A 56,821-nucleotide genomic window follows, 5' to 3' on the forward strand; every position below is an offset into this window, starting at 1 on the left:
TTCAAAAAGGCCCTCACTGACCACCGAAATCCACTTCGCTCCCCGTGCAAAGCCCTCACAAGGGGAGAAGGGAGAGCCGCAACGCTGGCGCCATTCTTCTCCCCAGTTTCTTCACGGAAGAGAGGGGCTGAGAGAGATTGTTCCAGCGTGCACTCAGACAGCTTGGCTGTATCTGCAATTTGTGATCAGATGATCACATCCGCGCCGGCTGGCCCGATCGCCTGCCGTTTGCAAATAGCTTCTGTCGAAAAGGAAACCAAAAATCGTGGCTCTGGGATTTGAACCTGTATCGGGACGCGTGACCGTCCAGGACGGCGTCTACCAGCAGCTTCGGCATGCCTTGATGGTCGGCAGCTTCGATCCGGCCCAGGTGCTGACCATTGCCTCGCTGGCCGAAGCCTTCGGTACCTCGAACATGCCGGTGCGCGAGGCCTTGCGGCGGCTCGCCGCCGAGAACGCGCTGGAGATATCGCAGAACGGCTCGGCCTGCGTGCCGGTCGTCACCCGCGCGCGGCTCGACGACCTCTGCCGGGCGCGCGTCGCCGTCGAAGGGCTGGCGGCCGAGCTCGGGGCGCCGCGCCTGACCACTTCCGATATAGCCACATTGGAGAAGATCACCGCCGACCAGCAGGCGATCGGGCGCAATGGCAGCATCTACGAGCTGATCGCCAAGAACCAGCAGTTCCACTTCACCATCTACCGTGCCTCCGGCTCCGACGTGCTGTTTCAGTTGATCGAGACGCTATGGCTGCGCTTCGGCCCCTATATGCGGCTGCTGTCCAACCATGTCGCGCCTTTGATGCGAGCAGGCACGATGGAGCCGTCGGGGCGGCACACGGCGATCATCGCAGCACTGAAAGATCGCGATTTTGCCCGCGCCCGCGAAGAGGTGGTTGCCGACATCAGGACGACGCAAGAGACGCTGCGCGCGATCTGCCCCGACGTGCCGGAAACTAGGCCGGTCGAGTTCGCTGGATTCGGCAAGGCCTCCTGAATCTTCGCTGCGGGTTGAACGCAAGATCGACGCCGGAAAGTGCCGACCCACGACCGCTCGTGGCCGGAAAAATCGTCCCGATCTTCGCTATTGAATCGCATTTCTTCGCGGGCAACGATTGATCCGTATTCCCTTTTGTGATCACATGATCACAGGGAGTAAAAAAACGCAGTGTCTGGTTATTTTCTCTACCATTCGATCGGGACGTTTCCCGGCAAAGCGGAGCGCATGGCTGCTGCCCTGTCGGAATTCTCGGACATCTGGTCGGCGGAAGATGACGGCCAGTGGCCGTCGGGCCTGGCCGCGCGGCAGCGCTTCATCGATGCCTGGGGCGCGCTGATCGATGCGCCACAGGGAACACTGACCACCGCCGAGAACGTCACGTCTGCGCTCTACAGCCTGATCGGCGCTTTGCCGTCCGAGCGCCTGGCAGGAAAGCGCCTGCTGGTTGCGGCCGATTGTTTTCCGAGCCTGCATTTCCTGCTCGCCGGTCTGGCCGACCGCTTCGACTTCGTGCTCGATACGGTGCCGCTGCGGCCCGGCGAGAGCTGGGTGCGCGACGAGGATTTCATCGCCCGCTGGCAGGACGATGTCGGCCTGGCCTTGCTGACCTTCGTCACCTCGACCGCCTCGCATCGCTGCGACTTGGCGCGGCACGCCGCGCATGGTCGGGAGATGGGCAGCATCGTCGGCGTCGACATCACGCAAGGCGTCGGCGTGACGCCCTTCTCGATCGCAAAGACGCCGGTCGATTTCGTCGTCTCGACCTCGCTGAAATGGCTGTGCGGCACTTCGGGCGCCGGCGTCCTGCAGGTGACGCCCGATCTGCTGTCCGTCTGCCGGCCCGAGCTTCGCGGCTGGTTCAGCCAGCCAAACCCATTTTCGTGGGATCTCGACAGCTTCACTTATGCGGACGATGCACGCCGTTTCGACCATGGCACGCCGGCCATCCTGGCCAGCGTCGCATCGCTGCCCGGCCTCGAATGGGTGGCCGAAACGGGCGTCGACGCGATCCGCGCGCAGAACGCCGGCATGACCGAGCGCATCATAGGCTGCGCGCTGGACAATGGCTGGACGGTCCGTTCACCGCTCGATCCAGACCGGCGCGGCGGCAGCGTCATGCTGACCTTGCCGCAAGGCGTCGACCCGGTGAAGACAGTGTCGACGCTGCGCAGTGAGCGACTTTACTGCGACGCGCGCGGCGCGACGCTCAGGCTGTCGCCCGGCATGGTCACCACGGACGACGCGGTGAATGCCTTGCTGGAGCGTCTGCAACAGTTGATCGGCTCGCGGCAACGCCGCGCGTCCTGACTTCAGGCGCCGCCTCGCCTGCAGTGTCCGGAAAATACGGCGCTGAAAGGGGCGGAAGTGAAAAGCGCCACAGGGAGTGGCCGAACCAGAGGGAACGAAAATGAGCTTCACTCGCCGTAATCTGCTTCTTCTCGCTGCCGCCTTCGGCATCGCCGCCGGCCCAGCCACCGCCTATGCCCAAGAGACGCTGAATGTCGGCGCCTATCCGACCAATCCGCCCTTCGAATACAAGAACGAGAGCGGCACCTTCGAAGGTTTTGAAGTCGACATCGTCAACGAGGCGGCCAAGCGCATCGGCATGACCACGGAAATTGCCGATCTCGGATTTCAGGCCCTGTTCGCCGCCACCACGTCGAAGCGCATAGACGTCGCCATCTCGTCGATCACGATCACGCCTGAGCGGCTGAAGTCGCAGGCGTTCTCGCAGCCCTATTATGATTCCGACATGGGTATCGCCGCCAAGGCCGACAGCCCGATCAAGGCCGAGGCCGACCTCAAGGGCAAGATCATCGGCGTGCTGTCCGGCTCGACCGGGGAAGCCTGGACCAAGCAGCACCAGGAGGCCGGCGGGTTCAGCGAGGTAAAGGGTTACGACACGCAGCAGAACCTGCTGCTCGATCTCAGCGCCGGTCGCGTCGACGCCGCGGTCAGCGACATTCCGGGCCTCGAATACTCCTTCACTAGGATGAAGGATCTCGCCGTGAAAGAGCGTATCAAGACCGGCGAGCAGTACGGCCTGATGATGGCCAAGGATCACCCGCTGCTCGGCAAGCTGAACGACGCGCTGACCGCGATGAAGAAGGACGGCACGCTGGCCGCGATCCACAAGAAGTGGTTCGGCAGCGATGCACCCGCCGATTCTTCGACCGTCAAGGAAATGCCGATGCCGAAGGCCTGAGCGGCAGCCGCTGAAATTGTGCCGGCTTTCCACGCCGGCACAATTTCATGGGATAGCGTTGCGCCCCTGCTGGACGCGCAACGGGCGCCTTAGCCCTTCTTTCACGCATGATCCGCTCCGAAGCCGATTTCGGGGTTTCGGAGTCATGCTTTAGCGTCGCGGGACGCCAAATCTTTCGGGAATGCTCCCCATGTCGCTGATCGAAACCTTCTTCAACGCCGATGTCATGATCTCCAGCCTGCCGGCGTTGCTGCGCGGCTTTCTGAACACACTGCTGCTCGGGCTGTTGAGCATCGGCATCGGTATCCCCGTCGGCCTGGCGATCAGTCTGATGCGGCTCTACGCGCCAAAGCCGCTGCGGCTGTTGGCGGTCGGCTATATCGATATTTTCCGGGCGATGCCGGTGCTGGTCGTGCTGATCCTGATCTACTACGCGCTGCCGTTCCTCGGCATACGCCTGTCGTCCTGGACCTCCGCGGTGACGGCATTCGCCATCATCATGGCGGCCTATTCGGCCGAAGTGTTCCGTTCCGGCATAGAAAGCATTCCGCGCGGCCAGTTCGAGGCGGCGCAGGCACTCGGCCTGCCGTTTTTACTGACCTTGCGCAAGGTGGTGCTGCCGCAAGCGATCCGTGTGGTCATTCCGCCGATGACCAGCAACTGCGTTTCGATGTTCAAGGATACGTCGCTCGCCTCCACCGTGGCGCTGCCCGAACTACTGAAGGAAGCGACCAACGCGCAGTCGCTCTACGCCAACCCCTCGCCTCTGATCGGCGCGGCACTGGTCTATCTCCTCTTTCTCTGGCCGATGGTCCGTCTCGTCAGCCTGCTGGAACGTCGCTTCAAAACCGAAAAGACCCGCTGACGTCACCAGTTTCCCATCTGTCAATTCTCGCTCCCCCATCTGTCAGGCACTTCGCAGGAGACCATCTTGAACAAGCATCAGATCCACAATGCGAGCGACGTCTCCGCAGCCTTCCCGGTCGACACGATCCGCGCCATGTTTCCAGCCCTGCGGCAGGCCGGCGACTTCATCTTCATGGACAATGCCGCCGGTGCGCAGATCCCGCAAAGCGTGCTCGACGCGGTGACCAACCATCTGGTCGCGCATAATGTGCAGCGTGGCGGCCGCTACGGCCGCAGCGTCGCAGTCGATCAAGCGATCGCCGACGCGCGTGAAAGCGTGGCGCTGCTGATCAATGCCTATAGTCCTGCGGAAATCTGTTTCGGCATGAACGCCACCTCGTTCATCCGTCTTGTCAGCCTCGGCATCGGCCAGATGCTTCAGGAGCGTGACGAGATCGTCATCACCGACATGGACCATGACGCCAACATCGCCACCTGGCTGGCGCTGGAGTCGGCCGGCGCGAAATTCAAATGGTGGCGGATGCGCGACGACGGTAATCTCCATGTCGACGATCTTCGCCCGCTGGTCTCCGACCGGACCCGGCTCGTCGCCTGCACGGTGACGGCGCATTCGATCGGCTCGATCGTCGATGTCGCTTCAGTGGCTGATATTGCGCATGCGGCGGGTGCCGAAGTGTTCCTCGACTGCGTGCATTACGGGCCGCACGGGCTGATCGACGTGCAGGCCTGGGATTGCGACTATCTGGTCTGCTCCGGCTACAAGAATTTCTCGCCGCATATGGGCTTCTTGTGGGGCCGCTTCGAGACGCTGAAGCGGCTGCCGACCTTCCGCGAGGATTTCATTCCCGACGAGCCGCCCTACAAAGTCGAGGCCGGCACCTTCATTTACGAGAACGTCTCCGGCATGGATGCCGCCGTGCGCTATCTCGAGTCGATCGGCCGCAATTTCTTGGCCGAGAACAACCGGTCGCGGCGCGACAATCTCGTCGCCGGCATGAACGCCATCCGCGACTATGAGCTGGTGCTGGCGCGCGAAATGCTCGGCGTGCTCAAGGATTGCGGCGCGACGATCTATGGCGTCGCCGACGAAGCCCGCCTCAACGAGCGCGTGCCGACCTTCTGCTTCAACATCGGCACGCTGTCGCCGCAAATGATCGCCGAGGCCATGGCCGAGATGCAGATCGGCATCCGCGACGGTCACATGTATGCGCCGCGGCTGATGAAGCGCCTGAACCTCAGCATGGACAGCGGCGCCATCCGCGCCTCGCTGGTGCATTACAACACGATCGAGGAAGTCCGGCGCTTCGGCGAGGTGTTGCGCGTCGTCATCGCCCGGCTGTCCTGATCGGAGTCGAAATACGCTTGCCTGCGTGCCGCGGTCGCCGCGTCAGGCGGCCTTCTTCTTCGCCAGCCTCGCCTTGATGCTGGCGACGTCGGCTCGCGGCGTCGCCGCAAACAGCGTCTTGGTGTAGCTGTGCTTGGGGTCGGCAAAGACCTCGTCGCGCGAGCCGTATTCGACGGCCTCGCCGTAATACATGACCATCACGTCGTCGGCGATGTAGCGCACCACCGACAGGTCGTGGCTGATGAAGACATAGGTCAGCTTGAACTCGTCCTGCAGGTCGGCGAGCAGGTTGAGCACCTGCGCCTGCACCGACAGATCGAGCGCCGACACCGGCTCGTCGAGCACCAAAAGGCTCGGATTGAGCATCAGCGCGCGGGCAATGGCGATGCGCTGGCGCTGGCCGCCCGAGAACATGTGCGGGTAACGGTTGTAATGCTCCGGTCCGAGGCCGACCTTCTTCAGCATCCTCATGGCGAGATCGCGCCGTTCGTTGGCCGGCGTGTCGGTGTTGATGAGCAGCGGCTCGCCCAGCACATCGCCGATCTTCTGGCGCGGATTGAGCGAACCGTACGGGTTCTGGAAGACGATCTGCACCTTGCGGCGCATCTCCTTCGACAGCCCATCCTTGGCGATATCGACCTTTTTGCCGTCGATGAAGAGCTCACCCGCCGTGGCCGGATCGATCAGCGTGATGATGCGAGCGAGCGTTGACTTGCCGCAGCCGCTTTCGCCGACGATGGCGAGCGTCTTGCCCTTGTCGACGCTGAACGAGACGCCCTTGACCGCGTGAACCGTGCGCGAGGGACGAAACAGGCCGCCCCCGACATGATAGTCGCGCACGATGTTCTTGCCTTCGAGAACCGTCACGCTCATGACGCGGCTCCCGTTGCAGACCCGGTTCCCGCAGCCGAGGGGGCTGGTTCAAACAGCATGTCGGAGATGGTCGGCAGCCGGTCGCCGACGGCGTTCTCCGGCAGCGCCGACAGGAGCGCGCGGGTATAGTTGCTCTTCGGCTGCTCGAATAGCGACAGAACGTCGGCCTCTTCCATCTTGCGGCCCTTGTACTGGACGATCACGCGGTCGGCGGTCTCGGCCACCACGCCCATATTGTGGGTGATCATGATCAGGCCCATGCCGTATTTGGCCTGCAGACCGACCAAGAGGTCAAGGATCTGCTTCTGGATGGTGACGTCGAGCGCGGTGGTCGGCTCGTCGGCGATCAACAGCTTCGGATTGCAGGCGATGGCGATGGCGATCATGACCCGCTGGCACTGGCCGCCCGACATCTGGTGCGGGAACGAATTCAGCCGCTCTTCCGGATCGGCAATGCCGACCAGCTTCATCAGCTCGATGGCGCGGGCCCGGCGCTGGGCGCGGTCCATGCCCATATGGAAGCGCAGCACCTCCTCGATCTGGAAGCCGGCGGTGAAGCATGGATTGAGACTGGCGATCGGCTCCTGGAAGATCATCGAGATGTCCTTGCCGACGATCTTGCGGCGCTCGGACGGACTGAGCTCAAGCAGGTCGATACCGTCGAACGCCATGCGGTCGGCCTTCACCGTCGCCGTATTCGGCAAAAGCCCCATCACCGCCAACATCGCCACCGATTTGCCGGAGCCGGATTCACCGACGATCGCCAACACCTCGCGCGGCTCGATCGACAGGTCGATGCCTTGCACCGCCATGAACGGTCCGGCGGCAGTATCGAAAGAGACCGTAAGGTTCTTGATTTCGAGAAGAGGCATGATCACGACCTCTTCAGCTTGGGGTCGAAGGCATCGCGCAGGCCATCGCCGATCAGGTTGATGGCAAGCACGGTAATGAGGATGGCGAGGCCGGGGAAGGTCACCACCCATGGCGCGCGCAGGATGAACTCGCGTGCCGTGGCCAGCATCGTGCCCCATTCCGGCGTCGGCGGCTGCGCGCCGACGCCGAGGAAGCCGAGAGCCGCGGCCTCGAGAATGGCGTTGGAGAAGGACAGCGTCGCCTGCACGATCAGCGGTGCCATGCAGTTCGGCAAGATCGTCTTCACCATCAGCCTGAGATGACTGGCACCGGCCACCTTGGCGGAGATCACATATTCACGGTTCTTTTCGGCCATTACCGCCGCGCGCGTGAGCCGCGCGAAATGCGGCTGCAGCACCAGCGCGATCGCCAGCATGGCGTTGAACAGGCCAGGTCCGAGGATCGCCACCAGAACCAGCGCAAGAAGCAGCGACGGGAAGGCCAGAATGACGTCCATGACGCGCATGATCAGCGTATCGACCCAGCCGCGGAAATAGCCGGCGAGCACGCCGAGGATGATGCCGCTGGTCAGCGAGAAAACCACGACGACCAGACCGATGAACAGCGAGAACCGCGCCCCGAAAATCAGCCGCGAAAGCATGTCGCGGCCAACAGCGTCGGTGCCCAGAAGAAACATCGATTTGCCGCCCTCCTGCCAGACCGGCGGCGTCAGCAGCGCATCGCGAAACTGCTCGTCAGGCGAATGCGGCGCGACCAGCGGCGCGAAAATCGCGATCAGCACCAGAGCCGAGAACACGACCAGGCCGATGACGGCGCCGGTGTTCATCGAGTAGTAATGCCAGAACTCGGTGAAGGCACGTTGCCGACCGCCGGTCGGAATGGAGGCGGCGGTGGCTTCTGCCGTGGTTTGGTCGGTCATCTCACTGCACCCGGATACGTGGGTTGATGACGGCGTAGAGCACGTCGACGATCAGGTTCACCGCCATGACAATCAGCGCGATGATCAGCAAGCCGCTCTGGACGACGACATAGTCGCGCTTGGCGATCGCGTCGATCATCCACTTGCCGATGCCGGGCCAGGAAAAGATCGTTTCGGTCAGGATGGCGCCGGCCATCAGCGTGCCGACCTGCAGGCCGATGGTGGTGGCGACGGGGATCAGCGCATTGCGAAAAGCGTGGAGCCCGATAACGCGGCGCGGCGCCAAGCCCTTGGCGCGGGCGGTGCGGACATAGTCCTCGCCCAGCACCTCCAGCATCGCCGACCGCGTCTGGCGCGCTATGACGGCGAGCGGAATCGTCGCCAGCACGATTGCCGGCAGGACCAGATGACTGGCGGCGGACCTGAAAGCGCCGCTCTTGCCGGAGATCAGGCTGTCGATCAGCATGAACCCCGTCGTCGGCTTGAAGAAATATTGAAGGCCAATGCGGCCGGAAACCGGTGTCCAGCCGAGATAGCCGGAGAAGAATATGATGAGCAGCAGCCCCCACCAGAAGATCGGCATCGAATAGCCGGTCAGCGCCACGCCCATCGTCGCCTGGTCGAACCATGATCCGCGCTTGACCGCGGCGAAGATGCCGGCGGGGATGCCGATGAGCACAGCGATGATCAGCGCGATCGTCGCCAGTTCCAGCGTGGCCGGAAACAGCGCCTGGAATTCACCGAGCACCGGCCGCTTGGTGGCGATCGATATGCCGAAGTCGCCGGTCAGGACCCTGCCGATATACTCCAGATACTGGATGACATAAGGCCTGTTATAGCCAAACCGCTCGACAAGCTCCGCGTAGCGTTCGGGACTTACGCCGCGCTCGCCAGCCAGGGCCATGATCGGGTCGCCCGGCAGAAGCCGGACGAAAGCGAACGCCGCCAGCGATATGCCGAACACGGTCGGGATGATTAAGGCGAGCTTGTGGAGGAGATAGCGGAGCATCTTACTTCATAGAACGGCGGCGCCGGAAGTCCAGCGCCGCCGTCCAATTTCTCAGGAGTTACTCGGTGACGTCGACGCCGTCAAACCGATGAATGCCGAGCGGATCCATGACGAAGCCCGAAACCTTCTTGTTCATCGGCATGAAGACCTTGGAATGGGCAATGGTCAGCCACGGCGCCTCACGCTTGAACACGACCTGAGCCTCCTCGTAGATCTTGGTGCGCTCGGCGACATCAGTGGTCGCCTTGCCCTTCTGCAACAGGGCTTCGAACTCCTGGTTGCACCAGATCGCATAGTTGGACTGGCCGATGGCATCGCAGCCGAGCAGGAACAGGAAGTTGTCCGGATCGCCATTGTCGCCGGTCCAGCCGAGCTGGAAGGCGCCGTCACGATCCTTCTGCTTGCCGCGTTCGCGATACTCGGTCCATTCGTAGCTGACGATCTCGGCCTTGACGCCGATCTTGGCGTAGTCGGCCTGGATCAGTTCCGCGACTCTTTGAGCGTTCGGATTGTACGGGCGGCTGACCGGCATTGCCCAGATCTTCATCGAGAGATCCTTGACGCCGGCGTCGGCCAGCATCTTTTTGGCCGCGTCCGGATCGTACGGATCGTCCTTGATGTCCTTGTTATAGGACCACATCGTCGGCGGGATCGGGTTGATGGCCGCCTGGCCAGCGCCCTGATAGACCGCATCGAGAATGGCCTGCTTGTTGACGGCCATGTTGAGGGCCTTGCGGACCTCGACCTTGTCGAAGGGCGGCAGCGTGGTGTTGTAGGCCATGTAGCCGATGTTCAGGCCTTCCTGCTCGTCGACCTTGAGGTTTGGGTCAGCCTGCAGGCCGGCGATGTCGGCCGGCGCCGGGTACGACATGATATCGCATTCGCCTGCCTTCAGCTTCTGCGCGCGCACGGCCGGATCGGTCGTGATGGCGAAGATCAAATCGTCGATCTTCTGGCGGCCGCCATAATAGCCGTCCCATGCCGCATAGCGCACGACCGCATCGACCTGGTAGTCGACGAACTGGAACGGACCGGTGCCGATCGGCTTCTGGGTGAATTGCTGCCTGGTGCCGGCCTTGTCGAGCTGGTCGGCATATTCCTTGGAGACGATCGATGCGAAATCCATGCCGAGGTCCGGCAGGAAAGCGACTTCAGGCTTGTTCAGCACGAACTTCACCGTCAGGTCGTCAACCTTGACGATTTCCTTGAGAAGATCCGGGAAGCCCATGCCGGTGAAATATTCCCAGCCGGTGCCTTCCAGATAGCTGAACCACGGGCTTTCCTTCTTCCACTGGCGTTCGAAGGAGAAGATCACGTCGTCGGCATTGAGGTCGCGCGTCGGCGTGAAATAGTCGGTGGTCTGGAACTTCACGCCGGGCCGAAGCTTGAACGTGTATTCGAGACCGTCGTCGGAAACCGTCCAGCTCTCGGCGAGGCCGGGCGCGATGGTGGTCTTGCCGTGTTCGAACTCGACCAGGCGCGAATAGATAGTGCGCGACGACGCGTCGAAGTCGTTGCCACCGCTCCACGGCGATGGGTCGAAGCCGGCCGGCGACGCCTCCGAGCAGTAGACCAATTGCTTCGCATTGGCCATGCCGCCGAGGACGCTTGCGGCCAGCAACGCGGCCGCAAAAGTCAGTTTCTTTTTCATGGAGGACTCCCTGATGTTCTTCCAAGCCCCTCTTCAGGCTCGCGAAGCGCGCATATAAGCATCGTTTTTCCGGCTTTGGAACACCCCGTTTGCTTACCCCATGGGAAGCAGAATTTAATTCTTCACTTTCATAAAAAGCGAGAATTAAATGTCAATTTCAGCCGATCACGGTATTATTAACGATTGCATTTTTTTATTATCTTTAACGCGACCGATAGCAGGAACCGCGACCTTCGGCCTGTCGTTGGCGCGGAAGGTTTTCTTCCCGTCTTGCCGCAGGGGCAGACTTGCACGGCTGCCGATAGTCGCAATACATAGATGGCATGTTGGATTTCCTGGATGCCGGCAACAGCGGAGGGACGTCTCTGTCATTCGGAGACGACGCGGCGGGCAAGCAGAGACAATAAGAACAACCGAGGGAGGGACAGGTGGCAAAAACACCAAGGACGACGGCACCAGCGAAAGCGAAGGCCAAAGCTGCCGCAAAACCGGCCAGCCCCGACAAGCCAAAATCGCCGCCCACCAAAGCCGTTGCCGCGGTCAAGCCGAAGGCGGCAGCGACAACGGCTTCATCGGGGTCGAAGCCGGGTTCGGCCAGGAGATTGCCGAAAGCGCCTGCCGCTCGATTGCCGGAAAAGCCTTGGCTCAAAAGCTATCCGAAAGTCGTTCCGGCCGAGATCGGCGCCCTGCCCTTCGGCTCCATCGGCGATCTGCTCGCCGACGTCTGCAAGCAGTATGCCGGCAGGCCCGCTTTCACCTGCATGGGCAAGACCATCAGCTATGCGGAAGTCGAGCGGCAATCGGCCGCCTTCGGCGCCTATCTGCAATCGACAGGGTTGCAGAAAGGCGCGCGCGTCGCGCTGATGATGCCGAACGTGCTGCAATATCCGGTGGCGATGATGGCAGTGCTGCGCGCCGGCTATGTCGTGGTCAATATCAACCCGCTCTACACGCCGCGCGAGCTGGAACATCAGCTCAAGGATTCCGGTGCGCAAGCCATCGTCATTCTCGAAAATTTCGCCAACACCTTGCAGGCGGTGATCGCCAAGACGGCGGTCAAGCATGTCGTGGTCGCGGCGATGGGCGACATGCTTGGCGGCCTGAAAGGGACGATCGTCAATTTCGTCGTGCGCCGCGTGAAGAAGATGGTGCCGGGCTGGTCGCTGCCAGGCCATGTCAAGTTCAACGCAGCGTTGAAGGCAGGCGCCAGCGTGAACTTCAAGCCGGTGAAAGTCGCAGCCGACGATATCGCCTTCTTGCAATATACCGGCGGCACCACGGGCATCTCGAAAGGCGCGGTGCTGCTGCACAGCAACGTGCTGGCCAATGTCGCGCAGAACGCGCTTTGGGTCGAAGACGCCTACACGGTCAAGCCGAAACCGGCGCATCTCAATTTCATCTGCGCGCTGCCGCTCTATCATATCTTTGCGCTGACAGTGAACGCGTTTATGGGCATGCAGATGGGCGGCCGGAACATACTCATTCCCAATCCGCGCGACATTCCAGGCTTCGTCAAGGAACTCGGCAAATACCCGATCCACATCTTTCCGGGCCTCAACACGCTGTTCAACGCGCTGCTCAACAATGAGGATTTCCGCAAACTCGACTTCAAGCCGCTGATCCTGACACTAGGTGGCGGCATGGCGGTGCAGAAGGGTGTCGCCGAACGCTGGAAGACGCTCACCGGCTGCCCGGTCACCGAGGGCTACGGGCTTTCGGAAACCTCACCGGTGGCTACCGCCAACACATTCAGCGATGGCAACTTCACCGGCACGATCGGCCTGCCGCTGCCGTCCACCGAGATCGCCATCCGCGATGACGACGGCAATGATTTGCCGCTCGGCGAAGTCGGAGAGATCTGCATCCGCGGACCTCAGGTGATGGCCGGTTACTGGAACCGGCCGGACGAGACCGCCAAGGTGATGACCAAGGATGGTTTCTTCAAGTCGGGCGACATGGGCTTCATGGACGAGCGCGGCTACACCAAGGTCGTCGATCGCAAGAAGGACATGATCCTTGTGTCCGGCTTCAACGTCTATCCGAACGAACTCGAGGAAGTCGTGGCCCTGCATCCGGGCGTCCTAGAAGTTGCGGCGATCGGCGTGCCGGACGAGCATTCAGGCGAAGTGCCGAAGCTGTTCGTCGTCAAGAAGGACCCGTTGCTGACCGCTGAGGTGCTGACTGTCTATTGCCGCGAGAACCTGACCGGCTACAAGCGGCCAAAATACATCGAGTTTCGGACCGAACTGCCGAAGACGCCGGTAGGCAAGATCCTGCGGCGGGCGTTGCGGGAATAGGCACGATTTTGGACGATTGCCTTGCCGGTAGTGAAGCGGTCGACCCGCGTTCCGGCCCTGACCCGGTCGCGTTCATCAGGGCGAACATGCAGCTGCTGCCGGTGCCTTCGCTTCCCGAAATCCGGCTTTACACGGCTCATCCGGGAAGCGGCCTCAGACGGCTCGCCGATCCGGAAGGACAGGGGTTCGAGCCGGAGGGACCGGAAGAAGAAGCGAAAGCCGACGAGAACGAGCTGCAGCCACCCTATTGGGCCTATGCCTGGGCCGGCGGCGCGGTGCTCGCCCGCTATATAATCGACCAGCCGCAGACGGTGGTGGGTCGCCGCGTGCTCGACCTCGGCGCCGGTTCGGGCCTCGTCGGCATCGCCGCGGCAAAGGCTGGCGCCAGCGACGTGATCGCCGCCGAGATCGATCGCAACGGCGTTGCTGCGCTCGGCCTCAATGCCATGGCGAACGGCGTCACGATCACCATTATCGACAATGATATCACCACGGGGCCGCCACCTGCGGTCGACCTCGTTCTCGCGGGTGATGTGTTTTACGGCCGCGAGGTTGCTCGTCGGGTCACCCCGTTTTTCGATCGCTGCCTGGCAGCCGGTATCGAGGTGCTGGTCGGCGATCCCCGTCGCACAGACTTGCCGCTGTCCCGGCTGCGGTTGCTCGCCGAATATCGGGTACCGGATTTCGGCGACGCGAAGGGTGCCGCGAGCAAGCCGAGCGGCGTCTTTCGCTTCGAGCCTGAAGATCGCTAGCGCTAGATCGAAACCCCATCACGCTAAATGAGCGGGATCGCGCCATTGCGGTCGTTCAGTTTCGAAGGATCGCATGACCGATCTGACCCTGAGCAGTGACTGGCTCAATCCCTGATTGGAAGATCCTACTGGACCGCGGCCGGAATCGACCGCAGCGTGGAACGACAGGGGAGGAGGCTGTCGTGACCGACGAGGTGACAATTCGTGAACTCAATGGGCTCGATGAGATGCTGTCGATCTATCCAGTGTTCCGGCAGGGCAACTCGCATCTAGACGAAGCCGCGTTTCGTGAACGACTCTCGGCGATGCTCGCTCAGGGCAGTTACCGCTGCATCGCGGCTTATATCGGCGATCGGCTGGTGGGTCTCTCCGGCTTCTGGACGGGCATTCAGCTTTGGTGCGGGAAGTACATCGAAGCCGACCACGTGGTGGTCGACACGACGCTACGCAGCCTTGGCACAGGCACCAAGCTGATGGCGTGGATCGAGGCGGAGGGCGAGCGGACTGGATGCGCTGTCTTCCGTATTGCCATGGTGCTTGGCAAGGAACGCACGCGCCAGTTTTACGCTCGAAACGGCTTCTTTGATGATGGTCTTCTCATGGTGAAGGCCCTGAGCAGAGGCGCCGCGGAGTTCCCGGAGTATGTATCGCGACCTGCCGAGCCAGGCTTGCGGGTCTAGCGGTTCGCAACCATCCTTTCGGGTGTCCGCTTCTGGCGCAACGTGCCCGTTCTGGCAGATGAGCCAGCGGCAACTTTCCACCCATCTCGACATTGGCGGGAAAGCCCAGGTTGATTTGAGTTTTGCCCCGGCCTTGCCAGTCAGTTGGCCAGTCAGGTCGTCTCCTTGACCCGCGCCGAAAGAAAGTCGGGCAGATCGGCAACCGAATCCAGAATGACGTCGGCGATCTGCGACAGCGATTCCCGCGTGCCGGTGCCGGAGAGCACGCCGATTGCCAGACCGCAGCCGCCGGCCCGCGCCATCTCCAAATCGTGGCGATTGTCGCCGACCATGGCGATCGCGGCCGGCCTCAGGCCGGTCAGGTCGCAGAAGGCAAGGATCGTATCCGGCGCCGGTTTCGGATTGGCCACGGCGTCGTAACCATAGGCGGCGTCGAACAGCTGCGCGACGCCCAGCGTCAGCAATGTCTTTTCCGCGCCGGTGGTCGAATCGTTGGTGGCGACGCCGAGCCGATAGGCTTTCCTGTGAAGAACGCCGAGCGTCTCGACGATGCCCGGCAGCGCCACCGCCATCGCCGAGCCCTGCATGGAGGTGATCTCGTTGAAGCGGGCGACGGCAAGCATCTGGTCTTCGTCGGACAGGCGCGGAAACCAAAGCTCGACGACATCCATGTTGGTGCCGGAGGCAAAGATGGAGTCGGGCTTGAAGCGTTTGGTGGCGAAATCGTAGCCCGCCGCGGCAAGCAGCCTGTCGGCCTTCCAGCGGTCGCCCTCCGACGCATCCATCGCCATGAAATCGGCAACGCCGAGCCATGTCGCATTGAAGTCGACAAGCGTGCCGTCCTTGTCGAACAATATTCCCTTGATTTCGACCAAGCCGCTTACTCCGATCCGCGCAATCGGTGGATGTGTCCCACCAGCCCAGCGGTCGACGCGTCCCGCTTTGCGGCATTCTCCTTGCCTTCCACGACAGGCAGCAGCCCGGTCGCCAGTTCCTTGCCCAGTTCGACACCCCATTGGTCGAAGGAATTGATGTTGAAGAGCGTGCCCTCGACGAAGACGCGGTGCTCATAGAGCGCGATCAGCCGCCCGAACGTATGCGGATCGAGTTGTCTGTAGAGGATCGTCACCGAGGGCCGGTTGCCGGAGAAGACGCGGTGCGGGGCGATCCTGTCGACCTCGGCCGGCGTCATGCCTTTTGCCAGCATCTGCGCGCGTGCTTCCTCAAGCGTGCGGCCCTTCATGAAGGCTTCCGACTGCGCCAGGCAGTTGGCGAGCAAAAGATCGTGGTGATGCTTGAGGCCCGGCTCATGGCCGATTGCCGCGGCTAGGAATTCGACCGGGATGAAATCGGTGCCCTGGTGCAGCAGTTGGAAGAAGGCGTGCTGGCCATTGGTGCCGGGCTCACCCCAGACCAGCGGGCCGGTCGGCGTGGTCACAGCGCCGCCGTCGAGGGTGACGCTCTTGCCGTTCGATTCCATGTCGAGCTGCTGCAGATAGGCCGGCAGCCTGGACAGGCGCTGGTCGTAGGGAATGACGGCGCGAGCGGGGTATTTGCAGATCACCCGATGCCACCAGCCGATCAGCCCCATTAGCGCCGGCAGATTCTTGGCCAGCGGCGCCGTCTGGAAATGTTCGTCCATCGCATGCGCGCCATCGAGAAAAGCGCAAAAATTCTTCGGGCCGACCGCGATCATCACCGGCAGCCCGATCGCGCCCCACACCGAATAGCGGCCGCCGACCCAGTCCCAGAAGCCAAAGACGCGGTCGGACGCGATGCCGAATTTGGCCACCAGGTCCAGCGCCGTCGAGACGGCGGCGAAATGCTTGCCGACCGCTTCCTTGCCGAGCGCCTTCTGCACCCAGTCGCGCGCCGTCTCGGCATTGGTCATCGTCTCGACAGTGGTGAAGGTCTTCGAAGCGATGATGAACAGCGTGGTTTCGGCGGAAAGGCCCTTCAGCGTGTCGTGGATATGGGCGCCGTCGATGTTGGACACGTAATGCGTGCGCGGCCCATCGTGATAGGGCGCCAGCGCCAGCGTTGCCATGGCCGGGCCAAGGTCGGACCCGCCGATGCCGATGTTGACGATGTCGGTGATCTTCTTGCCGGTGGCGCCGGCCGCCTTGCCGGAGCGCACGGCATCGGCGAAGGCGCCCATCGCGTCGAGCACGGCGACGACTTCCGCCTTCACGTCCTGGCCGTCGAGCACGATGCCCTTGCCGTTCAGGTTGCGCAGCGCGGTGTGCAGCACGGCGCGGCCTTCGGTGACATTGATCTTCTTGCCGGAGAACATCGCGGCGCGCCGGCCTTCGAGATCGGCGGCTCCCGCCAGCTTCTCAAGCAGATCCATCGTCTGCGCATCGACCGCGCATTTCGACCAATCGAGCAGTAGGTCGCCGTCGGTGGCGGAGAATTTTTCGAAGCGCTGGGGATCAGCAGCGAAAGCCTCGCGCATGCTGCCTGATTTGGCCGCACGGTGAGCGCGCAGGGCGTCGAGCTGTTTTTGAAAGGACGATTGATCCACTGGCTTGCTCCGAAGTCTTTGATGCCAACATAACAGGCCGGATGTTTCCGGCGCGTGTCGTCGCGGCAAACTATCTAGCCGAAATCCACTGGTTTCAATGCGCAGCGATGACGCACTGCGTCACGCCGGGATGACGCGCAGCGTCACGCCGGGGATGACGCAGTGCGTGACCGGGGGATGCCGCAGCGCAGCGAAGGATCACTGGCGTAAATCCCAACGATCAGAAAAATTGATTGGCGCAACGCCTTGTGCCACCGGTACATTCGACTGGTCCAGCCAAATGAAATAGGCTGGCCATCGAGGAACATTTTCCATGCCACAGCGAAACGACACGGCCATATGGTCCGGCCTGTTCCGGATTTCGGCGGACTCCGGCCAGACCCTGCAGGCGCAGATCCGTCAAGCGATCGTCGCCGCCATCCTCGACCGGCAGATCGCCGCTTCGATGCCGCTTCCGTCCTGCCGGATCCTAGCCGAGAAACTCGGCGTGGCGCGCGGCACCGTGGTGCTGGCCTTCCAGCAGCTCGTCGACCAGGGTTTCCTGGTGGCGCGCGAACGGCGCGGCCATTTCGTCAATCCCGACGTGCTGGCGACCCCGGCGAGGCCGCATCAGAAGGCGCCCGACCAGGCCAACGAGATCGACTGGAAGGCGCGCCGCCAGATCGCGGCCAGCGACATGCCGCCGCCGGCCAAGCACGACAACTGGATCAAGTCGTCCTACCCCTTCGTCTATGGCCAGTTCGATCCGGCACTGTTCCCAACCGCCGAATGGCGCGAGTGCAACCGCATGGCGCTTGCCGTGCTCGAGATCCGCAACTGGGCGTCCGACATGGTCGACCGCGACGATCCGCTCTTGATCGAGCAGATCCAGGCGCGGCTGTTGCCGCGGCGCGGCATCTTCGCCAATCCCGACGAGATTATCGTGACGCTCGGCGCGCAGAACGCGCTTTACATGCTGGCGACGCTGCTGATGACCAAGGGCTCCAAAGTGGCCATGGAAGACCCCGGCTATCCCGACGCACGCTCGATCTTCCGGCTGGCGGGCGCCGACGTCACACCGGTCCCGGTCGACCACTCCGGCATCGTAACCGCTTCTATTCCCAATGATTCCGGCTTCGTCTTCGTGACGCCCAGCCACCATTGCCCGACCATGGTGCCACTGTCGGCGGAGCGCCGGCAGGACCTTTTGGCGCGCGCCAACCGCCACAACCAGATCATCATCGAGGACGGCTATGACAGCCAGCTCCTGGACGAGGCGCCGCAGCAGGCGCTGAAGAGCCTCGACCGTTCCGGCCGGGTCATCTATGTCGGCTCGATGTCGAAGACGCTGGCTCCCGGTCTGCGGCTCGGCTACATCGTCGCCTCGGCCGGGCTGATCTCCGAGCTTCGCGCGCTACGCCGCTTCATGCTGCGTCATCCGCCGGCCAACAACCAGCGCGCCGTCGCGCTGTTCCTATCGCTTGGTCACCATGAGGCGCTGGTGCGGCGGCTATCGAGCGCTTTCGACGAACGGCGCAAGCGTCTGATCCATGCGATTACCGCATTCCTGCCGGAGTGGCGCTCGACCGATTCGGCCGGCGGCGCGTCGCTCTGGCTCGAGGGACCGCGCGGCACCGACTCGCGCGGGCTGGCCGAGGCCGCTGCCTCGCGCAGCGTCATCATCGAGCCTGGCGACCGCTTCTTCGACCGCACCGAAAAGCCGTCGCGCTTCATGCGGCTGGGCATCTCCTCGATCGCGCTGCAGCACATCGAGCCCGGCATCCGCGAACTGGCAACGGCGGCCGGGCGCAGGCCGGCGGCGGCTTGATGCCTCGTCCGGGCTGGGACCGGCCACCGTTCTTTAGCGCTCTGGCATATGCGACGGGACCGTCTGGCTCATAGGCTGTGCCAATGCCGACGGCATAGTTCGAGGCATAAGGGGACGAAGCAGGCCGATGGTGGACCAACCGCCGCCGCCAGCTTCGCAGCTAAAGGTGGAGTGCCTCCATGTCAGTGGCTGTTGAGAAGCCGGATACGCCCTCGGACCAACGTTCGCGGCGTTCCGGCGGGCGTGAAGCGCGCCGCGCCATGCGTGCGGCGCCACTTGCCGACGACATCAAGCCGGTGCGCGCCGGCCTCGAAGGCGGAAGTTACGGGCCGCTCAGCGAAAACGACCGCGAGCGCATCAACGAAGCAGTGCTGACGCTGCTTGAAACGGTCGGCTTCGCCAATGCCATCCCATCCTGCATCGAGGCGTTGACCAAGGCCGGCGCCACTCTCGGCGAGGACGGGCGAATTCGCTTTCCCCGCGCGCTTGTCCTCGACACGATCAAGAAGGCCGCGCGCCACTTCACCTTGCATGGCCAGGATCCCAAGCACGACATGCTGATCCAGGGCAAGCGCGTGCATTACGGCACGGCGGGTGCCGCGGTGCATCTGGTCGATGTCGAGAAGCGCGAATACCGGGAGTCGCTGCTGCAGGACATCTACGACGCTGCCCGCATCGTCGAGGGGCTCGACAACATCCACTTCTTCCAGCGGCCGATGGTGCCGCGCGACATTCCCGATCCGCTCGACATGGATTTCAACACGCTCTACGCCTGTGTGATGGGGACGTCGAAGCATGTCGGCACGTCCTTCACGGTGCGCGAGAACGTCAAGCCGGCGCTCGACATGCTCTACGCGATTGCCGGCGGCGAAGAGAATTTTCGCGCGCGGCCTTTTGTCTCCAATTCGAACTGTTTTGTCGTGCCGCCGATGAAATTCGCCGAGGACGCTTGCGGCGTGCTCGAGGCCTGCGTCGAAGGCGGCATTCCGATCCTGCTGCTGTCCGCCGGCCAGGCGGGTGCCACGGCGCCGGCGGCGATTGCCGGTGCGGTGGTGCAAGCGGTGGCCGAGGTGCTCGCCGGCCTTGTCTATGTCAACGCCATCAAGCCCGGGCATCCGGCGATCTTCGGCACCTGGCCGTTCGTCTCGGACCTCAGGACCGGCGCCATGTCCGGCGGCTCGGCCGAGCAAGCGGTGCTGACCGCAGCCTGCGCCCAGATGGCGCAATTCTACGATCTGCCCGGTGGTTCGGCCGCCGGCATGACGGATTCGAAACTGCCCGATATTCAGTCCGGTTACGAGAAGGGCATCACCGATGTGATGGCCGGTCTTGCAGGCCTCAACCTCGTCTACGAATCGGCCGGCATGCACGCCTCGCTGCTCGGCTTCTGTCTGGAAAGCCTAATCATCGACAACGACATGCTCGGCCATTGCCTGCGCTGCGTGCGCGGCATCGAGGTGACCGATGAGTCGCTGTCGATAGACACCATCGCCGACGTCTGCCTGAAGGGGCCGGGTCACTATCTCGGCAACGAGCAGACGCTGCGGCTGATGCAGACGGAATATTTCTATCCGGCGGTTGGCGATCGCTTTTCGCCGAAGGAGTGGAACGAGAAGGGCAGGCCCGACATCTTGCAGCGGGCAATCATCGAGAAGAAACGCATCCTCGCCGAGCGCTTCCCGCGCCACGTGCCAAAGCTGCTCGACGACAAGCTGCGCGCTCGCTTCGGCAATCTGATCCATCTGCCGCGCAGCGGCATGGGCGGCTGAGGACGCTTCTCGTCAAAAAACTGTCAGAGCCTAATCCATCCCGACAAAAATCGGGATGGGGCTCTACCTTCTGTTTGACCATGACCTTTTCCGAAAACCGGGTTTCCACTTTTCGGGATCATGGTCTAGTCGGCGCTCAAACCGTAGCGCTCGACGACCTCGCTGCTGATCAGCTTGGCATGCAGCGTCATCAGTATAATTTGCGCATCGAGGCTGTCGCCGGCCTCAAGGGCTGCCTCGAGCCGGCGCTCCGCATCCAGCCTATCTTGAAGGCCGTTGGATTGCTCGAACGCTTCCGGCCCAGCAACACAATAGCCAAATAGCTGCGCCACCGGTGGGTAGGCTTGTGGTGGCGGCTCGTCGGGCCAGTGGTCCTTCATCAGATTGACGATGGTGAGCTTTGCTCCCTCCGGCACAAGGGCGGGATGAAGGTCGACGCCGCGCAACGCAGCGTCGAGTTGCCTGAGGTCGCCTGAACGGCCGAACATTCCGAGGAAGCCTAGGGAAGAGCGTCGTCTCGCCATGATGTTCCTTCACCCGAATGCCCGAACCGCAGCGAAGCGCTGGCCGCACGCAGCCGCTATCCGCTCGCTGCCAGCAACAAAACACCGGCGAGGGCCGATCCCGCAAGCGTCGGCAGCATGCCGATCTTCAGCTTCAGAATGGCGATCATGGCAGCGCACGACAGCAGCGCCGCACCCCAGTCGATCGATGAGAGCACCGGCACGTCCATTCCAAGCCCGATGTTGCGCACCTCGCCGAAAATGACGTGCAAGCCGAACCACAGAGCGAGATTCATGATGACGCCGACGACGGCGGCGGTGATCGCGGTCAGCGCCGCCGACAGTGCCTTGTTGCCGCGCAGGGCTTCGATGTAGGGCGCACCGAGGAATATCCAGAAGAAGCAAGGCGTGAACGTGGCCCACAGGGTGAGCATCGCCCCTAGCGATCCGGCAAGCAGTGGGTTCAAGGCTCCGGGCTGGCGGAACGCGGCAAGGAAACCGACGAACTGCAGGACCAGAATGAGCGGACCCGGCGTGGTTTCGGCAAGACCGAGGCCATCGACCATCTCACCGGGCGCGAGCCAGCCGAAGGACTCGACCGCTGCCTGCGCGACATAGGCAAGGACCGCGTAGGCGCCGCCGAAGGTGACGACCGCCATGACGCTGAAGAACCCACCGATCTCAGTCCACACGCTGGCGGATCCGGTGAACGCCCAGATCAGAAGCACAGGCCCCAGCCAGATCGGCAGCCAGATCGCAATGGTGCGCGGCGCATGCCATCGCGTCGGCCTGGTGTGGGCCAGCTCGCCGCGCTCGAACATCAGGTCGACCGCGCCCTTGACGTCGGGAGCATCGCCCTTGCCGTGCGACGCGCCGGAAAAGAGGCCCGGCGCAACACGGTTGCCAATCCAGCCTGCCAGGCCGGCAAGCAGGATGATGAGCGGAAACGGCACGTTCAGCGCATAGATGGCGATGAAGGCGGTGATCGCGATCGACACCATGACCCGGTTCTTGAGGGCACGCCGTCCGATCCGGATCATCGCCTCGATCACGATGGCGAGCACGGCCGCCTTCACCCCGAAAAACAGCGCCTCGACAAGGGGCGCGTCGCCATACAGCGCATAGAGGATGCTCAAGGTGAGCATCACAAGCGCGCCCGGCGCGACGAAGAGGATGCCGGCGACGAGGCCGCCGATCGTCCGGTGCAGCAACCAGCCGATATAGATGGCGAGTTGCTGGGCTTCAGGGCCGGGCAACAGCATGCAGTAGTTCAACGCATGCAGGAAACGCTGCTCGCCGATCCAACGCCGTTCCTCGACCAGTTCCTTGTGCATGAGCGAGATCTGCCCAGCCGGCCCGCCGAAGCTGAGCAGGCCGATTTTCGCCCAGAGCTTTACCCCTTCGCGGAAGGTTGGCGCTGCCGGCGCTTCGACGATCCCGCCAGTTTTGCCAGAAGCCCCCGTTTTGTCAGACGGCATGGCGCTCATGATGGCTTGCTCGCGCTTGGCCAGTTGTGCGTCTCCTCGGTGGCGTCGCGGCACCATCGGAAAAACGCATCGTAGAGCAGCATCCCTGCCTCCAGCTGTTCAAGATCGTCGCGAAACATCCGCGACAGTCCAAGCGAGGCGGCCAGAAATCCGGCCGCCTGGGGAACCAGATCGAGGCTTGCGGTATCGGCTGCGCGCACAATCATGGCCAAGCGGTCGAGCGCCTCGGATTCGAGCCCGAACTCTTCGATCATCGTGTCGAAGGTGCAGTGTTCGCCGCGGTGTGACCAGAACACATTGTCGATGTCGAAAGGCACGGCCTGAAAGCGATCCGCAGCAGCCGGCACTTCGGCCGCTTCAACAAAGAGAAAAACCGCGCTCGGATCGATGAAACGCCGGATCAGCCAGGGGCAGGCGATGCGATCGACCTTCGGGCGGGCCCGCGTCACCCACACGGTGCGGCCCCTTTCGTCGCGGGTAGGCATCTTGCCGGTGCGGACCAAAAGCCCCTTGGCATCGCGCCAGGCCTCGAACCCGCCTTCGAGGGATTCGGCGGCAATGCCCTCATGCCGCAGCCATGCGGCCACGCCTTGCGAGAGCTTCTGCCCTTTTTGGCAGACGACCGCCACTCGGCTGCCGGTGAATTCGGATGCCCAGGTTGGGACGGTTTTGAAATCACGCCGGCTTGAGGCCGGCAGCAGGCGCGGATCGGCGTTGTAATCATCATCGACGCGAACATCGATAATCGTTGGCGCGCCCGGCAGACCAATCAGACGGGACAGTTGCGATACGGTGATAACGGTTGTTGACGGCATGGCGTCCACCTCCTTGAAAGAGAAGCTTGGACGCGAACGTTGGGCTGACGCCTCACGGGGTCGTCGCGATGCACCCCTTGCCATGATCGTGGATTTGTCGCGCCCACTTGTCAAGCGTCATCCCTGGAGCAAAGGATGCTCCGGCTCCGGCGGCCGGCTTGGCGGAACCAGAACATTTCTGGGAGGAAACCCATGAAAAAGACCTATCTCGGCAGTTGCCATTGCGGCGCGGTGCGTTTCGAAGCCGATATCGACCTCGCCGAAGGCATCCGCAAATGCAATTGCAGCTTCTGCTGGAAGCTCGGCTACCGGAAATCCTTCGCAGCCTATGAGGCCGTGAGGGTGACGGATGGCCGCGACCGGATGCGTGAATACAAGGCGACGCCGTCGAACTGGCCGGAGGGCGACATCAACCACTATATGTGCCCGAACTGCGGCGCGAATTTTCTCTCGCGCGGCTTTCTCGACTTCATGGGCGGGAATTTCTGGGCGGTGAACGTCGCCTGCCTCGACGACGTCACCGAAGAGGAACTCGCCGCAGCACCAATCGTTTACGAGGACGGCAAGCGCGACAGGCAGGACCAAGCGCCGGAGATCACCGGTTATTTGTGAGCGGCGGGCTCAGAAAACATCTGACGGCGGCTTGATCGAACCAAGCCGCCGGCCAGCGGAAGGCGCCGGAGGCCGACGTTAGAGCGGTTCATCGTTTCACGGAAACGCCGAACCGCTCTATCTCTTTGTTTTTGCGCAATTCCGGACGGAAAACCGCTTCACACTTTTCCTGGAATTGCTCTAGTGATTGTCCCGCGGCACGCCCTTGGTGTGCGCCACATCCTGATATTTCACCGCCGGCTTCAGCACCATTCCTTCGGAAAACTGGTCGACCATGCCACGCTGGATCTCCTGNGTGATTGTCCCGCGGCACGCCCTTGGTGTGCGCCACATCCTGATATTTCACCGCCGGCTTCAGCACCATTCCTTCGGAAAACTGGTCGACCATGCCACGCTGGATCTCCTGCCATGGCGTCTGATGCTTGGGGTAGTGATAGCCGCCACTGTTCTGCAGCTCGGCGCGACGGCGCGTGATCTCGTCATCGGTGACGAGAATGTCGGCAGTGCCCTTGCGCAGGTCGATGCGGACGCGGTCGCCGGTCTTCAGCAGCGCCAGCCCGCCGCCTATGGCGGCTTCGGGCGAGGCGTTGAGGATCGACGGCGAGCCCGACGTTCCCGACTGGCGGCCGTCGCCGATGCAGGCCAGCGCGTGGATGCCCTTCTTGATGAGATGGGCCGGCGGCTGCATGTTGACGACTTCGGCGCCGCCCGGATAACCGATCGGGCCGGCGCCACGCATGAACAGGATCGTGTGCTCGTCGATGCCTTGCGCCGGATCATCGATGCGGGCGTGGTAATCTTCGGGACCGTCGAAGACCATGGCGTTGCCTTCGAAGGCCTCAGGGTCCTTCGGGTTCGACAGATAGCGTTCGCGGAATTCGGGCGAGATGCCGCTGGTCTTCATGATCGCCGAATCGAACAGATTACCCCTAAGATTGATGAAGCCGGCATTGGCCTTCAGCGGCTCGGCGACGGTGCGGATGACGTCGAGATTCTCGTTGACGGCCCCACTGCAATTGTCGCCCATCGTCTTGCCGTTGACGGTCATGGCGTCGGGATGGGGCAACAGCCCAGCCTTCATCAGTTCGGCCACGACCGCCGGCACGCCACCGGCATGGTGGTAATCCTCGCCGAGATATTCGCCCGACGGCTGCAGGTTGACGATGAGCGGTATCTTGAGGCCGACCTTCTGCCAGTCGTCATTGTCGAGCGGCACGCCGAGATGGCGGGCGATGGCGTTGAGGTGGATCGGCGCGTTGGTCGAGCCGCCGATGGCCGAATTGACGACGATGGCGTTCTCGAAGGCCTGCCGGGTCATGATGTCGGAGGGCTTCAGATCCTCATGCACCATGTCGACGATACGTTTTCCCGTCTCATAGGCGATCTGGCCGCGCTCGCGATAGGGCGCGGGGATCGCAGCCGAGCCCGGCAGCTGCATGCCGAGCGCCTCGGCCAGCGAATTCATGGTGGTGGCAGTGCCCATTGTGTTGCAATAGCCGGTGGACGGCGCCGAGGAAGCGACGATGTCCATGAACTCGTCATAGCCGATCTCGCCGGCCGACAGGCGCTGGCGCGATTCCCAGACGATCGTTCCGGAGCCGGTGCGCTTGCCCTTGTGCCAGCCATTCAGCATCGGGCCGACCGACAGCGCGATGGCCGGAATGTTGACGGTGGCCGCTGCCATCAGCAGGGCCGGCGTCGTCTTGTCGCAGCCGATGGTGAGCACGACGCCGTCGAGCGGGTAGCCGTAGAGCACTTCGACCAGGCCGAGATAGGCAAGGTTGCGGTCGAGCGCCGCTGTCGGGCGTTTGCCCGTCTCCTGGATCGGGTGGCACGGGAACTCGAAAGGGATGCCGCCCATCGAGACGATGCCCTCGCGCACGCGCTTGGCCAGCTCGATATGATGGCGGTTGCAGGGCGACAGATCCGAACCGGTCTGGGCGATACCGATCAGCGGGTTGCCCGACATCAGTTCGGCACGCGTCAGCCCGTAATTCAGGTAGCGCTCAAGGTAAAGCGCCGTCATCCCCGGGTTGTCGGGATTGTCGAACCACTCCTGCGAGCGAAATTTCTTCTTAGTTGTGGGGGCGCCGGCCATCATGGTCTCCGTATTTGTATGACAAATCGATATGACAACGCGCGAGAGCAGGCAAGAGGCACGCGCCATCCGAATCCGGACTTTGGTGCGATAGACATACATCGGCCCCCACGCTAGACCGGATCGGGGTTTGTCAATTTTGAATCCGGGAGATTTTGATGGCTTTGGTGATCGAAGGCGAGGAACGCATCGCCGCACCCCTGCAAAAGGTGTGGGAAGCGCTGAACGACCCGGACGTTCTGAGGCAGACCATTCCGGGCTGTCAGAGCCTCGAAAAGAAGTCGGACACCGAGATGGGAGCGACCGTGGTGCTCAAGATCGGCCCGATCAAGGCTACGTTCAACGGCGGGGTGACGCTCAGGAATCTCAACCCGCCGCATTCCTACACCATCCAGGGTGAGGGCAAGGGCGGCATCGCCGGCTTCGCAAAAGGCGGCGCCGATGTGACGCTGACCGCCGATGGGCCGGAGGCGACGATCCTCAGATATGCGGCCAAGGCCGATGTCGGCGGCAAGATCGCCCAGCTCGGCAGCCGGCTGATCGAATCGACGTCGAAGAAACTGGCCGGGCAGTTTTTTTCGAGTTTTGGCGAGAAGGTCGGCGGCTGAGCCCCTCCCCCTTGAGGGGAGGGTGGCCCGAAGGGCCGGGTGGGGTCGGTGGCGACGCGCTCCGACATTTCCTTCGTAAGAGGTTGAGGCGGTTCAGATGACCCCTCCCACCGCGCTTCGCGCGGCACCCTCCCCTCAAGGGAGAGGGATATCCGCGTTACTCGAACACGATGCTCGGCACCGCGGCTTCCGCCGCGCCGCGTTCTTCATTGACCCTGTCCCAGACCTTAGAAGCGATGTCGCGGTAGATTTTTGCCTCGGCGCCATCGGGCTTCGAGACCACCACCGGTGTGCCGGCATCCGAGCTTTCGCGGATGCCCATCTCGAGCGGCACTTCGCCGAGGAAGGTGACGCCGAGGCGCTCGGCCTCGCGGCGCGCGCCGCCGTGGCCGAAGATATCGTAGCGCTTGCCGGTGTCGGGGGCGAGGAAGTAGCTCATGTTCTCGACGATGCCCAACAGCGGCACGTCCACCTTCTTGAACATGTTGAGGCCCTTTCGCGCATCGATCAGGGCCAGATCCTGCGGCGTCGAGACGATGACGGCGCCGGCGAGCGGCACCTGCTGGGCCATGGTCAGCTGCGCGTCGCCAGTGCCGGGGGGCATGTCGACGACGAGCACGTCGAGCGGACCCCACTCGACCTCGCGCAGCATCTGCGTCAGCGCCGACATCACCATCGGCCCGCGCCAGATCATCGGCGTCTCCTCATCGACGAGGAAGCCCATCGACATGACCTTCAGCCCGTAATTCTCCATTGGCTTCAGGACCTTGCCGTCGACGGTCTGCGGCCGGCCATGGATGTTGAGCAGCCGCGGCATGGACGGGCCGTAGATGTCGGCGTCAAGCACACCAACCCTCAAGCCGTTAGCGGCGAGGCCAAGAGCGATGTTGACGGCGGTGGTCGACTTGCCGACGCCGCCCTTGCCGGAAGCGACAGCGATGATCGCCTCGATGCCGGGCACGCCGCGTTTGCCCTGGCTGTGCGAGGCCGGAGCATGCGGAGCCGGGCGTGGCGCGGCAGCGGGTGCGGCCGCAGGTGTGGGCCTTGGGGCGGGCCTGGGAGCGGGTCTTTGCGGAACCGGAGCCTCCATGCCGCCACCCTTCTTTTCCGCCGTCAGCGCGACCACGGCGCCGGCGACACCGGGGATCGCCTTGACGACCCGTTCGGCTGCGGCGCGCAACGGCTCCATCTCCTGGGCCCGGGCGGCAGGAACGGTGATCGAGAAGAAGACCTTGGCATCGGCAATGAAAATCTCGGAAACCATGCCGAGGTCGACGATGTTGCCGGTGAAATCCGGCCCATTGACCGTCTTCAGGCGCTCGATGACGATTTCCTTGGTGACGTTTTCCTGGACGGCGGGCATCAGCTTTTCCTCTGCTTTTCCGCATCAGATAATGCAGTTCCCGAACAGAACCAAGCGGCGGAACGGCACGCGCAGTGGCATGGCTTCAAAAACTTGCGTCCACTTGTAGGGATTTGCGTCAATCGAAACGTCTTAGGAAGAGGCACGCCGATCGCGCGAGCTGCGGTCGCCAGAAGGCAAAGCAGCCCTATTTTCCTGCAGGGCTCGGGCGTGCTCGCCAGCAAGGAAGGAGACAATCATGCTCGCAAACAGCAACGCAACGGCCAATCTCGCGGTGAAAGATCTGGCGAAGGCCAGGTCTTTCTATGAGGGAACGCTCGGCCTGACAGAGGTACACAATGAGGGTGGCGAGTTGATCGTCTACAAAAGCGGCGACACCAGCATCAATGTGTACCACTCGAAGTTCGCCGGCACCAACAAGGCAACAGCGGTGACCTGGATGGTCGGCGACGAGATCGACACCGTCGTCAAGGCGCTGAAATCGAAGGGCGTGGTCTTCGAGCACTACGAGATGCCGGGCCTGACGCTGGAAGGCGACATCCACGTCGGTCACGGCATGAAGGTTGCCTGGTTCAAGGATCCGGACGGTAACATCCTGAACCTTGTGGACAGGTAGATTTCGCGCTGCCGCACAATACGATTTCAGGTGCCACTCACGTCACGCCGCCAGGCTGACCGCGAGGTAGGTAAGGGCCGAAATCGCGGCGGTGGCCGGCAGAGTGACAATCCAGGCGATGACGATGTTGCCGGCGATGCCCCAGCGCACAGCCGAGACGCGGCGGGCGGCGCCGACGCCGATAATGGCGCCGGTGATCGTATGCGTCGTCGACACCGGAATGCCGAGCCAAGTGGCGGCGAACAGGGTGATCGCACCGCCGGTCTCGGCGCAGAACCCCTGCATCGGGTTCAGCCGGGTGATCTTCGAGCCCATGGTGTGGACGATGCGCCAGCCGCCGAACAATGTGCCCAGCGCCAGCGCCGCCTGACAGGTGATGACGACCCATAGCGGCACGTAGAAATTCTCTCCGAGCATGCCTTGCGAATAGAGCAGCACGGCGATGATGCCCATGGTTTTCTGTGCGTCGTTGCCGCCATGGCCGAGCGAATAGAGCGAGGCGGAAACGAACTGCATGACGCGGAAAGTGTTGTCCACGGCGAACGGTGTCTGGCGCACGAACGCCCAGGAGACGGTAAGGATCAGGACAAGCGCCAGCAGAAATCCGGTCGCCGGCGACAGGACGATGGCCGCAATGGTCTTGCCGAGTCCGGTCCAGACGATGGCGCCGCCGCCTGCCTTTGCAACGCCGGCACCGACAAGTCCGCCGATCAGCGCGTGCGAGCTGCTGGAGGGGATGCCGACGAGCCAGGTGACGATATTCCAGACAATGGCACCGACGAGAGCGGCGAAGATCACCCCCGGGGTGACGATGCTGGCGTCGATGATGCCCGTTCCCAAGGTCTCGGCAACATGAAGGCCGAAGAACAGGAAGGCGATGAAATTGAAGAAGGCCGCCCACAGCACCGCATAGTGTGGCCTCAGCACACGCGTGGAGACGATGGTGGCGATAGAGTTGGCGGCATCGTGCAGGCCGTTGAGAAAATCGAAGAACAGCGCAACGGCGATGAGCCCGGCCAGCACGGGAAAGGCGATGGCGGCTTCCATTGGCTAAACGTTCTCGATGACGATGCCGCTGATCTCATTGGCGACGTCCTCGAACCGGTCGACCACTTTTTCCAGCTCGCCATAGATCTCGCTGCCGATCAGGTAGGCCATCGGGTCGCTGCGGCCATGCCTCTTGAACAGGTCCTTCAGGCCCTGCTCGTGCAGATCGTCGGCCCGGCCTTCCGCGCGCATGACCTCTTCGGCGATCGCATTGAGGCGCACGCTGTGGGCGCCGATCTTGCTGAGCAATGGGATGGCCTCGGCGACCAGCTTGGCTGCAATAACGATGACGCCGCCCATTTCCTGCATCAGCGGGTCGAATTCCTTCTTGTCGAACAGCTTCACCGTCTTGACGGTCTTGTGCATCATGTCGATGGCGTCATCCATCGACTGGATCAGGTCCTTGATGTCACCGCGATCGAAAGGCGTGATGAACGAGCGCCGCACGGAAAGCAGGACTTCCGCGGTGATGTGATCGGCCTGGTCTTCAAGATCGATGATCTTCTGGCACCAGCGATCGATGTCCTTGCCCTGGAGGAGCTGCTCGAGCGCCTCGGCGCCATCGACCACGGTGCGGGAGTGCTGCTCGAAGAGGTCGAAGAAGCGATCTTCGCGCGGCAGCAGCTTGCGGAACCAGCCCAGCATGTTCGATCTCCCGTGCCCCACGACCTCGCCTTATCCACATAGCGCCGCATGCCGCTGCGGGAAATAGTAAGCCGGCTGAAAGGTGTGGATGCTGCCGATTGCACATGCAGCTTGCGGCGGAAGGCAATTTCCCCGACCTTGGCACTGGACGCACCGGACAGATGGCATGATCGACAAGCTGGAATTCTTCATCGCGCTGGCCAGGGAAGAGCATTTCGGCCGGGCGGCGGAGGTGTGCGGCGTCACCCAGCCGACGCTTTCGGCCGGGATCAAGCAGTTGGAGGGCCAGCTCGGCGTGATGCTGGTATTGCGCGGCTCGCGCTTTCAGGGGCTGACGCCGGAGGGAGAACAGGTGCTGGTGTGGGCGCGCCGCATCGTCGGCGATACCCGCACCATGCGCGAGGAGATGCGGGCGGCGCGTCACGGCCTTTCGGGACGCATCCGCATCGCGGCCATCCCGACGGCGCTGGCCATGGTGGCGCGGCTGACGACACCCTTTCGGGCAAAACATCCCGGCGTGACCTTCTCGGTGCTGTCGCGCACCTCGATCGAGGTGCTGTCGCTGCTCGGCAATTTCGACATCGACGCCGGCATCACCTATCTCGACAACGAGCCACTGGGGCGGGTGACCAGCGTGCCGCTCTATGACGAGCGCTATCAGCTGATCACCGCCGTCGGAAACCCCTATTCCGACCGCGACAAAGTGACATGGGCGGAGCTCAGCCAGCTGCCGCTCTGCCTGTTGACGCCGGACATGCAGAACCGCCGCATCATCGACCAGCATTTGGCCGAAGCCGGCACGCAGGTGCGGCCGACACTCGAATCCAATTCGATGATCGTGCTGTTCTCCCATATCCGTACCGGCAAATGGTCGTCGATCATGCCGCTCAACCTCTCGGAAACATTCGGCTTTTCCGAGCCGATCCGGGCCATACCGATCGTCGAGCCGGATGCCAGCCACACCGTGGGGCTGGTTGCGACGCCGCGCGAGCCGCACACGCCGCTGGTCTCGGCGCTGCTGGACGAGGCGATGGCGCTGGCAGACGATTTCCGCGCCCGCCGTTGAGCTAGAGATTGCCGGATGAGTGGGATCGATAGAAGATTTCTATCGAGCAACGGATCGGCTTTATTGATTTGGCGGGTTTCCTCTGATTTCCTAAACACTTAGCGACATCGCATGTCGTTGCCCAAAAAGAACGTTTCGCACTTTTGGGCGACATGCATTGGATCGCAACGACCAGGGAGGGCGCTGCATGACAATGCAGCCTGCAAGTACCGAGATCGCGTCGCGCACGGCGGCGATCATCCAGGAGCTGAAGGGCCTCGAAGGCCCGCTATTGCCGATCCTCCACGGCATCCAAGAAGAGTTCGGCCATGTGCCGCAGGACGCGCTGCCGGTGATCGCCGAGGCGCTGAACATCTCCAAGGCGGAGGTGCACGGCGTCGTAACCTTCTACCATGACTACCGCAGCCACCCGGCCGGGCGGCATGTGCTGAAGCTCTGTCAGGCGGAAGCCTGTCAGTCGATGGGCTCGGATGCCATTGCCGCCAAGCTCAAGCAATTGCTGGGTATCGGTTTCCACGAGACGGCGCGCGACGGTTCGGTGACGCTGGAACCGGTCTATTGCCTCGGCCTTTGCGCCTGCGCGCCATCGGCGATGCTGGACGGCGCGGTGATCGGCCGGCTCGATGACGAAAAGCTCGACGAGATCGTTGCCGAGGTGCGCTCGTGATCCCGCGCATCTACATTCCGGGAGACTCCGGCGCGCTGGCGCTGGGTGCGGAAAAGGTCGCCAAGGCGATTGAGAGAGAATTGGCCGATCGCGGCATTGAGGCCAAGATCGTGCGCAACGGTTCGCGCGGCGCCTATTTCCTCGAGCCGATGGTCGAAGTGGCAACAACAGACAAGGGCCGCGTCGCCTACGGGCCGGTAAAGCCGTCCGACGTCAAAGGACTGTTCGACAGCGGCTTCCTCACCGGCGGTCACCACAAGCGCTGGCTGGGCGCGCCCGACAAGATCCCGTTCCTGGCCAGGCAGACGCGCCTGACCTTCGCGCGTTGCGGCGTCATCAATCCGCTGTCGCTCGATCACTACAAGGCACATGGCGGGCTGAAGGGCCTGCAGAACGCCGTGGCGATGGCGCCGGCCGACATCGTCAAGCAGGTCACCGAGTCGGGCCTGCGCGGTCGCGGCGGCGCCGGCTTCCCGACCGGCATCAAATGGAAAACGGTGCTCGATACGACGGCCGACAAAAAGTATATCGTCTGCAATGCCGACGAGGGCGACAGCGCCACCTTCGCCGACCGCATGATCATGGAGGGCGACCCCTTCGTGCTGATCGAGGGAATGGCGATCGCCGGCGTCGCGACCGGCGCGACCAAGGGTTTTGTCTATATCCGCTCGGAATATCCGCATGCGGTGGCGATGATGCAGAAGGCGGTCGAGGTCGCCCGCGAGGCGGGCCTGCTCGGCGTCAACGTGCTGGGCTCGCCCAACGCCTTCGACTTGGAAATCCGCGTCGGCGCCGGTGCCTATGTCTGCGGCGAGGAGACCTCGCTGCTCAACAGCCTCGAAGGCAAGCGCGGCGTCGTTCGCGCCAAGCCGCCACTGCCGGCCATCCAGGGCCTGTTCGGCAAGCCGACGGTAATCAACAACGTCATCTCGCTGGCATCGGTGCCTGTCATCATGGACAAGGGTGCTGCCTTCTACAAGGATTTCGGCATGGGCCGCTCGCGCGGCACCATTCCGATCCAGATCGCCGGCAATGTCAGATATGGCGGCCTGTTCGAGGCAGCGTTCGGCATGACGCTTGGCGAGATCGTCGATGACATCGGCGGCGGCACGGCGACCGGACGTCCGGTCAAGGCGGTGCAGGTCGGGGGTCCGTTGGGAGCTTATTTTCCCCGCGCCCTGTTCGACACGCCATTCGACTACGAGGCTTTCGCCGCCAAGGACGGGCTGATCGGCCATGCCGGCATCACCGTGTTCGACGACACCGCCGACATGCTGAAGCAAGCGCGCTTCGCCATGGAGTTCTGCGCCATCGAAAGCTGCGGCAAGTGCACGCCATGCCGCATCGGCTCGACGCGCGGCGTCGAGACGATCGACAAGATCGCCAGGGGTATCGAGCCGGAAAAGCAGATCGAGCTGGTGACAGACCTCTGCAACACGATGAAGTTCGGTTCGCTCTGTGCGCTGGGTGGCTTCACGCCCTACCCGGTGATGAGCGCAATCAACCACTTCCGCGATGATTTCAAGCCGGCGCCGGTCGCCGAAGCAGCAGAATAGGAGTCTCGCCATGGGTCTCGTTCAGGAAATCGACTACGGCACACCGGCCTCGACCTCCGAGAAGCAGGTGACGCTGACGGTTGACGGCTTCACCGTCACCGTGCCGGAAGGCACCTCGATCATGCGCGCCTCGATGGAGGCGGGCATCGCCATTCCGAAACTCTGCGCCACCGACATGGTCGACGCCTTCGGCTCCTGCCGGCTTTGCCTGGTCGAGATCGACGGCCGCAACGGCACGCCATCCTCCTGCACGACGCCGGTGGCGCCGGGCATGGTGGTGCATACCCAGACCGGAAGGCTGAAGGACATCCGCCGCGGCGTGATGGAGCTCTACATCTCCGACCATCCGCTCGACTGCCTGACCTGTGCTGCCAATGGCGACTGCGAATTGCAGACGCAGGCCGGCGTCGTCGGCCTGCGCGACGTGCGCTACGGCTATGAGGGCGACAACCACGTTTTCAAGAAGAACGACGGCGCAGAAAATTTCAAATGGATGGCGAAGGACGAGTCCAACCCGTACTTCACCTATGATCCGTCGAAATGCATCGTCTGCTCGCGCTGCGTGCGCGCCTGCGAGGAGGTGCAAGGCACCTTCGCGCTGACCATCGAGGGCCGCGGCTTCGAAAGCCGCGTCTCGCCCGGCATGCATCAGCTGTTCATCGACAGCGAATGCGTGTCCTGCGGTGCCTGCGTGCAGGCCTGCCCGACGGCGACGCTCTCCGAGAAATCGGTGATCAAGATCGGCCAGCCGGAGCATTCGGTCGTCACCACCTGCGCCTATTGCGGCGTCGGCTGCTCGTTCAAGGCCGAAATGCGCGGCGACGAGCTGGTGCGCATGGTGCCCTACAAGGACGGCAAGGCGAACCGTGGCCATAGCTGCGTCAAGGGACGTTTTGCCTACGGCTATTCGACCCACAAGGAGCGCATCCTCAATCCGATGATCCGCGAAAAGGTCACCGATCCATGGCGCGAAGTGTCGTGGGAAGAAGCGCTCACCCATACCGCCAACGAGTTCCGCCGCATCCAGTACCAGTATGGCCGCACCTCGATCGGCGGCATCACCTCGTCGCGCTGCACGAACGAGGAAACCTATCTGGTGCAGAAGCTGATCCGCCAGGGTTTCCGCAACAACAATGTCGACACCTGCGCCCGCGTCTGCCATTCGCCGACCGGCTATGGTCTTGGCCAGACATTCGGCACTTCGGCCGGCACCCAGGATTTCGATTCGATCGAGAAAACCGACGTGGTGATGATCATCGGTGCCAATCCGACCGACGCACATCCGGTATTTGCGTCGCGCATGAAGAAGCGGCTGCGCAAGGGCGCCAAGCTGATCGTGCTCGACCCGCGCCGCACCGATATCGTGCGCTCGGCCCATATCGAGGCGCAGCATCATCTGCCGCTGAAGCCCGGCACCAATGTCGCCGTGGTCACCGCGCTTGCCCACGTCATCGTCACCGAAGGCCTGTTCGATGAGGCCTTCATCCGCGAGCGCTGCGATTGGGACGAGTTCCAGGACTGGGCGTCGTTCGTGGCGCTGCCAGAAAACAGCCCTGAAGTGGTCGGTCAGCTTGCCAGTGTCGATCCCGAAGAGATCCGCGGCGCCGCTCGGCTGTTTGCCACCGGCGGCAATGGCGCGATCTATTACGGCCTCGGCGTGACCGAGCACAGCCAGGGCTCGACCACGGTCATCGCCATCGCCAACCTTGCCATGGCGACCGGCAATGTCGGCCGGCCGGGCGTCGGCGTGAACCCGCTGCGCGGCCAGAACAATGTCCAGGGCTCCTGCGACATGGGCTCGTTCCCGCATGAGCTGCCCGGCTATCGCCACGTCTCCGGCGACGCGGTGCGCGACATCTATGAGAGCCTGTGGGGCGTCAAGCTCGACGATGAGCCCGGCCTGCGCATCCCCAACATGCTGGACGCCGCCGTCGACGGCTCGTTCAAGGGCCTCTATGTGCAGGGCGAGGACATCCTGCAGTCGGATCCCGACACCAAGCATGTCGCCGCAGGGCTGGCGGCAATGGAATGCGTGGTCGTGCACGACCTCTTCCTCAACGAGACCGCCAACTACGCGCATGTCTTCCTGCCCGGCTCGACCTTCCTCGAGAAGGACGGCACCTTCACCAATGCCGAGCGCCGCATCAACCGCGTGCGCAAGGTGATGGCGCCGAAGAACGGGCTGGCCGACTGGGAAGTGACGCAGAAGCTCGCACAGACGATGGGGCTTGCCTGGAATTACCAGCATCCGTCGGAAATCATGGACGAGATCGCCAAGACGACGCCGAGCTTCGCCAGCGTCTCTTACGACTATCTGGAAAAGATGGGCTCGGTGCAGTGGCCCTGCAACGAGAAGGCGCCGGAAGGCACGCCGATCATGCATATCAGCGGTTTCGTGCGCGGCAAGGGCAAGTTCATCCGCACCGAATATGTTGCGACCGACGAGAGGACGGGACCGCGCTTCCCGCTGCTGCTGACCACCGGCCGCATCCTGTCGCAGTACAATGTCGGCGCGCAGACCCGGCGTACCGACAATATCATGTGGCACAGCGAGGACCGGCTTGAGATCCACCCGCATGACGCCGAAAACCGCGGCCTGCGCGACGGCGACTGGGTCCGCCTGACGAGCCGCTCCGGCGAGACGACGCTGCGCGCGCTGATCACCGACAAGGTGTCGCCTGGCGTGGTCTATACGACGTTCCACCACCCCGACACGCAGGCCAACGTCATCACCACCGACTTCTCCGACTGGGCAACCAACTGTCCGGAATATAAGGTGACGGCGGTGCAGGTAGGCGCGTCCAACGGACCGTCGGAATGGCAGATCGACTATGACGAGCAGGCCCGCAACAGCCGTCGCATCGCGACGCTGGAAGCAGCGGAGTAATCTTTGAGCGCGCGCCGCAAAGCCACGACGCAGATCTCGCGGCTGGCGCACCGCGCCGGCGGCACTGCGGCCGCCAACCGTATGGTGCCGGAAGAGACGCCGGTGGCGTTCTCCTTTGCCGGCACCACTCATGCGGTGATGATGGCAAGTCCCGCCGATTTCGAGGATTTCGCGCTCGGCTTCTCACTGACCGAAGGCATCATCGCCGACCGCCAAGAAATCGAGGCGATCGAAATCGAAGATCACGGCGCCGGCATCGACATCCAGATCAGCTTGAAGGACCAGGCCAATACGCGCTTCGAAGCGCGGCGCAGAAGGCTGGCCGGACCGGTCGGCTGCGGGCTGTGCGGCATCGAATCGATCGAGGAAGCGATGCGCTCGGTCGAGGCCGTCGGTTCGTCAAAACTTACGCTTGCGGCCGAAGATATCATCCGCTCGGTCAAGCTTCTGTCGAGGGTGCAGCCGCTGCACGCCGAGACCGGTGCGGTGCATGCCGCCGGCTTTTACATCCACGGCAAGGGCATCGTCATGGCGCGCGAGGATGTCGGCCGCCACAATGCGCTCGACAAGCTGGCCGGCGCACTGGCCAAAGCCGGCATCGACGGCACCTCGGGTGCCGTCGTCGTGACGTCGCGCGTTTCGGTTGAGATGGTGCAGAAGACGGCGGCGATAGGTGCTGCCTTCATCATTGCCGTCTCGGCACCGACGGCACTTGCCATCCGCACCGCAGAAGAGGCTGGCATGACGCTGGTGGCTCTCGTACGCGGCGATGATTTCGATATTTTCACCCACCCCGAACGGGTGGTTTCTGGAGTTGCCAAGCATGTCGCATGACGAAGGCCACATCATGAGCACCGGCGAGAAGCTGGTCCGCATGGCCAACCAGATCGCAGCCTTTTTTCACTCCAAGCCGCGCGAGGAAGGCATTGCCGGCGTCGCCGAGCACATCAACAAGTTCTGGGAACCGAGGATGCGGCGGCAATTGTTCGAAATGCTGGACAGCGGTGGCGAAGGCTTCAACGAGCTTGTCGTGGCCGCCTCGGTGAGGATCAAGCGGCCGAGTGCGCCGGAGGGCGCAGGTTTTAGCGCGGACGGGAGGGCCGAGATCGCCGCAGCGTCACAGAAATAGGCCAGCAAACGTCTCTTTAGCTGCCGCCGGCTTACATTCAACCTCTCTAAAGTTGCATCTGCCGCAATCCGCGCGCCTCTGCTATGATCCCGCGACCAGAAATCGTCGGGCCGGGCGGACAAACCTCGTGAGGCCGATCGAAACTCGATACGCCCGAAGCGGCGACGTGCGGATCGCCTACCAGGTGGTCGGCCAGGGATCGTTCGATCTCGTTTTCGTGCCGGGCTTCATTTCCAATCTCGATCTGCACTGGGAAGACGAGGGTTACAGCCGTCTGCTGAAACGGCTTTCAGAGTTCTCGCGGCTGATCCTGTTCGACAAGCGCGGCACCGGCCTGTCCGATCGCGTCGATGCGCATCACCTGCCTAGTCTCGAAACCCGCATGGACGATGTGCGTGCGGTGATGGATGCCACTGGCAGCGGCCGTGCGGCATTGCTCGGTGCTTCGGAAGGCGCGCCGATGGCGATGCTGTTCGCCGCCACCTATCCGGAGCGGACCCGGGCGCTGGTGCTCTATGGCGGCTATGCACATTTCCACAAATGGGTGATGCCACCGGAACGCCTCGACGCCTTCATCGAGATGGCGGAGACCGCATGGGGCACCGGCGCCACCTTGCCTCATTTCGCGCCTGGCCGGGTTGACGATTCCCGTTTTGCAACATGGTGGGGGCGCTTCGAGCGGCTATCGGCGAGCCCGACGGCGGCAGCTGCCTTGGCGCGCATGAATGCGGGGATCGACGTGCGCGGCGTGCTGGCGGCGATCAGCGCACCAACGTTGCTGATCCATCGCCGCAACGATGCGCGGGTCGATCCCGACGCCAGTCGTTTCCTGGCCAAAAAGATCCCGAATGCCCGCCTGGTCGTGATCCCTGGCCGCGACCACCCGATTTGGACCGGCGACGTGGACCGGGTGGCCGACCTGATCGAGGAGTTTCTAACCGGCGAGCGCGCTGTCGCCGAGGCGGAGCGCGTGCTAGCCGCACTTCTAGCGACCCGCATCTACGATACCGCGCGCCTCGGCGACCGCATGTGGAGCGAGCGCAGCCAGCGTTTTCAGGAAACTTGGCGGCTGCTGGTCGGGCGCCATGGTGGCCGCTCTGCTGGAACGCATGGCGAGCTGATGATGTCGCGCTTCGACGCCCCGGCGCGTGCCATACGCTGTGCGGCGGCGCTGCGCGACGCGGCACAGAAGATCGGCGTGGCCACAGCGCAAGGTGCGCATGTCGGCGAGATCGAGTTGCGCGGACCGCCGGCGGGGCTGACAGGGCGCGTGACGATGCAGCTTGCCGCCCATGCCGGCAGCGGCGATATCCTCGCGTCCCGGCTGGTCGCCGATCTGGCAACCGGTTCGGGCCTTCATTTCACCGATGCCGGGCGGATCGCGCTTGACGAACTCGATGAGCCGCTCGCCCTGGTGCATGCGACGTCCGAACAGCATCTGGAGCCCGCCTGCCGGCCCAAAGCCCGGATGACCGAGCCGGCAGCGCTGACGGCACGCGAAAGCGAGGTGGTGAGCCTGATTGCCGACGGCAAGAGCAATGCCGCGATTGCCGCCGAACTCAGGCTGAGCGAGCACACGGTCAAGCGCCACGTCGCCAACATATTGCTCAAGCTGGATCTGCCGTCGCGCGCGGCTGCGGCGGCGTTTTCTGCCAGGCACGCTGGCCCGGACGGGCCATGAGAGCCATGGCGCTTTCGGGCGAAGCGGCCACGGAAGCGTAAGCGTATCAATTCTCTCCGCAGGCCAGGCGGATGTCGCCGAGAAAAGGCACCGCGAAGGGAGGATGAAATGTTGAAATGGAAGATCCAATCATTGGTGATGGCAGCAGGCATTGGTGCGCTCCTGACTGTTGCCCCGGCAAAGGCCGAGGATGCTTCGGCAACGGCTGCCTACAAGGATATCCAGGCGACGCTCGGCTCGGTGCCGGACATGTTCAGGACACTGCCGGACGTCGCGGTCGCCGGCGCCTGGGCTGAGATCAAAGGGGTGCAGCTCAACCCGAAAACCGCGCTCGATGGCAAGACCAAGGAGTTGATGGGCCTCGCTGTCGCTGCGCAGATCCCCTGCCAGTACTGCATCTATTTCCACACGCAGGCAGCCAAGCTCAATGGCGCAACCGACGAGGAGATCAAGGAAGCGGTGGCGATGGCCGCGATCGTGCGCCACTGGTCGACGATGCTCAACGGCAGCCAGGTCGATCTCGCGACTTTCAAGCAGCAGGCCGATGAGGTGTTCGCCGCCGTCAAGGCGAAGTCACAGTAGAAAAATCACTCCCCGGCGATGAACGCCGGACAGCGCCGATCAATCAAACGCCCGCTCGTGAAGACGGGCACATGGAGGATACAATGGTGACCAAGACACAGGCCGTGGACGGCGCGGCGATCAAGAAAGCGATCGAAGGCCGTGACGGAAAATTGCTGTCGAGCTTCTATGCCGACGACGCGCTGGTGCGGGTAATCGACCGCAACAATCCGCCGAGCAAGCCGCGCGAAATCCGCGGGCGCGCGGCGATCAGCACGTTCTGGGACGACATCTGCAGCCGGGCGATGACCCACAAGGTCGACACCACCATCGCCGACGGCGACAACCTCGCCTTCACCCAGGCCTGCGACTACCCGGACGGCACAAAAGTGTTCTGCGCGGCGATGCTGGAGCTGAAGGACGGCCAGATTGCGCGGCAGACCGTCGTGCAGGCATGGGACGAGTGAGGAGGCGGCCATGTTCAGCGCCAGATGGCAGATCGACGCCAAGTTCGGGCACAAGCAGGCAGTGCTCGACTTGTTGAAAAAATGGGAACGCGAGATCGGCTCGCAGGTCGGTCTCGCCGAGCTTGAGTTCCAGATCATGACCGGTTCGATCGGCGCACGGGAGGCGACGGTCGAGTCACACCACCAGGTCGAAAGCCTAGCACAACTGGAGGAATTCTTCGCCAAGATCGGCAAGATCGACGCGCACGCCAAATGGGGGAAGGAGATGGAGCCCTATGTGGTGTCGGGCACCAGCCTGTGGAACATCTATCGCATTGTGGAGTAGCGCTCTTCTGCCCGTTAACGGGAAGAAGATGCCGGCAGGCAGATAAGGGGCAGCGCCAAGTTGGCAGAAGCTTGTGCTGCCCCTCATCCGCCCTTCGGGCCACCTTCTCCCCGTGAGCGGGGAGAAGGGAAGGCGCTAGCCGTGTGCCACCATCACATGCCGCACGGCGGTATAATCCTCCAGGGCATAGAGTGACATGTCCTTTCCGTAGCCGGACTGTTTCAGCCCGCCATGCGGCATCTCGTTGGTCAGCATGAAATGGGTGTTGATCCAGGTGCAGCCATATTGCAACCGAGCGGCTGTCGCCATGGCGCGCGAGACATCCTTGGTCCACACCGAGGACGCGAGGCCATAGTCGCTGTCATTGGCCCAGCTCACCGCCTCGTCGACTTCGGAAAAGCGAGTGACCGAGACGACCGGCCCGAACACTTCGCGGCGCACGATCTCGTCTTCCTGCAAGGCGCCGGCGACGACCGTCGGCTGGTAGAAGAAGCCGGAGCCCTCGCCCGGCTTGCCACCGGTGGTGATCTCGATGTGCTTCAACTCGGAGGCGCGTTCGACGAAGCTCGAAACGCGGTCGCGCTGGCGGCGTGAGATGAGCGGCCCGATCTCGTTCTCGGTGTCGTCGGGGCGGTTGTACTTGATGGTCGAGACGGCCGAGGAAAGGTCGGCGACAAGCTTGTCGTAGATCTTCTTGCCGGCATAGATGCGACAGGCGGCGGTGCAGTCCTGGCCGGCATTGTAATAGCCGAAGGCGCGCAGGCCGTTGATCACCGCGCCCAGGTCGGCGTCATCGAAGACGATGACCGGCGCCTTGCCACCGAGCTCGAGATGGGTGCGCTTGACCGACTTGGCGGCCGCCTGCAGCACCTTCTTGCCGGTGGCGACATCGCCGGTGATCGAGATCATGTTGATTTTCGGGTGGTTGATCAGCGTGTTGCCGACGCTGTCTCCGCGGCCGAGCACGACATTGACGACGCCTTCCGGCAGGATCTCGGCTAGTATCTTCGCCAGCTTTAGCGCCGTCAGCGGCGTCTGCTCCGACGGTTTGAAAACCACGGTATTGCCGCCGGCGATCGCCGGCGCCAGCTTCCAGGCCATCATCATCAGCGGGTAGTTCCACGGCGCGATCGAAGCGACGACGCCGATGGCGTCGCGCCGGACCATCGAAGTGTGGCCGGGGATGTATTCGCCGGCGACCTGCCCGGGCATCGAGCGGACGGCACCGGCAAAGAAGCGGTAGCAATCGACGATCGCCGGGATCTCGTCGTTGAGCACGGCATTGATCGGCTTGCCGCAATTGAGCGCCTCGAGTGCGGCGAAATCCTTCGCGTCGGCCTCGATGCGGTCGGCGATCTTCAGGAGATAGCCCGCGCGCTGCGCCGGCGTGGTGCGCGACCAGGTGACGAAAGCCTTTTCGGCCGCCAGCACCGCTGCCTCGATCTGCGCCTGGCTGGCTTCAGGCAGGTTGAGGATGGTCGCCCCGGTCTTCGGATTGAGGATCGGCTCCTCGGTCTCGGTGCCCTTCTCGAATTTCGAGCCGATCAGCATCTTTGTGTCCATGGAAGTCTCTCCCTTATGGATTTTTGACGTCATTTGCCCGAACCGGCGATCTGGTCGCCGTCGCGGGTCAGGTAGTAGGCGGCGAGGATGGGCAGCAGCGTCACCAGCACGACAACCATGGCCACGACATTGGTGACCGGGCGCTGGCGCGGACGGATCAACTCCTCCAGCATCCAGATCGGCAACGTCTGTTGCTGGCCGGCGGTGAAGGTGGTGACAATGACCTCGTCGAACGACAGCGCGAAGGCGAGCATGCCGCCAGCGAGCAGGGCGGTGGCGATGTTGGGCAGCACGACATGGCGGAACGTCTGGAAGCCGTCGGCGCCAAGGTCCATCGACGCCTCTATCATCGAGCCGGAGGTGCGGCGGAAGCGGGCGACGGCGTTGTTGTAAACGACGACGACGCAGAAGGTGGCGTGGCCGAGCACGATCGTCCAGAAGGAGAACGGAATCTCGGCCAGCGAAAAGGCCGAACGCAACGCGATGCCCGTGATGATGCCGGGCAGCGCTATCGGCAGGATGACCAGCAGCGAGATGGTTTCGCGGCCAAAGAACCGTGTTCGCGACACGGCGGCCGCGCAGAGCGTGCCGAGGACCAGGGCGACGGCGGTTGAGATGGCAGCGACCCGGACCGACAGCGACAGCGCTTGCCAAACGTCCGGGCGGTTCCAGGTGACAGCGAACCACTGCGTCGTCAGCCCCGGCGGCGGCCAGACGAAGCTCTTTTCCTCGGTCGTGAAGGCATAGATAAAGATCAGGAGGATCGGCAGATGCAGGAACAGCAGGCCGCAGGCGGCGGCGACCTTCAGGCCGAGAGGAGCGGGTTGTGAGCCATCAGAGCGCATCGAAAGCTCCCATGCGCTTGGCGCCCCAGAGATAGAAGCCCATGATGACGATGGGCACCACGGTGAAGGCGGCGGCAAGCGGAATGTTGCCGGCGGTGCCCTGCTGCGAATAGACGGCCTGTCCGATGAACAGCCGCGAGGTGCCGATGATCTGCGGGATGATGTAATCGCCGAGCGTCAGCGAGAAGGTGAAGATCGAGCCGGCGACGATGCCCGGCAGTGCCAGCGGGAACAGCACGTTGCGGAAGGTCTGGCCGGGCGAGGCGCCGAGATCGGACGAGGCCTCGACCAGATTGCCCGGCACGCGCTCGAGTGCCGCCTGCACCGGCAGGATCATGAAGGGCAGCCAGACATAGACGAAGACGATGAAGGTGCCGGTGGACGACACCGACAGCGAATTGCCGCCGACGATCGGCAGCAACAGCCAACCATCAACAAGCCATAGAAGATGCAGCTTGGCGAGCAGCCAGGTCAGGATGCCTTCCTTGGCGAGGATGAGCTTCCAGGCGTAGATCTTGACCAGATAGCTCGACCACAGCGGCAGCATGATGCCGAGATAGAACAGCGCCTTCCAGCGGCCGCGCGCATAGCGCGCCGCGTAATAGGCGATGGGGAAAGCGATGACCGCCGAGGCGAGCGTGACCAGGGCCGCCATCGTCACCGTGCGCAGGATGATGTCGAGATTGGCGGCCTGCAGCAGATCGCCATAGGTCTTCAGCGTGAATTCGCGGTTGATGAGGCCGGAGAATTCGTCGATCGAGAAAAAACTCTGCAAGAGCAGCGCGAACAGCGAGCCGATATAGACGATGCCGAGCCACAGCACCGGCGGCAGCAGCATCAACAGCAGCAGCAGCTTCGGCTTGCGCCAGAAGACGTCGGACAAGGCGCCACGCATGCCGCCGCTTCCCGGCAGGATGGCGGGCGCGGGATTGGAGTTGAGCACGGCGATTGTCATGACGCCGCTCTGTCTTGGCGGAGGAAATATGAGAGGCCGCGATCCTTCGCGCCCCCCTCTGTCCTGCCGGACATCTCCCCCACTTGGGGGGAGATTAGCTGTCGCGACTGCTTTCGCAAATCTCCAACATTGCAGGATTGGCGGCGAGCTCGAAGCTGCCGATCTCCCCCCAAGTGGGGGAGATGTCCGGCAGGACAGAGGGGGGCGCCGTGGAGCGCCTCACTCAGTCCACTAGCTACCTTCAGCGCCATCATCCGGGCTCGTCCATCAGATGCAGATGCTCGCGGTTGAAGGTGAGCATGACCGCCTCACCCTCCCTCGGCAATTTCGCACCCGCTGGCACGATGGCGTGCAGCCTCAGCCCGTCGGCATCGAGCGCCAGTCTTGTCGTGGCGCCGAGATAGTTGGTCGAGACGAGGCGAGCGGCAACGCCGTCGCCCTTGGCCGCTCGACCAATGCGAATGGATTCAGGACGCAGGCTCCCCCAGCGATGCTGGCCGGAATAACGCTGGACGAAATCAGGCGGCAGCACATTGGACGAGCCGACGAAATCGGCGACGAAACGCGTCTTCGGGCGCTGGTAGATGTCCTCCGGCGTGCCGATCTGCATGACCTTGCCGTCGTTGAAGACGGCGACGCGGTCGGCCATCGAAAGGGCCTCGCCCTGGTCATGGGTGACGAAGACGAAGGTGATGCCGAGCGCCTTCTGCAGCGACTTCAGCTCCTCCTGCATGTTCTCGCGCAGCTTGAGGTCGAGCGCGCCAAGCGGTTCATCGAGCAGCAGCACCTTGGGCTGGTTGACCAGCGCGCGAGCGAGCGCGACGCGCTGGCGCTGGCCACCGGAGAGCTGGCCGGGACGGCGGGCGCCGTAGCCCGGGAGCCGCACCAGCGATAGCGCCTCCTCGGCTGCCTTGTGCCGCTCGGCTTTCCCGACTCCCTTGACCATTAGCCCATAGGCGACATTGTCGAGCACGTTCAGATGCGGAAACAGCGCGTAGTCCTGAAACACGGTGTTGACGTTGCGGCGGTAAGGCGGAACGCCTTCGGCACGTTCGCCGAAGATGGAGATCGAGCCCGATGTCGGCTGCTCGAAGCCGGCGATCAGGCGCAGGCAGGTCGTCTTGCCGGAACCGGAAGGCCCAAGCATGGCAAAGAACTCGCCCGGCACGATGTCGAGATCGACCATATCGACGGCGCGCACGCTGCCGAAATGGCGAGAGACTTTGGCGAACGAAACGGCTGGTGTCATGGGCTGTCCCAGGCTGATCAAATTCAGGCGACGGCGCTGCCCTCATCCGCCTGCCGGCACCTTCTCCCCGTATAGTGACAGGGAGAAGGGGGCTTACCTAAACGCCGGCGTCCTCCCTCTCCCGTCGGGGAGAGGGTGAGAGTGAGGGCAGTGATACGTTCTCAGAACGAGTGAGACGAACTCACCGCCCGCCGATGACGCCAATGTAATCCGACACCCAGCGATAGTAAGGCACGCACTGGTCGTTCTGGGTGGCGCATTTCGACACTGGCGTCTTCCAGAACTTGATCTTTTCGAAATTGTCGTAGCCGTTGGTCTTGCAGCCTTCTTCGCCGAGCAGTTCGTTGCCTTTGCAGGCAGCCGGCACCACCGGCAACGAGCCGAACCAGGCGGAAATGTCGCCCTGGACTTTCGGCGACAGCGAATGTTCCAGCCACATATAGGCGCAGTTCGGGTGGGCTGCGTCGGCCTCCATCATGGTGGTGTCGGCCCAGCCGGTGACGCCTTCTTGCGGAATAGTCGAAGCGACCGGTTTCTTGGCGGCAACCAGCGTGTTGACCTGGTAGGGCCATGAACCTGAAGCAACAACGCCTTCGTTCTGGAAGTCGTCGACCTGGATGGCGGCGTCATGCCAGTAGCGTCCGACCAGCGTGCGCTGGACGCGCAGCAGATCTAGCGCGGCCTTGTACTGATCCTCGGTCAGCTCGTAGGGATCCTTGATGCCGAGCTCCGGCTTGTGAAACATCAGATAGTTGGCGGCATCGGCGACATGGATCGGCCCGTCATAGGCCTGGACGCGGCCCTTGTTCGACTTGCCGTCAGGCAAGGTCATCTCCTCGAAGACGACGTTCCAGCTCTTCGGCGCTTCCTTGAACACCTCGGTGTTGTACATCAGCACATTCGGGCCCCACTGGTAGGGGACGCCGTAGTGGACGCCGCCGACCGTGAACCACGGCGCATCCTTGAGCCGGTCGTCGACCGTCTTCCAGCTCGGGACGAGATCGGTGTTGATCGGCTGGACGCGCTTGCCGGCGACGAGGCGCAGCGACGCGTCGCCCGAGGCGGTGACGAGATCGAAGCCGCCCTCATTCATCAGCGCGACCATTTCGTCGGACGTGTTGGCCGTCTTGACGTTGACCTTGCAGCCTGTGTCCTTCTCGAAGGACGTGACCCAGTCGTAGCCCTTGTCAGTTTCGCCGCGCTCGATGTAGCCGGGCCAGGCGACAATGTTGACCTGGCCTTCGCCCTTGCCGAGTTCCTTGACCTGAGCGATCGCCTGGCCGGAGAAGGTCAGCGCGACCGTCAATGCAGTGCATGACTTCAGGAATGAATTCATCGTCGATCTCCCATTTGAGGGGCCGCACTGTCGCGGCGGCTTGGTCCCGACCGTGAAGGTGCTGCGAAATTTCCGGTTTCGCAAATTCATTTATCAGAAAGGCGATATCGGTTTTTCCGATAGATCAGCGGCCAATCTTCTCCGGTCGCTGACGGACCATGCGCTGCGATTGGGCAAGCCCGATGAAGTCGCGTGCGGCCTGCGGCAGGCCGGAGCCGCGCCGCCAGACCATGCCGACCTGCACCACCGGCAAAGAGCCCGAAATATCGCGCGATTCGATGCGGTCGCCTTCGAGCGACCATGGCCGGTAGACGAGGTCGGGCAACAACGCCACACCGGCGCCGGTGGCGACGAGGCTGCGCACCGCCTCGACAGAGCGGGTGCGGAAGGCGACATGCGGCTTGGCGCCGATCGCCGCCAGCAGTTTTCCGGTGTTCTCCTCGATCTCGTCGACGGTCAGCATGATCAGCGGCTCCGAGGCGATGTCGCCAATGCCGATGATGTCGGCGCCGGCCAGCGGGTGGCCGAGCGGCAGCCATAGCCGGTAGGCCGAGACTTCGAGAATTTCCGATTGCAGCGCGGTGCGATCGCGCAGGTTCGAGGTGACCATGACGGCGATGTCGAGCTTGCCTCCGATCAGGAGGTGCTCAAGGTAATCGCCATTGTCCTCGATGGCCGAGACCTCAACGCCCGGGTAGGCACGTCGATAGCGGGCGAGAAGGTCGGACAGCACATAACCGGCGACCAGCGAGGTGACACCGAGCTGGAGCCGGCCGCCTGCGGCCGCTTGCTCGCCGAAGAAGGCGCGGCGCGCATCGGAAACGTCGGCAAGAATCTTTGTCGCGTGGCGCAGGAACTGATGGCCCTTGTGGGTGATGTTCAAGCCGCGCGGGTGGCGCTCGAACAGCTCGACGCCGAGATCGTGTTCCAGTTCCTTGATCGCTTCGGTGACCGACGATTGCGAGATCGACAGGTTCTGCGCAGCACCCGACACCGTGCCTTGTTCGGCGACGGCGATGAAGAACTGCAATTGGCGGATGGTGAAGGCCATGGCCGGACTAAACACGGCGAAGGCGGCGCTGGGAAGTGGGCGACGGGCGCTTGACGACCGCGAGACTCGTAACTAAGTAAGTTACATGAAACGAAACAGCAGACTTTCCTCGACCCTGCACATTCTCGTCCACATGGCCGAGACGCAGGAGCACGCGCTGACCTCCGAGCAGCTCGCCACATTCATCCACACGAACCCGGTCGTCGTCCGCCGGACCATTGCTGGCTTGCGCGACGCTGGCATCGTCACCTCGTCGCGCGGCCATGGCGGCGGCTGGCAGCTTGGCCGTGCGCCCGAGAAAATCTCGCTGGCCGAGATCAGCGCCGCCCTTGGCGAAACGCTGCTGCCGTTCGGCACCGAGCCGGAAAGTCCCGGCTGCCTTGTCGAACAAGCGGTGATAGCGGCGCTCGATGATTTTCGCGTCGAGGCCGAGAGGCTGCTGGCGGAAAAACTCAGTCGCATCACGCTCGCCGATCTCGCCGCCGATTTCCACCGCCGTTACGAGTTGATTGGAGTGACCAGCCATGCAGTATGATCTACCAGCTACGCAGTATGATCTGATCGTCGTCGGCGGCAGCTTTGCCGGCCTGTCCGCCGCCATCCAGGCAGGACGGGCCCGGCGCAACGTCCTGGTGATCGACGCGGGCCAGCCGCGTAACCGTTTTGCCGAACATTCGCACGGGTTCCTGGGACAGGACGGGCGCGCGCCCGGCGCAATCCTGGACGACGCAAGACGGCAGCTGCTGGCCTATCCGACAGCCAGGGTCGTCGCCGGATTGGCGAACAAGGCCGCTGCCGCCGGTTCCGGCTTCGAGATTATGACGGATCGCGGCGAGACATTCGGCGCGGCGCGGCTGGTGCTTGCCACCGGCGTGCGCGATATCCTGCCGGATGTCCCCGGGCTTGCCGAGCATTGGGGAAAGAGCGTGCTGCACTGTCCTTATTGCCATGGTTACGAGGTGGCCGGCGGGCCGCTTGGCGTGCTGGCAACCGGCCCGATGGCAGTGCATCAGGCGCAATTGATCGCCGACTGGGGTGACGTCACGCTGTTCGCCAACGGCATGTTCGAGCCTGACGCGGAACAGATGCTTGCGCTGGAAAGGCGGAACGTGCGGTTCGAGCCGGCCGGCGTGGCGGAGCTGGAACAGGATGGTTCGGGCGGGCTGATCGTCAGTCTCGAAGACGGCCGCAAAGCCGGCATTGCGGCGCTGTTCACCGCACCGCGCAACACCATGGCGAGCCCGCTGGCCGAGCAGCTTGGCTGTACTTTCACGGAAGGCTTCCTCGGCCCAGTGATCACCGTCGACGACCGGCAGCAGACGACCGTGCCCGGCGTCTATGCCGCTGGAGATGCGGCACGATCGATGCACAACATCGCCTTCGCGGTATCAGGTGGCGCCTTCGCGGGCGTATGCGCCCACCAATCGCTGGTTTTCGATTAGATTCCGATCTTGCCATCCGCAATGCTGAGCCGTGCGCCCGCCTGGGCAAGGGCGGCGGCGATGTCGCGCGGCGGCGAACGGTCGGTGGCAAGTTCGGAAAAACCCTCGAAGCCGCAGACCTGAACCAGGCCCTGGCGGCCGAACTTGGTGTGGTCGGTGATGACGAGCGAGCGCTGGCCGCGCGACAGCACCATGCGGGCGATTTCCGCCTCTTCCAGATCATAGTCCATGACGCCCGTGACGGCATCGACCGCACCGGTGGAGATCACCGCATGATTGACGGAAAAGCGGCTGACGAACTCAATGGCCGAGACGCCGAAGGCTGCGCCCGAATCGCTGCGCAATTCGCCGCCGGCCATATAGACCTTGTTGCCATTGACGGTGGCCAGCGTGCGGGCGATGTCGGAGGAGTTGGTGACCACCGTCAACCGGCGGTGGCCGAGCAGCTCGCGGGCCAGGAAAGAGGTGGTGGTGCCGGTGTCGAGCATGATCGATTCGCCGTCGCGAATGGTGGCGGCAACCATGCGGGCGATGGCGCGCTTGGCGTCGGCATTCTCGCGCATGCGCCGCTCGAATGGCGCCTCGCCGGCCATCGACGGCAGGCCGACGGCGCCATGCATCTTCAGGATCGAACCGTCACTGGTCAGCGGCTTGACGTCGCGGCGCACGGTCTCCAGCGAGACGCCCAGCCGGTCGGCCAGGCTGGCGATGGTGACGGTGCCCTCCTCCTGCAGGAGACGCAGGATTTCGCCATGCCGCTTCGAATGGACCATCGAGCTTCGCCAATCGGATTGTTGCGCTGCTGACCGCTTCTAAGGCAAATTCGCCACAGTACACAAGGAATCCTTGCGAATCCGGGCAAGAAGACAGAAAAAGCCACAAGTTTTCGTTGACAAGCCAGATCACATGGCGCGACACTAGCTAGGTGATAGGCTCGGAATGGCCACGGGAGAACGATGGCAGAGCCGCATCAAAATTCGCTTACCCGAACGTCTGGAAAATCGTCCGGGGCAAGGGATAGGAATTTTTTCGAATCCGCGGGGGCGGATGCCGGCGTCGAAGAACCCGGCACAGGGGCTCGTCGGTGCGGTGCGGGATACCGATCCTGGCATCCCGCACCGACGAGATCTTCGCATTGCTCCCTCCTGCCGGCCGCCATCTTTGTCTCGCCCGCGGCGTCTTGAACCCCGCCCAACGAGGGATGAGCCTGTGACCGCCGAGGACCGCATCCGCGCGCTGCCCTGCTGGACCGGCAGCATCGAGATCGCTCCGCTGCCGGGCGGCCTGAGCAACGCCAACTATCTGGTCAAGGATGCGGCCGGGCGGCATGTCGTGCGCTTCGGTCAGGACTTTCCGTTCCACCATGTCTTTCGCGAGCGTGAGGTGATGACCGCGCGCGCAGCTCACGCCGCCGGCTTTGGGCCGGCCGTCCGCCATACCGAGTCCGGCATCATAGTGACAGAGTACCTCGGCGCCAGGACCTTTGTCGCGGAGGATGTGCGCGCCAATATCGGCCGCGTCGCCGCCCTGATGCGCGGCTTTCATCGGGAGATGCCCAATCATGTCTCCGGCGCCGGCTTCATGTTCTGGGTGTTCCATGTCATCCGCGACTATGCGCGCACGCTGGAGGAAGGCGGCAGCCGCATGCGAAGCGAGTTACCGCGGTTGCTGACGCTTGCGGACGAACTCGAACGGGCGCAGAAACTGCTGCCGATCGTTTTTGGCCACAATGATCTTTTGCCGGCTAATATTCTCGACGATGGCGACAGGCTTTGGCTGATCGATTTCGAATATGCCGGTTTCAACACGGCGATGTTCGACCTTGCCGGCGTCGCCTCGAACGCCGGCATGAGCGACGAGGAGTCCTTCGCCTTTCTAACCGCCTATTTCATGAAGGAGCCGGACGAGGCGATCCGCCGCTCGCATGCAGCCATGCAATGCGCATCGCTGCTGCGCGAGGCGATGTGGAGCATGGTTTCTGAACTTTATCTCGACGCGCCCGGCATCGACTATGTCGCCTATACCGACGAAAACCTGACGCGGCTCGATGCCGCGCTGGAAAACTACAGAACAAAATACGGACAAAAATCATGACATTGCCCGCCCATGCCGAGATCGTCGTCATCGGCGGCGGCATTATCGGCTGCTCGACGGCCTATCATCTGGCGCGTGACCACAAGGCCGATGTCGTGCTTTTGGAGCAGGGCAAGCTGACTTCGGGCTCCACGTGGCATGCGGCGGGGCTGGTCGGTCAGTTGCGGTCGTCGGCCTCCATCACCCGGGTGCTCAAATATTCGGTCGATCTCTACAAAGGGCTGGAGGCCGAAACCGGGCTGGCCACCGGCTGGAAGATGACCGGGTGCCTCAGGCTCGCCACCAATGCCGACCGCTGGATCGAGTATAAGAGGCTGGCGACGACGGCGAAAAGCTTTGGCATGGACATGCAGTTGCTGTCACCGGCCGAGGTCAAGACAATGTGGCCGCTGCTGGAAACCGGCGATCTCGTCGGTGCCAGCTGGCTGCCGACCGACGGCCAGGCAAGCCCTTCCGACATCACGCAGTCGCTGGCCAAAGGCGCGCGCATGCATGGCGCCAGACTGTTCGAGGATGTGCGCGTCACCGGCTTCGATTTGAAGGATGGCCGCATCACCGCGGTAAAGACCAACAGGGGCGATATCGCCTGCGACAAGGTGGTGAATTGTGCAGGGCAATGGGCGCGGCAGGTCGGTGCGCTAGCCGGCATCAACGTGCCGCTGCAGCCAGTGAAGCACCAGTATATAATCACCGAAAAGATCGACGGGTTGGCGACCGATGCGCCGACGATCCGCGACCCCGACCGCCGCACCTATTTCAAGGAGGAGGTCGGCGGGCTGGTGATGGGCGGCTATGAGCCGAACCCGCAAGCCTGGACGACCGATCTTCCCGGCGGCGACGTCCCTGACGACTGGGAGTTCCGGCTGTTCGACGACGATTACGATCATTTCGAGCAGCATATGAACCAGGCGATCGCGCGGATTCCGGCGCTCGAAACCGTCGGCGTCAAGCAGATGATCAACGGACCGGAGAGTTTCACGCCCGACGGCAATTTCATCCTCGGCGTGGCGCCCGAATGCGCCAACATGTTCGTCGGCGCCGGCTTCAACGCCTTCGGCATCGCGGCGGGCGGCGGCGCCGGCTGGGTGTTGGCGCAATGGGTGGTCGGCGGCGAGGCGCCATTCGACCTGTGGGTGGTCGATATCAGGCGCTTTTCCGACCTGCACCGCGACCGGCAATGGGTCCGCGACCGCACGCTGGAAGCCTATGGCAAGCACTACACGATCGGCTTCCCGCATGAGGAGTATGCCACGGGCCGGCCGCGGATCGTGTCGCCGCTCTATGAACGGCTGCAAAAGCACCGCGCTGTGTTCGGCTCGAAACTCGGCTGGGAGCGGCCGAACTGGTTCGCGCCCGAAGGTGTCGAGCCAAAGGACATCTATTCGATGGGCCGGCAGAACTGGTTTTCAGCCGTTGGCGACGAGCACCGGCACGTGCGCGAGAGCGTCGGCATCTTCGACCAGTCGTCCTTCGCCAAATACGAGATGACCGGCGCGGACGCGCTGAAGGCGCTCGACTGGATCTGCGCCAACGACATCAGCAAGCCGGTCGGCCGGTTGACCTACACGCAGCTTCTCAACACGCGCGGCGGCATCGAGGCCGACTTGACCGTGGCGCGGCTCGGCGAAGAACGGTTCTACGTCGTCACCGGCACCGGTTTCAGGACGCATGATTTCTCGTGGATCGGCGACCATGTCGGCAAGGAGCTCGATGTGACGCTCACCGATGTCACCGAGGATTTCGGCACGCTGTCGCTGATGGGACCGCGTGCCCGCGACGTGCTGGCTGCGGTGACCGATGCGGATGTGTCGAACACCGCTTTCCCGTTCGGCCATGTGCGGGAAATCTCCATTGCCACCCACACCATCCGGGCGCTGCGCATCACCTATGTCGGCGAGCTTGGCTGGGAACTGCATGTGCCGATCGCGGCAACGGGCGAGATTTTCGACACGCTGATGGCCGCAGGCAGGACATACAACATCCGCCCGGTCGGTTACCGGGCGCTGGAATCACTACGTCTGGAAAAAGGCTACCGCGCCTGGGGCTCCGACATCACACCCAACGACACGCCGCAGGAGGCCGGTCTCGGCTGGGCGGTGAAACTCAGAAAGAATACAGATTTCCTCGGCAGGCGGGCTCTGGAAAGCATCAGCGGCGCCGCACCGAAAAAACGCTTTGCCGGCTTTACGGTCGACGATTGCGAGATCGTGCTGCTCGGGCGCGAGACGATATTGCGCAACAACGAGCCGGTCGGCTACCTGACCAGCGGCGGCTATGGCTACACCATTGGCAAAAATATCGGCTATGGCTACGTGCGCAACGCCGATGGCGTCAGCGACGATTTTCTCGCCTCCGGCGATTACGCGCTGGTGGTCGCGATGGAGCGGACACCGGCAAAGATCCACCTCGAGCCGCTTTACGATCCGGCGGGAGAAAAGATCAGAGCCTAAAGCGCGTCGCGTCTGAAGGGATTCATGCGACGCGCTTTAAGTTCTTGTTTTTATGCATGTCTTTATCCCAAAACCGCTGCGCACTTTTGGGCGACATGCATTAGATCAGCTCACGCGCAGAACGAGGCCACGGCTGGGCACAGTGTCCGCCTCGCCCGGCATGGACACATAGGGCGACGTCTCCTCGGCGCGCGTGACGATGCCATTCGCCTCAAGGTCGGCAATTCGTGCGGAAAAGCCGGCGTCCCACAGCGTGCTCTTGACCGTCAGCACGATCACCCCGCCCGGCCGGCAGATGCGGATCAGTTCGTCCAGCCCCTCTGCGCCGACATGGCCCGAGGTGAAGACGCCGGCCGATATGATCCCGGCATAGGCATTATCCGCGAAAGGCAGCGGCCCGCCGAGCGCCAGGCAGTGAAGCGCCGAATAGACGCCCTTGCGCTCGGCCTTGGCCAGCATGCCCGCAGATATGTCGAGCGCCTCAACGTGCGGATAGCCTGTGATGGCAAGCCATTCGCCAATCAGCCCGGTTCCGGCCCCAGCATCGAGGAGCGGTGCCGCGCCGCGCGGCAAATGGCGGGCAAGCAAGGCAAGGCAGATGGTTGGATGGCGGTAACCGGCCGCCAACATGTCGGCGTCGTAGGTGTCGGACCAGCGGTCGTAGAGCGCCGCCACCTCCTCTGGCCGCTGCGCTGCATAGGCTGCGGCGAGCGCACCCTCATTTTTCCTGTCCGCCATCGCAGTCCTATCCGCAAAATCAAGTGCTGCAGCGACCTTTGCGCGTCCAACAGGGACGCACGGCGCTGGAGTGAATCGCATGCCGGCGATGATAGCCAAACGGTGAAATTTGTGGAACCGTCGTCGCCACAAATAAAGACGCGAAAGGGGGCGGAAAGCGATGGTGGACGAGGAAGCACGCGCGGCGCTTGCAGCCATTCCAATGCTGGCCGCCTACCAGGGACCGCTGGAGCGGCTTGGCGGCCTCACCAACCTCGTCTTCAGGGCTGGAGATGTCTGCCTCCGGATTCCCGGCAAGGGCACAGAGGAGTATATCAACCGCGCCAACGAGGCGGTGGCGGCACGGGAAGCCGCCAAGGCCGGCGTCAGCCCCGAGGTGCTGCATGTCGACGGCGAGACAGGCGTGATGATGACGCGTTTCGTCGTCGGAGCCGAGACGATGTCGCCGGAAAAATTCAGGACCCGGCCGGGCAGTCCGGCGCGTGCCGGCGAAGCTTTCCGCAGATTGCATACATCCGGCGCCGTGTTTCCCTTCCGCTTCGAGCTTTTTGCGATGATCGACGACTATCTGAAGGTATTGTCGACCAAGGACGTCGCCCTGCCCACCGGCTATCACGACGTGGTACGTGAGGCGGAAACCGTGCGCTCGGCCCTTGCCGCGCATCCCCTGCCCCTCGCCGCCTGCCACTGCGATCCGCTGTGCGAAAACTTCCTCGATACGGGCGACAGGATGTGGATCGTCGACTGGGAGTATTCCGGCATGAACGATCCGCTCTGGGATCTCGGCGACCTCAGCGTCGAAGGACAGTTTGATACGGCGCAGGAGGAAGAGATGATGCTCGCCTATTTCGGTGGCGAGCCAACGCCGGCGGAGCGCGGCCGCGTTGTCATCTACAAGGCAATGTGCGACCTGCTGTGGACGCTGTGGGGGCTGATCCAGCTTGCCAATAGCAATCCGGTCGACGATTTCCGCGCCTATGCCGACGGGCGTTTTTCGCGCTGCAAGGCGCTGATGGAGACGCCGGAGTTTTCAAGGCATCTGGCGGCGGTGCGCGCGGGTTAGACCTAATTTACGCCTTTCGGCACGTGTTCGGGCGGCACAGTGTCGACCACCTTCTGGCGATGGAAGATGAACAGGCCGGCCAGCACGATGATCCCAGAGCCGATCAGGATGCGCGGGCCGGGCATGTCGCCGAAGAAGGCCAGCCCGAAGATGACGGCCCACAGCAGCAGGCTGTAGTGCAGCGGCGCCAGCGTCGAGGCGGGCGCCAGCTTCAGCGCCCTTGTGATCATCAGATGCGCGCCGCAGGAGACGATGCCGAGAAGCAGCATGGCGCCGAAATCGAGCGAGGACGGCGTCTGCCAGTTGCCGATGGTCAGCACCGCGCCGACTAGCAATGTGCCGATGGTTTGCCAGGTCACGAGCGAGGTGTCGCTGGTGCCGCGCAGCCGCCGGTTGAGGATGATGGCGAAGGCGAATGAAATGCTTCCGGCCAATGCAAAGGTCGACGACAGCGAAAACGCGGCCGAGGACGGTTTGAGCATGATCAGCACGCCGCAGAAGCCGACCAGGATCGCCATCCAGCGGCGCCAGCCGACCTTTTCACCGAGCAACAGATGGGACAAGGCCGCAACGTAGATCGGCCCCGCCATGTAGAAACTCATAACGTCGGCGAGCGGCAGGTAGACGACAGCGGCATAAAACAGCGCCGTGTCGAGCGTCGTCATAACGACGCGCAAGACCTGCAGCTCAGGTCGCTCCATGCGGAACAGCTTGGCCGTACCTTGACGCGCGATCATCGGGCCGAGCACGAAAAAGGCGCCGATCGAACGGATCAGCACGACTTGGCCGACGGAAAAGCTGGCGACCAGCCATTTGCCCATCGCATCGTTCAACGCAAACAGGAAATCGCCGGCAAGCATCAGCAGAATGCCAGCCAAAAGCACGTTCCTGATCGTCGAATTCTGGGCTGTTGGCTGTGCCATGCCGATGTCGCTTCCTCCCGCATGAAAGCTCGGTGAGCAGCGTCGTAGACGCAAGCAGCCGCTTTGACGAGCGTAAATCGGGAACCCGGCCAGACCAGAGCCGGAAATCGGCTGGGCCTATACTGAAAGTCGCCGATTTGAACGGCCTACTTTGGCCGTGGCCGAAGGATGACCGGCCGATAGATCACGAGCCGGTCCCAGGGATCGAAAGCCGACGCGCTTCTCAGTTCCGCGCGCCGCGCGAGATCGATGCGCTGCAGGCATTCCGCGAAGGCATCATTCTTCCTGGCGAAGCCGTAGGACCGGCATTTCGCCTCGTCCGCGGCACGACGGTCTTCTGCCGTCATGCAGCCTGAGATCGCCGCCAACGCGACCACCATCGCCGTCTTGTGCCACATGGTGTCCTCCTC

Annotated in this window: 51 protein-coding genes and 1 pseudogene; 28 read left to right on the forward strand and 24 right to left on the reverse strand. The window is 63.1% G+C overall.

The genetic code is table 11. The features are described from left to right. Nucleotides 1–265 precede the first annotated feature (265 nt). From CIT25_RS02360 to CIT25_RS02380, 5 genes are all read left to right on the forward strand, one after another. Nucleotides 266–994: a GntR family transcriptional regulator gene (locus CIT25_RS02360; protein WP_095482969.1), complete on the forward strand. Its 729-nt coding sequence runs from the start codon at nt 266–268 to the stop codon at nt 992–994. Nucleotides 995–1,165: 171 nt separating this feature from the next. Then, a complete protein-coding gene (locus tag CIT25_RS02365; RefSeq protein WP_095482970.1) occupies nt 1,166–2,305 on the forward strand; it encodes an aminotransferase class V-fold PLP-dependent enzyme in 1,140 nt (379 codons plus the stop codon). 100 nt (nt 2,306–2,405) lie between these two features. Next, nucleotides 2,406–3,203 (forward strand): ABC transporter substrate-binding protein, encoded by a 798-nt coding sequence (locus CIT25_RS02370; protein WP_095482971.1) that lies wholly within the window; start codon nt 2,406–2,408, stop codon nt 3,201–3,203. 190 nt (nt 3,204–3,393) lie between these two features. Beyond that, nucleotides 3,394–4,068, forward strand: a complete 675-nt coding sequence (locus CIT25_RS02375) for an amino acid ABC transporter permease (RefSeq protein WP_095482972.1) — start codon at nt 3,394–3,396, stop codon at nt 4,066–4,068. 66 nt (nt 4,069–4,134) lie between these two features. Further along, on the forward strand, nt 4,135–5,415 hold the full coding sequence (locus CIT25_RS02380) for a cysteine desulfurase-like protein (protein ID WP_095482973.1): 1,281 nt from the start codon (nt 4,135–4,137) through the stop codon (nt 5,413–5,415). 42 nt (nt 5,416–5,457) lie between these two features. Here the strand turns inward: CIT25_RS02380 and CIT25_RS02385 are convergent, their stop codons facing one another. The 5 genes from CIT25_RS02385 to CIT25_RS02405 are packed head-to-tail and all read right to left on the reverse strand — an operon-like array spanning nt 5,458 to nt 10,740. Next, nucleotides 5,458–6,288 (reverse strand): dipeptide ABC transporter ATP-binding protein, encoded by an 831-nt coding sequence (locus CIT25_RS02385; protein WP_095482974.1) that lies wholly within the window; start codon nt 6,286–6,288, stop codon nt 5,458–5,460. After that, nucleotides 6,285–7,160, reverse strand: coding sequence for an ABC transporter ATP-binding protein (locus CIT25_RS02390; protein ID WP_095482975.1), 876 nt, complete (start codon nt 7,158–7,160; stop codon nt 6,285–6,287). Before CIT25_RS02390 ends, CIT25_RS02385 begins: the two co-directional genes overlap by 4 nt. Nucleotides 7,161–7,162: 2 nt before the next feature. Next, on the reverse strand, nt 7,163–8,080 hold the full coding sequence (locus CIT25_RS02395) for an ABC transporter permease subunit (protein ID WP_095482976.1): 918 nt from the start codon (nt 8,078–8,080) through the stop codon (nt 7,163–7,165). A gap of 1 nt (nt 8,081) precedes the next feature. Beyond that, on the reverse strand, nt 8,082–9,089 hold the full coding sequence (locus tag CIT25_RS02400) for an ABC transporter permease subunit (protein ID WP_095482977.1): 1,008 nt from the start codon (nt 9,087–9,089) through the stop codon (nt 8,082–8,084). Nucleotides 9,090–9,147: 58 nt separating this feature from the next. Continuing rightward, on the reverse strand, nt 9,148–10,740 hold the full coding sequence (locus CIT25_RS02405) for an ABC transporter substrate-binding protein (protein ID WP_095482978.1): 1,593 nt from the start codon (nt 10,738–10,740) through the stop codon (nt 9,148–9,150). A 428-nt stretch (nt 10,741–11,168) separates the two neighbouring features. On the opposite strand from CIT25_RS02405, the gene CIT25_RS02410 reads away from it, so the two are divergent. The 3 genes from CIT25_RS02410 (at nt 11,169) to CIT25_RS02420 (ending at nt 14,469) form a co-directional block, all read left to right on the forward strand. Continuing rightward, nucleotides 11,169–13,037, forward strand: a complete 1,869-nt coding sequence (locus CIT25_RS02410; RefSeq protein ID WP_095482979.1) for a long-chain fatty acid--CoA ligase — start codon at nt 11,169–11,171, stop codon at nt 13,035–13,037. A gap of 8 nt (nt 13,038–13,045) precedes the next feature. Beyond that, the gene (locus CIT25_RS02415) at nt 13,046–13,789 is read left to right on the forward strand and encodes a class I SAM-dependent methyltransferase (protein ID WP_245329744.1); all 744 of its coding nucleotides are present in this window, start codon (nt 13,046–13,048) and stop codon (nt 13,787–13,789) included. 182 nt (nt 13,790–13,971) lie between these two features. After that, nucleotides 13,972–14,469: a GNAT family N-acetyltransferase gene (locus tag CIT25_RS02420; RefSeq protein WP_095483044.1), complete on the forward strand. Its 498-nt coding sequence runs from the start codon at nt 13,972–13,974 to the stop codon at nt 14,467–14,469. A gap of 152 nt (nt 14,470–14,621) precedes the next feature. Here CIT25_RS02420 and CIT25_RS02425 read toward each other — a convergent pair whose 3' ends face one another. Together CIT25_RS02425 and pgi are read right to left on the reverse strand one after the other, a co-directional pair. Continuing rightward, nucleotides 14,622–15,344: an HAD family hydrolase gene (locus CIT25_RS02425; protein ID WP_095482980.1), complete on the reverse strand. Its 723-nt coding sequence runs from the start codon at nt 15,342–15,344 to the stop codon at nt 14,622–14,624. A 5-nt stretch (nt 15,345–15,349) separates the two neighbouring features. Next, nucleotides 15,350–16,993, reverse strand: a complete 1,644-nt coding sequence (gene pgi, locus CIT25_RS02430) for a glucose-6-phosphate isomerase (RefSeq protein ID WP_095482981.1) — start codon at nt 16,991–16,993, stop codon at nt 15,350–15,352. A 313-nt stretch (nt 16,994–17,306) separates the two neighbouring features. On the opposite strand from pgi, the gene pdxR reads away from it, so the two are divergent. Together pdxR and CIT25_RS02440 are read left to right on the forward strand one after the other, a co-directional pair. Continuing rightward, entirely contained in the window at nt 17,307–18,800 is a 1,494-nt protein-coding gene (gene pdxR / locus CIT25_RS02435; protein ID WP_095482982.1) for a MocR-like pyridoxine biosynthesis transcription factor PdxR, read from the forward strand. Between the two features lie 179 nt (nt 18,801–18,979). Then, entirely contained in the window at nt 18,980–20,569 is a 1,590-nt protein-coding gene (locus CIT25_RS02440) for a trimethylamine methyltransferase family protein (protein ID WP_095482983.1), read from the forward strand. Nucleotides 20,570–20,694: 125 nt separating this feature from the next. Here CIT25_RS02440 and CIT25_RS02445 read toward each other — a convergent pair whose 3' ends face one another. From CIT25_RS02445 to CIT25_RS02455, 3 genes are read right to left on the reverse strand one after another with little or no spacing between them, the layout of a single operon-like run. Continuing rightward, the gene (locus tag CIT25_RS02445) at nt 20,695–21,093 is read right to left on the reverse strand and encodes a hypothetical protein (protein ID WP_095482984.1); all 399 of its coding nucleotides are present in this window, start codon (nt 21,091–21,093) and stop codon (nt 20,695–20,697) included. Nucleotides 21,094–21,149: 56 nt separating this feature from the next. Then, complete coding sequence (gene chrA, locus CIT25_RS02450; RefSeq protein WP_095482985.1) at nt 21,150–22,559, reverse strand: chromate efflux transporter; 1,410 nt, start codon at nt 22,557–22,559, stop codon at nt 21,150–21,152. Continuing rightward, the gene (locus CIT25_RS02455; protein WP_095482986.1) at nt 22,556–23,374 is read right to left on the reverse strand and encodes a chromate resistance protein ChrB domain-containing protein; all 819 of its coding nucleotides are present in this window, start codon (nt 23,372–23,374) and stop codon (nt 22,556–22,558) included. The genes chrA and CIT25_RS02455 overlap by 4 nt, the downstream gene beginning before the upstream one ends. Before the next feature lie 192 nt (nt 23,375–23,566). Between CIT25_RS02455 and CIT25_RS02460 the strand changes: the two genes are divergently transcribed. Further along, nucleotides 23,567–23,986: a GFA family protein gene (locus tag CIT25_RS02460; RefSeq protein ID WP_095482987.1), complete on the forward strand. Its 420-nt coding sequence runs from the start codon at nt 23,567–23,569 to the stop codon at nt 23,984–23,986. Between the two features lie 295 nt (nt 23,987–24,281). On the opposite strand, the pseudogene CIT25_RS02465 reads toward CIT25_RS02460, so the two are convergent. Continuing rightward, nucleotides 24,282–26,084, reverse strand: a pseudogene (locus CIT25_RS02465) (IlvD/Edd family dehydratase); the annotation flags it as partial. A gap of 158 nt (nt 26,085–26,242) precedes the next feature. Here CIT25_RS02465 and CIT25_RS02470 point away from each other — a divergent pair. Continuing rightward, entirely contained in the window at nt 26,243–26,692 is a 450-nt protein-coding gene (locus CIT25_RS02470) for an SRPBCC family protein (protein WP_095482988.1), read from the forward strand. Nucleotides 26,693–26,849: 157 nt separating this feature from the next. Here the strand turns inward: CIT25_RS02470 and CIT25_RS02475 are convergent, their stop codons facing one another. After that, a complete protein-coding gene (locus CIT25_RS02475) occupies nt 26,850–28,055 on the reverse strand; it encodes an Mrp/NBP35 family ATP-binding protein (protein ID WP_095482989.1) in 1,206 nt (401 codons plus the stop codon). Nucleotides 28,056–28,293: 238 nt separating this feature from the next. On the opposite strand from CIT25_RS02475, the gene CIT25_RS02480 reads away from it, so the two are divergent. Continuing rightward, entirely contained in the window at nt 28,294–28,671 is a 378-nt protein-coding gene (locus tag CIT25_RS02480; RefSeq protein ID WP_095482990.1) for a VOC family protein, read from the forward strand. A gap of 42 nt (nt 28,672–28,713) precedes the next feature. Here CIT25_RS02480 and CIT25_RS02485 read toward each other — a convergent pair whose 3' ends face one another. Next, entirely contained in the window at nt 28,714–29,718 is a 1,005-nt protein-coding gene (locus CIT25_RS02485; protein ID WP_095482991.1) for an inorganic phosphate transporter, read from the reverse strand. Nucleotides 29,719–29,721: 3 nt separating this feature from the next. Next, on the reverse strand, nt 29,722–30,363 hold the full coding sequence (locus tag CIT25_RS02490) for a DUF47 domain-containing protein (RefSeq protein ID WP_095482992.1): 642 nt from the start codon (nt 30,361–30,363) through the stop codon (nt 29,722–29,724). A 166-nt stretch (nt 30,364–30,529) separates the two neighbouring features. On the opposite strand from CIT25_RS02490, the gene CIT25_RS02495 reads away from it, so the two are divergent. The 10 genes from CIT25_RS02495 (at nt 30,530) to CIT25_RS02540 (ending at nt 40,702) form a co-directional block, all read left to right on the forward strand. Further along, nucleotides 30,530–31,429: a LysR family transcriptional regulator gene (locus CIT25_RS02495; protein ID WP_095482993.1), complete on the forward strand. Its 900-nt coding sequence runs from the start codon at nt 30,530–30,532 to the stop codon at nt 31,427–31,429. A 187-nt stretch (nt 31,430–31,616) separates the two neighbouring features. Next, nucleotides 31,617–32,096: a formate dehydrogenase subunit gamma gene (locus tag CIT25_RS02500; protein WP_095482994.1), complete on the forward strand. Its 480-nt coding sequence runs from the start codon at nt 31,617–31,619 to the stop codon at nt 32,094–32,096. After that, complete coding sequence (locus tag CIT25_RS02505; RefSeq protein ID WP_095482995.1) at nt 32,093–33,652, forward strand: formate dehydrogenase beta subunit; 1,560 nt, start codon at nt 32,093–32,095, stop codon at nt 33,650–33,652. Before CIT25_RS02500 ends, CIT25_RS02505 begins: the two co-directional genes overlap by 4 nt. A 10-nt stretch (nt 33,653–33,662) precedes the next feature. Further along, nucleotides 33,663–36,539, forward strand: a complete 2,877-nt coding sequence (gene fdhF, locus CIT25_RS02510) for a formate dehydrogenase subunit alpha (protein ID WP_095483046.1) — start codon at nt 33,663–33,665, stop codon at nt 36,537–36,539. 3 nt (nt 36,540–36,542) lie between these two features. Further along, a complete protein-coding gene (gene fdhD, locus CIT25_RS02515) occupies nt 36,543–37,373 on the forward strand; it encodes a formate dehydrogenase accessory sulfurtransferase FdhD (protein ID WP_095482996.1) in 831 nt (276 codons plus the stop codon). Then, the gene (locus CIT25_RS02520; RefSeq protein ID WP_095482997.1) at nt 37,363–37,668 is read left to right on the forward strand and encodes a formate dehydrogenase subunit delta; all 306 of its coding nucleotides are present in this window, start codon (nt 37,363–37,365) and stop codon (nt 37,666–37,668) included. Before fdhD ends, CIT25_RS02520 begins: the two co-directional genes overlap by 11 nt. Nucleotides 37,669–37,795: 127 nt before the next feature. Continuing rightward, nucleotides 37,796–39,349, forward strand: a complete 1,554-nt coding sequence (locus tag CIT25_RS02525) for an alpha/beta fold hydrolase (RefSeq protein ID WP_095482998.1) — start codon at nt 37,796–37,798, stop codon at nt 39,347–39,349. 108 nt (nt 39,350–39,457) lie between these two features. Further along, nucleotides 39,458–39,931, forward strand: a complete 474-nt coding sequence (locus CIT25_RS02530) for a carboxymuconolactone decarboxylase family protein (RefSeq protein WP_095482999.1) — start codon at nt 39,458–39,460, stop codon at nt 39,929–39,931. Between the two features lie 83 nt (nt 39,932–40,014). Further along, nucleotides 40,015–40,377 carry a nuclear transport factor 2 family protein gene (locus CIT25_RS02535; protein ID WP_095483047.1) on the forward strand — a complete coding sequence of 121 codons (363 nt, stop codon included), beginning with the start codon at nt 40,015–40,017 and terminating at the stop codon, nt 40,375–40,377. 10 nt (nt 40,378–40,387) lie between these two features. Next, nucleotides 40,388–40,702: a hypothetical protein gene (locus tag CIT25_RS02540; RefSeq protein WP_095483000.1), complete on the forward strand. Its 315-nt coding sequence runs from the start codon at nt 40,388–40,390 to the stop codon at nt 40,700–40,702. A 135-nt stretch (nt 40,703–40,837) separates the two neighbouring features. Here CIT25_RS02540 and CIT25_RS02545 read toward each other — a convergent pair whose 3' ends face one another. From CIT25_RS02545 to CIT25_RS02575, 6 genes are all read right to left on the reverse strand, one after another. Then, the gene (locus tag CIT25_RS02545) at nt 40,838–42,265 is read right to left on the reverse strand and encodes a gamma-aminobutyraldehyde dehydrogenase (RefSeq protein WP_095483001.1); all 1,428 of its coding nucleotides are present in this window, start codon (nt 42,263–42,265) and stop codon (nt 40,838–40,840) included. Nucleotides 42,266–42,294: 29 nt separating this feature from the next. Continuing rightward, nucleotides 42,295–43,110, reverse strand: coding sequence for an ABC transporter permease (locus CIT25_RS02550; protein WP_095483002.1), 816 nt, complete (start codon nt 43,108–43,110; stop codon nt 42,295–42,297). Further along, entirely contained in the window at nt 43,100–44,065 is a 966-nt protein-coding gene (locus CIT25_RS02555; RefSeq protein WP_095483003.1) for an ABC transporter permease, read from the reverse strand. Before CIT25_RS02555 ends, CIT25_RS02550 begins: the two co-directional genes overlap by 11 nt. A gap of 250 nt (nt 44,066–44,315) precedes the next feature. Further along, complete coding sequence (locus CIT25_RS02565) at nt 44,316–45,314, reverse strand: ABC transporter ATP-binding protein (protein WP_095483004.1); 999 nt, start codon at nt 45,312–45,314, stop codon at nt 44,316–44,318. A 181-nt stretch (nt 45,315–45,495) separates the two neighbouring features. Next, complete coding sequence (locus tag CIT25_RS02570; protein ID WP_095483005.1) at nt 45,496–46,650, reverse strand: ABC transporter substrate-binding protein; 1,155 nt, start codon at nt 46,648–46,650, stop codon at nt 45,496–45,498. Between the two features lie 124 nt (nt 46,651–46,774). Then, entirely contained in the window at nt 46,775–47,701 is a 927-nt protein-coding gene (locus tag CIT25_RS02575) for a LysR family transcriptional regulator (RefSeq protein ID WP_095483006.1), read from the reverse strand. An 85-nt stretch (nt 47,702–47,786) separates the two neighbouring features. On the opposite strand from CIT25_RS02575, the gene CIT25_RS02580 reads away from it, so the two are divergent. Both CIT25_RS02580 and CIT25_RS02585 read left to right on the forward strand, forming a co-directional pair. Next, the gene (locus CIT25_RS02580) at nt 47,787–48,236 is read left to right on the forward strand and encodes an RrF2 family transcriptional regulator (RefSeq protein ID WP_095483007.1); all 450 of its coding nucleotides are present in this window, start codon (nt 47,787–47,789) and stop codon (nt 48,234–48,236) included. Next, nucleotides 48,226–49,143, forward strand: coding sequence for an NAD(P)/FAD-dependent oxidoreductase (locus CIT25_RS02585; RefSeq protein WP_095483008.1), 918 nt, complete (start codon nt 48,226–48,228; stop codon nt 49,141–49,143). Before CIT25_RS02580 ends, CIT25_RS02585 begins: the two co-directional genes overlap by 11 nt. Here the strand turns inward: CIT25_RS02585 and CIT25_RS02590 are convergent. Then, a complete protein-coding gene (locus CIT25_RS02590; RefSeq protein WP_095483009.1) occupies nt 49,140–49,916 on the reverse strand; it encodes a DeoR/GlpR family DNA-binding transcription regulator in 777 nt (258 codons plus the stop codon). The two genes, CIT25_RS02585 and CIT25_RS02590, sit on opposite strands and share 4 nt — an antisense overlap. Nucleotides 49,917–50,352: 436 nt before the next feature. Here CIT25_RS02590 and CIT25_RS02595 point away from each other — a divergent pair, with 436 nt between their 5' ends. Both CIT25_RS02595 and CIT25_RS02600 read left to right on the forward strand, forming a co-directional pair. After that, nucleotides 50,353–51,237: a phosphotransferase family protein gene (locus tag CIT25_RS02595; RefSeq protein ID WP_095483010.1), complete on the forward strand. Its 885-nt coding sequence runs from the start codon at nt 50,353–50,355 to the stop codon at nt 51,235–51,237. Further along, nucleotides 51,234–53,687 (forward strand): GcvT family protein, encoded by a 2,454-nt coding sequence (locus tag CIT25_RS02600; RefSeq protein ID WP_095483011.1) that lies wholly within the window; start codon nt 51,234–51,236, stop codon nt 53,685–53,687. Before CIT25_RS02595 ends, CIT25_RS02600 begins: the two co-directional genes overlap by 4 nt. Nucleotides 53,688–53,792: 105 nt before the next feature. On the opposite strand, the gene CIT25_RS02605 is transcribed toward CIT25_RS02600, so the two are convergent. Then, nucleotides 53,793–54,425, reverse strand: a complete 633-nt coding sequence (locus CIT25_RS02605; RefSeq protein ID WP_095483012.1) for a class I SAM-dependent DNA methyltransferase — start codon at nt 54,423–54,425, stop codon at nt 53,793–53,795. Nucleotides 54,426–54,585: 160 nt separating this feature from the next. Between CIT25_RS02605 and CIT25_RS02610 the strand changes: the two genes are divergently transcribed. Then, nucleotides 54,586–55,488 carry a phosphotransferase family protein gene (locus tag CIT25_RS02610; protein ID WP_095483013.1) on the forward strand — a complete coding sequence of 301 codons (903 nt, stop codon included), beginning with the start codon at nt 54,586–54,588 and terminating at the stop codon, nt 55,486–55,488. Nucleotides 55,489–55,490: 2 nt separating this feature from the next. On the opposite strand, the gene CIT25_RS02615 is transcribed toward CIT25_RS02610, so the two are convergent. Together CIT25_RS02615 and CIT25_RS02620 are read right to left on the reverse strand one after the other, a co-directional pair. After that, nucleotides 55,491–56,411, reverse strand: a complete 921-nt coding sequence (locus CIT25_RS02615; protein WP_095483014.1) for a DMT family transporter — start codon at nt 56,409–56,411, stop codon at nt 55,491–55,493. Nucleotides 56,412–56,557: 146 nt separating this feature from the next. Next, complete coding sequence (locus CIT25_RS02620) at nt 56,558–56,809, reverse strand: hypothetical protein (protein ID WP_095483015.1); 252 nt, start codon at nt 56,807–56,809, stop codon at nt 56,558–56,560. Nucleotides 56,810–56,821: the final 12 nt, after the last annotated feature.

This window comes from Mesorhizobium mediterraneum (genome assembly GCF_002284565.1).
Classification (GTDB): Bacteria; Pseudomonadota; Alphaproteobacteria; order Rhizobiales; family Rhizobiaceae; genus Mesorhizobium; species Mesorhizobium mediterraneum.

What these genes read in the sequence shown, in the direction of transcription:
- CIT25_RS02370 (WP_095482971.1), top strand. Translation starts at nt 2,406, where the DNA reads ATGAGCTTCACTCGCCGTAATCTGCTTCTTCTCGCTGCCGCCTTCGGC.
- CIT25_RS02375 (WP_095482972.1), top strand. Translation starts at nt 3,394, where the DNA reads ATGTCGCTGATCGAAACCTTCTTCAACGCCGATGTCATGATCTCCAGC.
- CIT25_RS02385 (WP_095482974.1), bottom strand. Translation starts at nt 6,288, where the DNA reads ATGAGCGTGACGGTTCTCGAAGGCAAGAACATCGTGCGCGACTATCAT.
- CIT25_RS02390 (WP_095482975.1), bottom strand. Translation starts at nt 7,160, where the DNA reads ATGCCTCTTCTCGAAATCAAGAACCTTACGGTCTCTTTCGATACTGCC.
- CIT25_RS02395 (WP_095482976.1), bottom strand. Translation starts at nt 8,080, where the DNA reads ATGACCGACCAAACCACGGCAGAAGCCACCGCCGCCTCCATTCCGACC.
- CIT25_RS02400 (WP_095482977.1), bottom strand. Translation starts at nt 9,089, where the DNA reads ATGCTCCGCTATCTCCTCCACAAGCTCGCCTTAATCATCCCGACCGTG.
- CIT25_RS02405 (WP_095482978.1), bottom strand. Translation starts at nt 10,740, where the DNA reads ATGAAAAAGAAACTGACTTTTGCGGCCGCGTTGCTGGCCGCAAGCGTC.
- pdxR (WP_095482982.1), top strand. Translation starts at nt 17,307, where the DNA reads ATGCCACAGCGAAACGACACGGCCATATGGTCCGGCCTGTTCCGGATT.
- CIT25_RS02440 (WP_095482983.1), top strand. Translation starts at nt 18,980, where the DNA reads ATGTCAGTGGCTGTTGAGAAGCCGGATACGCCCTCGGACCAACGTTCG.
- CIT25_RS02445 (WP_095482984.1), bottom strand. Translation starts at nt 21,093, where the DNA reads ATGGCGAGACGACGCTCTTCCCTAGGCTTCCTCGGAATGTTCGGCCGT.
- chrA (WP_095482985.1), bottom strand. Translation starts at nt 22,559, where the DNA reads ATGAGCGCCATGCCGTCTGACAAAACGGGGGCTTCTGGCAAAACTGGC.
- CIT25_RS02455 (WP_095482986.1), bottom strand. Translation starts at nt 23,374, where the DNA reads ATGCCGTCAACAACCGTTATCACCGTATCGCAACTGTCCCGTCTGATT.
- CIT25_RS02460 (WP_095482987.1), top strand. Translation starts at nt 23,567, where the DNA reads ATGAAAAAGACCTATCTCGGCAGTTGCCATTGCGGCGCGGTGCGTTTC.
- CIT25_RS02470 (WP_095482988.1), top strand. Translation starts at nt 26,243, where the DNA reads ATGGCTTTGGTGATCGAAGGCGAGGAACGCATCGCCGCACCCCTGCAA.
- CIT25_RS02475 (WP_095482989.1), bottom strand. Translation starts at nt 28,055, where the DNA reads ATGCCCGCCGTCCAGGAAAACGTCACCAAGGAAATCGTCATCGAGCGC.
- CIT25_RS02480 (WP_095482990.1), top strand. Translation starts at nt 28,294, where the DNA reads ATGCTCGCAAACAGCAACGCAACGGCCAATCTCGCGGTGAAAGATCTG.
- CIT25_RS02485 (WP_095482991.1), bottom strand. Translation starts at nt 29,718, where the DNA reads ATGGAAGCCGCCATCGCCTTTCCCGTGCTGGCCGGGCTCATCGCCGTT.
- CIT25_RS02490 (WP_095482992.1), bottom strand. Translation starts at nt 30,363, where the DNA reads ATGCTGGGCTGGTTCCGCAAGCTGCTGCCGCGCGAAGATCGCTTCTTC.
- CIT25_RS02495 (WP_095482993.1), top strand. Translation starts at nt 30,530, where the DNA reads ATGATCGACAAGCTGGAATTCTTCATCGCGCTGGCCAGGGAAGAGCAT.
- CIT25_RS02500 (WP_095482994.1), top strand. Translation starts at nt 31,617, where the DNA reads ATGACAATGCAGCCTGCAAGTACCGAGATCGCGTCGCGCACGGCGGCG.
- fdhF (WP_095483046.1), top strand. Translation starts at nt 33,663, where the DNA reads ATGGGTCTCGTTCAGGAAATCGACTACGGCACACCGGCCTCGACCTCC.
- CIT25_RS02520 (WP_095482997.1), top strand. Translation starts at nt 37,363, where the DNA reads ATGTCGCATGACGAAGGCCACATCATGAGCACCGGCGAGAAGCTGGTC.
- CIT25_RS02530 (WP_095482999.1), top strand. Translation starts at nt 39,458, where the DNA reads ATGTTGAAATGGAAGATCCAATCATTGGTGATGGCAGCAGGCATTGGT.
- CIT25_RS02535 (WP_095483047.1), top strand. Translation starts at nt 40,015, where the DNA reads ATGGTGACCAAGACACAGGCCGTGGACGGCGCGGCGATCAAGAAAGCG.
- CIT25_RS02540 (WP_095483000.1), top strand. Translation starts at nt 40,388, where the DNA reads ATGTTCAGCGCCAGATGGCAGATCGACGCCAAGTTCGGGCACAAGCAG.
- CIT25_RS02545 (WP_095483001.1), bottom strand. Translation starts at nt 42,265, where the DNA reads ATGGACACAAAGATGCTGATCGGCTCGAAATTCGAGAAGGGCACCGAG.
- CIT25_RS02550 (WP_095483002.1), bottom strand. Translation starts at nt 43,110, where the DNA reads ATGCGCTCTGATGGCTCACAACCCGCTCCTCTCGGCCTGAAGGTCGCC.
- CIT25_RS02555 (WP_095483003.1), bottom strand. Translation starts at nt 44,065, where the DNA reads ATGACAATCGCCGTGCTCAACTCCAATCCCGCGCCCGCCATCCTGCCG.
- CIT25_RS02565 (WP_095483004.1), bottom strand. Translation starts at nt 45,314, where the DNA reads ATGACACCAGCCGTTTCGTTCGCCAAAGTCTCTCGCCATTTCGGCAGC.
- CIT25_RS02570 (WP_095483005.1), bottom strand. Translation starts at nt 46,650, where the DNA reads ATGAATTCATTCCTGAAGTCATGCACTGCATTGACGGTCGCGCTGACC.
- CIT25_RS02575 (WP_095483006.1), bottom strand. Translation starts at nt 47,701, where the DNA reads ATGGCCTTCACCATCCGCCAATTGCAGTTCTTCATCGCCGTCGCCGAA.
- CIT25_RS02580 (WP_095483007.1), top strand. Translation starts at nt 47,787, where the DNA reads ATGAAACGAAACAGCAGACTTTCCTCGACCCTGCACATTCTCGTCCAC.
- CIT25_RS02585 (WP_095483008.1), top strand. Translation starts at nt 48,226, where the DNA reads ATGCAGTATGATCTACCAGCTACGCAGTATGATCTGATCGTCGTCGGC.
- CIT25_RS02590 (WP_095483009.1), bottom strand. Translation starts at nt 49,916, where the DNA reads ATGGTCCATTCGAAGCGGCATGGCGAAATCCTGCGTCTCCTGCAGGAG.
- CIT25_RS02600 (WP_095483011.1), top strand. Translation starts at nt 51,234, where the DNA reads ATGACATTGCCCGCCCATGCCGAGATCGTCGTCATCGGCGGCGGCATT.
- CIT25_RS02605 (WP_095483012.1), bottom strand. Translation starts at nt 54,425, where the DNA reads ATGGCGGACAGGAAAAATGAGGGTGCGCTCGCCGCAGCCTATGCAGCG.
- CIT25_RS02610 (WP_095483013.1), top strand. Translation starts at nt 54,586, where the DNA reads ATGGTGGACGAGGAAGCACGCGCGGCGCTTGCAGCCATTCCAATGCTG.
- CIT25_RS02615 (WP_095483014.1), bottom strand. Translation starts at nt 56,411, where the DNA reads ATGGCACAGCCAACAGCCCAGAATTCGACGATCAGGAACGTGCTTTTG.
- CIT25_RS02620 (WP_095483015.1), bottom strand. Translation starts at nt 56,809, where the DNA reads ATGTGGCACAAGACGGCGATGGTGGTCGCGTTGGCGGCGATCTCAGGC.